Origin of the sequence: Micromonospora sp. NPDC126480, assembly GCF_040302465.1 — a bacterium.
GTDB lineage: Bacteria > Actinomycetota > Actinomycetes > Mycobacteriales > Micromonosporaceae > Micromonospora.
The window spans coordinates 55903-112071 of record NZ_JBEORU010000010.1 but is presented as its reverse complement, the minus strand read 5'-3'; the positions used below and the strand labels follow the sequence as shown (position 1 = coordinate 112071).

The following is a 56169-nucleotide window of genomic DNA, read 5'->3' as shown; positions in this document are numbered from 1 at the left end:
CAGCAGGCCGATCCCGGTGCCCGCCACCGGGGGCCAGTCGACCTGCAGCAACGGTTCCGGTACGGGCCGGTCCGCCGACGGGGTGAGGATCACCAGGGGCGCCATGGTGGCGGCCACGCCGACGCCGACGGCCAGGCCGACCAGCACACCCAGGCCGGCGAGCAGCGCCTGCTCGGCCAGCAGCGAGCGGGCCACCAGCCGGTGCCCGGCGCCGAGGGTGTGCAGCACGGCCAGTTCGGTCGCCCGGCGGCGGGCGGTCGCGCTGACGTCGACGGCCACACCGACCGCGGCGAGCAGCACCGCGGCGAGGGCGGCGGCGAACAGCGCGCCCCGCGCGCCCACGCCGAACGGGTCGCCGGCCAGCTCACCCGCTACCGCCTGGCGGTCCAGCACGCGCAGCCCGCCGAGGGCGGTGGCCGCCGCGACGGCCTCGTCCCGCTGCGCCGGAGCCACCGACAGCCACCACTCCTGCGGCGACCGGACGAGGCCGTGCTCGTGGAACACCTTGTTGGACAGCGACGGCAGGTCCACCAGGAGGGCGGCCGCCTCGGTGCCGCCGGGGACCGACTCCGCGACGTCCACGACGCGGAGGTCGACCTCGGTGCCGGCGAGGACGAGCCGGGTCGCGCCACCGACGTCCATCCGCAGCGCGGCGAGGGCCGCCGGCGTGGCGACCACGGGCACCGGCTGCGCCGCGGCCGGCCGCGCGATCGCGAACTGCACCGGCCACCCGCCGCCGATGCTCCAGCGGCCCTCCTGCCCGCTGCGCACGTAGCGGACGGTCAACCCGCCGCCGGTGGCGTCGTAGCTGGCGACCGGGCCCTCCCGGTCGAGGACCTTCCACAGCCCGGCAGCACGCAGGTCGACAGGTGTGCCGGCTGCCGCCCCGGCACCGGCGCGAAGGTCGGTCAGCTGCCAGTCGACGGCTGCCGTGGCCGATCCCACCGTCTCGGCGGTGAAGCCGGCAAGCTGCCAGGTGCCGGTGTGATGTGCCGGCAGCTCGACCGAGAACCGGACGGGTTCGCCGGCGGGGGCGTCGGCCAGCAGCAGCCGCCGGTGACCGCCGTACGGGTCGACGAACACCGCGTAGCTGCGGATCCGGGCGGTCACGTCGTCGCTTCGCACCAGCAGCGCGCCGGTGAGCGTACGGGCGTCGGGAGGCAGGTCGGCGTGCGGCGCGGTGACGCGCGCCCGGCTGAGGTCGCCGAGCAGGTCGGCGACCGAACCGCCGGCCAGGTCGGGGCGCATCCGCAGCACCGACGCGGCGGTCCCGGCGTCCCAGGCCACCACCGAGGCGGGTTCGCTGGCCGGTCCGAGCCGCACGGTGTCCCGCCAGGTGGCCAGGACGGCGTCGGTTCCCGGCAGCTGCGCGAGCTGGTCGGACCGGGCGTCGTCGGCGGACCCGTTGACCTCGGTCAACCTCAGGTCGGCGCCGACACGATGACCGGCCTGGTCGGTCAGGGACCGCTCGCTGGTGGCGGCCAGGCACCAGGCCAGCGTGCCGACCGCGACGGCGAGGGCGAGCAGCAGCACCGGGCCGGCGTGCGGGCGGCGCCCGGCCTGCCAGGTGCCCAGGATGGTGGCGGTCCACTGCCTGCGGTCGACCCAGCGTTCGGCCAGGCGGGTCAGGGGCGGCAGCAGCCGCAGGGCGAGCACCGACCCGGCCAGCACGCCGATGGTGGGGGCGGCGGCCAGCAGCGGATCCACGTCCAGCCCGCCGGACCGGCTGCGCGACAGCGGCGACGAGTACTGCCGCAGCTGGTACCAGGCGAGCACCGCCAGCGCCACCAGCACCACGTCGACACCGGCGCGTTGCGCCACGCCGCGGCGGCTGGGTCGGGAGCGGGCGGCCTGGTCGGCGACGTAGGTGGTGCCGCGTCGCAGTCCGGGCGCGATCATCGCCAGCGCGCAGCCGGCCGCGGCGAGGACCCCCACCAGCCACAGCCGGGCGTCCGGTCCGCCGGGACGCAGCGACACCGCGGCCAGCGCCGGCACCCGGTCGGCGTACGACAGCAGCAGCGCCGCCAGCGGCGGCGCAAGCACGGCGGCGGGCAGGACGACAAGCGCGGCCTCCCGGGCGGTGAGCCCGGCCAGCTGCCGTCGCGCGGCCCCGCGGGCGCGCAGCAGGGCGGTCTCGGCCCGCCGGTGCTCGGTGAGCAGCAGGGCGACCAGCAGCAGCGCGTACCCGCCGAGCACCACCACCAGCAGCATGGGCGTGACCAGGGCGGACCGCCCGACCAGGGTGGCCCGTTGCAGGCGCCGCGTCAGGTCGTCGAGGGTGGTGATGGCGGTGCCGGCGTCGCCCAGCCCGGCGGCCTCCGGCGCGCCGGAGGCGACCTGACCGGCGTCCTCGGCCAGCCGGTCCAGCGCCGCGCCACTGGTGACCGCCGCCAGGTCCGGCTCGACCAGCCAACCGGCCGAGGCGTTGGTCCGGAAGTGGGCGAAGAAGTCGTCGCGGTGCACGGTCAACGGCCCGTAGGTGGCCGACCCCGGCAGGGTCCCGGTGGGTGTCTCCGGCGCGAGCCGCCAGTACGTGTCGGCCGGGTCGGCGGGTGCCCACACGGCCGCCACGGACACCTCGGTCACCCGGCCGGTGAACCCGTCGGTGACCGGGATCCGGTCGCCGACACCCACGCCCAGCGTGGCGGCGACCGGCTCGGCAAGCGCCGTCTGCACCGGTTTCGTGCCCGGCTGCGGCCACTGCCCGTCGACCAGGCGGGCGTGCGCCTCGAGGTCGTCGAGGAACATCACCGAGGCGTACGTGGTGCCGCCGCTGTCGGCCACGGCGTCGCCGGTGGCGCCGCGCAGCTGCCGGCCGGCGGCGTACCCGGCGGCGGTCACCCGCGCGTCGAGGCCGGACAGGCCGTCGGTGACGTGCGCCCGCAGCGCCGTGTCCCGTTCGCGGAGGGTCTCGGCGGTGCCGCCGGCCGGGCCGCGTACCAGGATCGACCGTTCCTCGACGGTGGCCTCGGTCAGGACGCTTGTGGTGCCGGAGGCGACGACGTCTCCGTTGTAGGCGGCGAGGCCGGTGAGCGCGGCGGTGGCCACCAGGGTCGCCCCCGCCGCGGCGAGCAGCAGGCCCTTGGCCCCGCGGGCGCGTCGTAACGCGAGCCTCATGTCGTGCTGTCCCCCAGTACGCGCAGGGCGGGACGGCGCCGGTCGCCGTCCCGTCGTGCAGGAGGAAGCGGCGAGGGGTCCGGAAAGGTTCGCGTCGTGATCAAACCGTGTCCAACCGGGGACCCGGTGCCGGTCAGGGGCGCGGGCCGAGCTCCCCGGCGCGGTAGTGCCGGCGGCACAGCACCTGGTAGCGGACCTCGGCGGAGTCCGCGGTGTCGCCGATGACCACCTGGGCCCCCTCGCGGGCCACCCGGCCGTCGACGACCCGGGCGTTGAGCAGCCCTTCCCGCCCGCACCAGCACAGCACCTCGACCTGGATGCGGGCCACCTGGTCGGCCAGTTCGAACAGCCGCTGCGCGGCCGGGAACAGGCAGGACCGGAAGTCGGTGGCCAGGCCGAAGGCGTACACGTCGACGTCGTAGCTGTCGACCAGCTCGGCCATCTGCTCGACGTGCTCGACGCGGTAGAAGCTCGCCTCGTCGCAGATCAGGTAGTCGACCCGGACCCCCTCGGCCCAGGCGTCGCGCACCAGGGCGCGCAGGTCCAGGTCGTCGGTGACCTCGATCGCCTCGTGCGCCAGTCCGATGCGGGTGGTGACCTGCGGGCCCAGCGACCGGTCGATGCGGGTGGTGACCAGGCCGCGGCGGCCCTGCCGGGCGTGGTTGTAGTTCATCTGCAGCGCCATCGTGGACTTGCCGCAGTCCATCGGCCCCCAGTAGAACCGCAGAGCCGCCGCGTGCAGCGGCCGCCCGTCCACACCGCGGGCGGCGGCGCAGCCCGTTGGTTGCTCGTCGGGGCCCAGCGGGCGGGCCAGGCAGGTCGGGGCGGCAGCGGCGTGGTCGGTCACGGTGCGGCAGCCTAGTCCATCGACCGTCGCCGTCCCGGCGGCATGATCAAGTGCGTGCCGCGCCCGCGCTACAGCACGCGTGGCGGGGTGTTCCCGGCGGCCACGATCGCGCGGCGCATCGGCACCGCCAGCAGCAGCAGGAAGCCGACGACGAAGAAGATCAGCAGGGAGACCAGGCCCACCCGGTAGGAGTTGGTGAGCTGGAACACCAGGCCGAACGCCAGCGGCCCGAGCCAACTGGTGCCCTTGTCGCTGATCTCGTAGAAGCCGTAGTACTCGCCCTCCCGCCCGGCCGGGATGAGCTGGCTGAACAGCGACCGGCTCAGCGCCTGGCTGCCGCCGAGCACCAGGCCGATGGCCGCGCCGAGCGCCATGAACGGAAGCGGGGCCTCGGCGGGCAACCGGAACGCGCCGAGGATCACGCCGGTCCACAGCACCAGGCTCAGCAGGACGGTCTTCCACGCGCCGATGCGCGCCGCCAGCGCGCCGAGCGCCAGCGCGCCGCCGAAGGCCAGGAACTGCACAAGCAGGATCGTCACGATCAGGGTGCTCTGCCCCAGCCGCAGCTCCTCGGTGCCGTACTGGCTGGCCAGCGCGATCACGGTCTGGATGCCGTCGTTGTAGACCAGGAACGCCAGCAGGAAGAACAGCGTCAACGGGTACGCCTTGAGCTGGCGTAGCGTACGCCCGAGTTGCCGGAACCCGTCGGTGAGCACGTTGCCGCCGCCGTGCAGCGCCGCGGCCGTGGGGTGTTCCCGCAGCCAGCGCAGCGGCACCAGGGTGAACAGCGCCCACCACAGGCCGGCGGACACGATCGACCAGCGGGCCAGGTCGAGGGTGCGTTCCGGCTGGCCGTTGTCCAGGCTCTGCACGGCGACCAGGTTCAGCGCGAGCAGCAGACCACCGCCGAGGTAGCCCAGCGCCCAGCCGCGGCTGGAGATGCCGTCACGGTCGTCGGGGCCGCCCAGCTGCGGCAGGAACGAGTTGTAGACCACCACCCCGGCGCCGAAGGCGATGTTGGCGACGAGGAACAGCGCACCGCCGAGCAGGTACCGGTCGCCGGTGACGAACAGCATCGCCACGGTGGCGGCGGCACCGGTGAACGCCATCGCGGCCAGCAGCCGCTTCTTGTGCACCGACCGGTCGGCCACGGCGCCGACGACCGGCAGCACGAACACGGTGAGGAACACCGACAGCGACACCAGGTACGGGAAGTACGACCCGGCGGCCACCTTGATCCCCAGCGGGTACACGTACCCGGAGCAGGTGTCGGCGCCCAGCTCGCAGCCGGCGGCCAGCTCGGTGACCGTGGTGAGGAACGGCCCGAGGAACACGGTGATGACCGTGGTGGAGAACGCCGACATCGCCCAGTCGTAGAAGTACCAGCCGGTGCGTTCCCGGCGGGTGCTCGACGGGGCGGGGACGTCGTCGACGTCGGATGCGGCGGTGGCGGACATGTCCGGTGCGTCCTCGGGGATCAGGCGGCCCAGTGGCCGCGGCTGCGGTAGACGTCGCGCAGCACGCCGACGTGATCGGTCATGATGCCATCCACGCCCAGGTCCAGTAACTCGTGCATCTCGGCAGGTTCGTCGATCGTCCAGACATGCACCTGCAGACCGATGCGGTGGCAGTGGGCGAGGAACCGCCGGTCGGTCACCCGCAGCCGTCCGTACCGCACCGGCACCTGCGCAGCGACCACGGACGGGGGCAGGCGCAGCGGCCGCCCGGTCAGCGAGGCCATCCGCAGCCGGGCCACGCCGCGCATGCCGAGGCTGGTGGCCACCCGTCCCTGGGTGAGGGCGCGCAGGCGGGCCAGCCGTGCGTCGCTGAACGAGGCCAGCAGCACCCGGTCGGTCGCGCCGGCGCGGGTCACGCTCGCCACCGTCGGGTCGACACCGCCGTCGGCCTTGACGTCGACGTTGAACCGCACCTGCGGCCACGCGTCGAGCACCTCGTCCAGGCGCGGCACCACGGCGGCCCCGCCGACCCGGACCGTCGCCAGGTCGCTCCAGCGCAGGTCGGCGATGCGTCCGCGTTCGCCGGTGACCCGGCGCAGCGTGGTGTCGTGGAAGATCACCGCGACCCCGTCGGAGGTGGCGTGCACGTCGGTCTCGACGTACCGGTAGCCGAGGTCGATGGCCCGGGCGAACGCCGCGGCGGTGTTCTCGTCGCCGTCGGCGGCGCCGCCGCGGTGGGCGAACGCCAGGGGTGCGGGCGCGTCGAGGTAGGGATGCGGGCCGGTCAGCACGCGAGGCAGTATGCCCCGCGCGGGTGACCGGCGGGTGACCGGTGGGGGCCGGAACCAGAAGGGGTCGGGGCCGTTCAGGCGCGGCGGCGGTGGGAGCGGCTGGTGTCGACCGGGCGGCCCGGGTCGACGTGCCGGGGCCGGTCCGGCTCGTCGGGGCGAAGCGGCGCCAGCGTGTCGGTGATCGCCTCGATGATCCGGTCGGTGGCGTGGCGGGCGGCGCCGGGCGTGCCGTGCCGCAGGTCGGTCAGGTCGACCGGGTCACCGAAGTGCACCCGTACGACGGGGCGGCGGAGCAGGGAGCGGGCGATCCCGCCCAGCAGCCCCTTGGGTGCCCGGTAGGGCAGGACCTCGTGGGAGCCCCACTGGGCCACCGGGATCACCGGCGCGCCGCAGGCCAGGGCGAGGCGGGCGGTGCCGGTCTTGCCGCGCTCGGGCCACAGGCCCGGGTCCAGGCCGATGCGCCCCTCGGGGTAGACGAGGATCACCGAGCCGTCGGCCACGGCAGCGGCGGCGTCGTCCAGGGCCCGGTGGACGGCGTCGGTGCCCCGCTCGACCCGGATGTGCCCGGCGCGGCGCATCGCCGTGCCGACCAGTGGGGCGCGGAACAGTCCTCCGGTGGCCATGAACCGCGGCGCGACGCCGACGCCGCGGCAGGCGGCGGCGAGGACGATCGGGTCGAACGGGCTGATGTGGTTGACGGCCAGCACGAGGGGGCCGCGACGCAGGTGTGCCGGGACCTGCCCGGTGACCTCCAGCCGGGCCACGGTGCCGACGACGGCCCGGGCGAGCAGTTGCGCGGTACGCCAGATCAGTGGCGGTCGCCAGGTGGTGTGCGTGGTGTCCATCAGCGGGCAATGGTCGCACGCGCGTGCCGGCCGGCGGGGGAGAGGCCGGGCCGGAGGGCCGGGTGACCAAGGTCATTGGTCCCGGGCCGGTTCGGGACCCTCGCCCCTGCCGATTCTTCTACGACGGGAAGTAGTATTTACTACGTCTTGTAGTAAGCAAGCCTGGGGGGTTCACAGGTGGACGCGTTGGACGTCGCCCGCTGGCAGTTCGGTGTCACCACCGTCTACCACTTCCTCTTCGTACCGCTGACCATCGGCCTGTCCGTGCTGGTCGCCATTCTCCAGACGCTGTGGCACCGCACCGGCGACGAGAAGTACCTCAAGCTCACCAGGTTCTACGGCAAGCTCTTCCTGATCAACTTCGCGATGGGCGTGGTCACCGGCATCGTGCAGGAGTTCCAGTTCGGCATGAACTGGAGCGACTACTCCCGCTTCGTCGGCGACATCTTCGGCGCGCCCCTGGCCATCGAGGCCCTCGTCGCCTTCTTCCTCGAGTCCACCTTCATCGGCCTGTGGATCTTCGGGTGGGACCGGCTGCCCAAGCGGCTGCACCTGGCCAGCATCTGGGCCGCCGCCATCGGCAGCAACCTCTCGGCGTACTTCATCCTCGCCGCGAACTCCTTCATGCAGAACCCCGTCGGCTACCGGGTCAACCCGGAGACCGGCCGGGCCGAGCTGACCGACTTCGTCGCGGTGCTGACCAACAAGGTCGCGATGATCACCTTCCCGCACACCATCGCCGGGTCGTTCCTGGTGGCCGGCTCGCTGCTGGTCGCGGTCGCCCTGTGGCACCTGATCCGCAACCGCGGCTCCGCGGACACCCCGGCCTACCGGTTCGCCGCGAAGTTCGGCGCCTGGGTCACCCTGGTCTCCACCGCCGCCGTCGTGATCACCGGCGACATCCAGGGCAAGATCATGACGCAGGTGCAGCCGATGAAGATGGCCGCCGCCGAGGGCCTCTACTCCACCGAGAGCCCCGCCTCGTTCTCCGTGCTCACCATCGGCAGCCTCGACGGCAGCCGGGAACTGTTCGCCATCAAGATCCCGTACCTGCTGTCGTACCTCGGCACCGGCGAGCTCGACGGCACCGTGCACGGCATCAACGACCTGCAGGCCCAGTACGCCGCCCAGTACGGCGCCGGCAGCTACACCCCGATCATCCCGGTCACCTACTGGAGCTTCCGCTTCATGATCGGCTTCGGGTTGGCGGCCGCCGCGATCGCCCTGCTGGTGCTGTGGAGCCAGCGCAAGGGCCGCACCCCCACCAGCCGGTGGCTGCTGCGCGCCGGCCTGGTCATGCCGCTGCTGCCCCTCGCGGCGAACTCCTTCGGCTGGATCTTCACCGAGATGGGCCGCCAGCCGTGGATCGTCTTCGGCGAGATGCTCACCCGCGACGGCGTGTCCCGCAGCGTGTCGCTGACCGAGGTCCTCACCTCGTTCACCGCCTTCACCCTCATCTACGCCACCCTCGCCGTCGTCGAGGTCAAGCTGCTCATCCGGTACGCCAGGGCCGGCGTCCCGGACCTCACCCCGGCCCCGGAACCCGACGACACCGACGACGCCGAGCGCCCGCTCGCCTTCGCCTACTGACCGGAGCATCCCGTGGAACTGACGACCATCTGGTTTCTCCTCGTCGCCGTCCTGTTCACCGGCTACTTCATCCTCGAGGGCTTCGACTTCGGCGTCGGGATGCTGCTGCCGGTCCTCGGCCGCGACGACCGCCAACGCCGCGTCCTGATCAACACAATCGGCCCGGTGTGGGACGGCAACGAGGTGTGGCTGATCACCGCCGGCGGCGCCATGTTCGCCGCCTTCCCCGAGTGGTACGCCACCCTGTTCTCCGGGTTCTACCTGCCGCTGCTGCTGATCCTGCTGGCCCTGATCGCCCGCGGCGTCGCCTTCGAGTACCGCCACAAGCGGCCCGAGGCGTCCTGGAAGCGCCGCTGGGACGCGGCCATCTTCGTCGGCTCGCTGCTCCCGGCGATCCTGTGGGGCGTGGCGTTCGCCAACATCCTGCGCGGCGTGCCGCTGACCGCCGACCACGAGTACGCCGGCGGCCTGCTCGACCTGCTCAACCCGTACGCCCTGCTCGGCGGCGCCACCACCGCGGCGCTGTTCCTGACCCACGGCGCGGTGTTCGTGGCGCTCAAGACCGTCGGCGACATCCGCGAGCGGGCCGGCGCGCTCGCCGTGCGGCTCGGCGTGGCCACGGCCGGGCTCGCGGTCGCGTTCCTCACCTGGACGCTTACCATCCGCTCCAGCGCGGCCGCCGTCGTGCTCGCCGTCGCCGCCGCCCTCGCGCTGGTCGGTGGCCTGGCCGCCGCCCGGGTACGCCGCGAGGGCTGGGCGTTCACCGGCACCGCCGCGGCGATCGGGCTGGCCGTGGCGACGCTGTTCGCCGCGCTGTTTCCGAACGTGCTGCCGTCCACCCTGGACGCCGCCGGCACGCTGACCGCCACCAACGCCGCGTCCACCCCGTACACCCTGAAGATCATGACGTGGGTGGCGGTGGTGTTCACGCCGATCGTGCTGGCCTACCAGGGCTGGACGTACTGGGTGTTCCGCAAGCGCATCGGCGTGGCGCACATCCCGCAGCACTGAGCGGCGCCGGGCCGGTGCGGGCCGCCCCCGCACCGGCCGGGAAGGCACACTGGGCCCATGCCTCGCGAACACCACTACCGCACGACGGTCACCTGGGCCGGCAACCGCGGCACCGGCACCAGCGGCTACCGCGACTACGACCGCGACCACGTGGTCACCGCGGACGGCCCGCCACCGATCCCGGGCAGCTCCGATCCCGCCTTCCGCGGTGACCCGGCGCGCTGGAACCCCGAACTGCTGCTGGTGGCGTCGCTGGCCCAGTGTCACATGCTCTGGTACCTGCACCTCGCGGCCGTGGCGGGCGTGGTCGTCACCGACTACGCCGACACCGCCGCCGGCACCATGAGCGGCGGTCGGTTCACCGAGGTGGTGCTGCGCCCGCGGGTCACCGTCACCGACCCGGACATGATCGAGCGGGCCACCGCCGTGCACGCCGACGCGCACCGGGCGTGCTTCATCGCCAACTCGGTGAACTTCCCGGTCCGCCACGAGCCGACCGTCACCGCGGCGGTCTGACCGACCGGCCGTTCCCCGCCCGGGGGACGGCCGGCCGGTGCCGGCCCGCTCAGCCGGCCTCGCGCAGCTCCGCCAGCCGGGCCTCCACCTCCGCCAGCTCCGCCCGCAGCTTCTCCGCGTGCCGCTCCGCCTCGGCCCGCTCGGCGGCCAGGATCTGCTCCACCGCCTCGTGCACACCGGGCACGTCGACCAGCCCGACCATCCGCAGCGCCTCGGCCGGCTTCACCACGTACGGCTTGGCGAGGACCTTCGTGCCCTGCTGCGCCGCCACCGTCCACTCACCCTCGGCGTACGCCAGGGTCACCGTCAGGCCCGCGGGACCCTTCGGCCTGGCCGCCTTCACCGGGCGCCGCGCCGGTTTCGCCGGCTCGGCCGGGCGGGCCGGCTCCGCCGGCCGCGGCGCCGGCACCGGCGGGCTGTCCAGCACGAACTCCGGCTCGGCCGGCTCGGCCGGCTCCTCGGCGGGCTTGGGCTCCGCCGCCGCCCGGCGGCCGGCCCCGCGCGGCGCGACCGCCACGTCGGTGGGGGAGAAGGGCAACTCGTCGCGCCCGAACCGCACCACCACGAACTCCTCGGAGACCTCCGGGTCGGTCAACGCGACCACCTGGCCCACCTGCCCCACGATCTGACCCGCCGACGCGGTGAACACGACCTTCGGCTTGCGCCCGGCGGCAAGCGCCTCCCGGATGCCCGCCACCTCCTCGGTGGACAAACCCTGCCCCGCCATCACGCCCTCTTCCGTACACCTGTCCGACAGCAGCCCTTGATACCAGCCGCCTGCGACAGCCGGTCGCTCACCCCCACACCTCGGCCACCTCGTCGGCCACCGCCGACGCCTGCGCCCACCCGGCCCGCGCGGCGCCGGCCCGCCGCGCCGGGTCCAGCACGTTACGGCCGATGGCGGCGCGCGCGGCCGCGTCCGGCATCACCACCGCCACCCGCGCGCCGGCCGCCCGCAACGCCGCCACCTGCGCCGACAGCCGGGGCATCGGCCCGAACGCGGCCGCCATCGGCGCCAGCACCACCACCCGCTGCGCGCCCGCCGCGAGATCCGCGTTCGCCGCCGAGCGCATCCCGCCGTCCATGAACCGGCGCGCCCCGACGGTGACCGGCGGCCACACCCCGGGCACCGCGCAGCTGGCGCCCACCGCGTCCACCAGGGACACCCCGCCGTCGGCGTCGAACACCACGAACTCGCCGGTCGCGACGTCCACCGCGGTGACCAGCAGCCGCCGCGCCGGCCAGTCGCGGGCGGGCAGCCGCGCCTCGATCACCGCCCGCCGCGACGCCTCCGACGGCGTACGCGCCGCCACCGCCATCGCCCCGATGCGGGCCCGCGCCACCGCCGGGTCCCGGGTCAACCCGCCGGCCCACACCAGCCGGGCCAGCACCGGCAGGCCCAGCCGCGCGGCGACCTCACCGCCGGCCGGGCGCAACTGACGCTCGTACGCCTCGCGGACCGGCATCCCGGAGCACAGCTGCGCGCCCACCACCGATCCCGCCGACGTGCCCACCACGAGATCGGCCGCGGTCAACGCCACGCCCCGCTCGGCGAGGCCGGCCAGCACTCCCCATTCCCAGGCGACCCCGGTCACCCCACCACCGCCGAGCACCAACGCCCGTGACACGCGCCACCCCCTCCGGATGCTGCCGGCCACGGTAACCTCGCCGCACCGGCCGGACCAGGGGAGAGGCACATTGAGTCCCGTCACCGTCATCACCGGCGGCAGCCGAGGCATCGGCGCCGCCACCGCCCGCCGGCTCGCCCACGCCGGCCACCACGTCGCCTTCTCCTACCGCCGCGACCGGGCCGCCGCCGACACGGTGCTCGCCGAGCTGCACGCCACCGGGGTACGCGCCGTCGCCGTGCCCGCCGACACCCGCGACCCCGACCAGGTGGCCGCGCTGTTCGACGCCGCCGCGCAGCTCGGCGACCTGACCGGCCTGGTCAACAACGCCGGCGTCACCAGCCCCATCGGGGCGTTCGTCGACCTCGACCCGGCCGACCTGCGGCGCGTCGTCGACGTCAACCTCGTCGGCTACGTCCTGGCCGCCCAGCAGGCCGTGCGCCGGATGGGCGCCGGCGCCGCCATCGTCAACGTCTCATCGGTCGCCGCCACCCTGGGCAGCCCCGGCGAGTACGTCCACTACGCCGCCGTGAAGGCCGCCACCGACACCCTCACCCTCGGCCTGGCCAAGGAGCTGGCCGGACAGGGCATCCGCGTCAACGCCGTGGCTCCCGGCATCATCCGCACCGACATCCACGCCCTGTCCGGCCAGCCCGACCGGCCCGAGCGCGCCGCGGCCCGGATCCCGCTGGGCCGCCCCGGCGAACCCGACGAGGTCGCCGCCGCCATCGCCTGGTTGCTGAGCCCCGAGGCCAGCTACACCACCGGCACGGTGCTGCGCGTCGGCGGAGGCCTGTGACGGATCAGCGTCTTCGGCGCGGTCGCGGCCAGCTACCACGGGGTGCGTCCCGGCCACCCGCCGCTGACCAGTTCGGGCGACCCACCTCACACCGATGGCATTGCAGTCGCATCGCCAACCGGATACGGTCGGATGCAATGCAGTCGCATTGCCAAGAGAGGTGTTCCCCATGCCGGTCATCCCCCTGCCCGACAGCACCACCGACCTGGTCGACCTCGTCGGCGGCAAGGCAACCGGCCTGGGGGAGCTGATCCGCCTCGGCGAGCGGGTCCCGCCCGGCTTCTGCGTCACCACCACCCACAGCGACGCCCTGCCCGCCGACGCGATCGTCGACGCCTACCACCGACTCGGCGGCGGAGCCGTCGCCGTGCGCTCCAGCGCCACCGCCGAGGACCTGCCCCACGCCAGCTTCGCCGGCCAGCAGGACACCGTCCTCGACGTCACCGGCACCGCCGACCTCTTGGCCGCCGTCGACGCCTGCCGGGCCTCCCTGCACGGCCCCCGCGCCACCGCCTACCGCGACGCCCACCACATCGACCACGACACCGTCCAGATGGCCGTCGTCGTCCAGCGCATGGTCGACCCGGCCGTCGCCGGAGTGCTCTTCACCGCCAACCCGCTGACCGGCTGCCGCACCCAGATGATGGTCGAGGCCGCCGTCGGCCTCGGCACCGCCGTCGTCGACGGCGCCAGCACCGTCGACCGCTACCTGCTCGACGGCCCCGACCACCCCGACACCGGCTGCCTCACCGCCGCCCAACTGGCCGACCTGCACGCCCTCGGCACCCGGCTGCAGGACCATTTCGGCAGTCCTCAGGACATCGAATGGGCCATCGACCACGACGGCGCCCTCTGGGTGCTGCAGTCCCGGCCGATCACCACCCTGTTCCCCCCACCCCCGCCCACCGACAAGCCCCAACCCCGCCTCTACCTGGAGTTCGGCCACGTCCAGGGCATGCTGCAACCCGCCACTCCGATGGGCATGTCCACCCTCAAGGCCATGGTCGCCGCGATGCTCGCCGCCCTCGGCGTGCGCGCCGAGATCGTCGACATCGGCGGGCGCCTCTACGGCGACCTCACCGACCTCGCCCGTGACCCCGTCACCCGCAAGCGGCTTGTCAAACTCATGGCCGTCGACTTCGGACCCCGCGCCCAGGCCGTCATGCGGCACGCTCTCGCCGACCCCCGCTTCGCCCCGCGGCGCACCGCCCGGCGCACCCGCACCGCCGACGGATCCGCCCTGCGCACCGCCACCCGCGCCACCACCGGCATCCTGCGCGCACTCGCCCGACCCGACGCCGCCCGGGCCCGCCTCACCGCCGCCGTCGAGCGGCTGCGCGTCACCTCGGCCGCACCCGCAGACCTGCACCACGCCGCCGACCGGCTGCGCTTCGTCCGCGACCTGGACACCACCGCCGCGGGCCACGACGACATCACCTGGACGATCGCCGCCGGCATGCTCGCCTCCGCGCTGCCCGAACACCTGCTCAAGGGCATCGCCACGACCGACGAGATCCAGACCGTCCTCGGTGGCATGCCGCACAACGTGACAATCGAGATGGACCTCGCGCTGTGGCGGCTCGCCCAGGACGCCGCCGCGCACCGCCGGCTGCTGCTCGACACCCCCGCACCCGAACTCGCCGCCCGCTACCGGCAGCACACCCTGCCCGACATCGGACTGGCCGCGTTCCTCGACACCTACGGCCACCGCGGCGTCGCCGAGGTCGACCTCGGTGTGCCCCGCTGGGACGAGGACCCCACCCCCGTCCTCGCCATGATCGCCAACTACCTGCGGGTCACCGACCCCGAGCAGGCCCCCGACCGGCGGTTCGCCCGCGCCGCCGCCACCGCCGAGGCCACCCTGCGCGACCTCACCGCCCGCGCCCGCCGCCGGCCGGTACGCGGCCGCGCCGCGGTGTTCCTGCTGCGCCGCGCCCGGTCCCTCGCCGGCCTGCGCGAGGCCGGCAAGTTCGCCGGCCTCTACCGGCTGCGGGAGATGCGCCGGCAACTGCTGCTCATCGGCGCCGACCTGGCCGAGGCGAAACTGCTCGAACGACCCGACGACATCATGTTCCTCACCCTCGACGAGGTGAACGACGCCGTGCACCGCGACGCCGACCACCGCGACACCGTCACCGCCCGCCGCGCCACCCACCAGCGGGAACTGCGCCGCCGCACGGTACCGGTGGCGCTGCTGTCCGACGGCACCGACCTGGAGACCGTCCTGCCCGCCGCACCCGCCGCCGACGGCGCCCTGCGCGGGGTCGGCGCCGCCCCCGGCCAGGTCACCGGCCCCGCCCGCGTCGTCCACGACCCGGCGACCGCCCGCGTCGAACCCGGCGACATCATCGTCGCCGCCACCACCGACCCCGGCTGGACGCCGCTGTTCCTCACCGCCGGCGGCCTGGTCACCGAGACCGGCGCGGTCATGGCCCACGGCCCCACCGTCGCCCGCGAGTACGGCATCCCGGCGGTCATCAGCGTCCCCGACGCCACCCGCGCGCTCCACGACGGGGACCTGATCACCGTCGACGGCGCCACCGGAACGATCACCACACACCCCGAACCGGACCGGACCGCCCCGGCCGCACCGTGACAGCATCGACGCCATGCCCAAGAAGGTGGACCGCCAGGAGCGACGCACCCGCATCGCCGACGCGCTGATGCGCGTCGCCGCCCAGCAGGGCCTGGAGGCCGTCAGCCTGCGCCACGTCGCGGCGGCCGCCGGCGTCTCGGCCGGAATGGTGCAGCACTACTTCCGCACCAAGGACGAGATGATGGCGTTCGCGATGTCCGTCGTCCGCGACCGCAGCCAGGCCCGCATCAGCGACGCCGTGGCCGCGCTGGGCGAGCACCCGACACCACGCCAGGTGCTCCGCGCCATGATCACCGCCCTGCTGCCGTTGGACGAGGCGTCCCGCGACGACGGACGGGTCGCACTGGCGTTCCTCGCCTACACCGCCGTACGCCCGCAGGCCGCCGCCGCCCTGCGCGAGGACAACAGCGAACTCGTCGCGTTCGTCGCCGGTCTCCTGCCCGGCCCGCACGCCGACGACGCCGCCGCCGGCCTGCTCGCGCTCATGGAAGGCCTGGGTGTGCACCTGCTGGGCGGCCAGTACACCCCGCGGCGGGCGCTGCGCGCCCTCGACCACCACCTCGACCTCCTCTTCGCAGCGCCCACCTGAGCAGCCCCGTCACGCCGCGTCGACGAGGACGCCGGGATTGAGCACCCAGGACGGATCCAGCGCCGCCTTCGCCGCCCGCAGCGCCACCGCCACCGGCTCCGGACGCTGCCGGTCGTACCAGCGACGGTGATCGCGGCCGACCGCGTGATGGTGGGTGATCGTGCCGCCGGCGGCCAGCAACGCCTCCGACACGGCATGCTTGACCTGGTCCCACTGCGCCACCGTGGCACCCCACCGTCCCGCCGCGTACACCCCGAAGTAGGGCGCCGGCCCGTCCGGGTAGACGTGGGTGAACCGGCACGTCACCACGCCGGTCGCGCCGACCTCCGCCAACGCCGCGCCGGCCGCGTCGAGCACCGCCGCGCGCAGCGCCGGATACCGGTCCCAGGTGCAGGCCGTCTCGAACGTCTCCACGATCATCGACCGGGCGGCCAACGCGTCACGCTGGTACGGCATCCGCAGGAACGACGACCGCCACGTGTCCACCGCGCCGCCGGCCCGCGTACCGGAGACCTCCCCGTGCCGCGGCGGATCCGGCAGCGTCCCACCGTGGTCACGGCACAGCCGCACCGCCCGCCGCAACGCCACGTCGACCGGGTGGTCGGCCGACTCGAAGCCCAGCACCAGCACCCCGCCGCCGGTCGCGACGCCGGCGTTCAGCAGCGCCTCCGCCGCATCCAGCAACCGGCAGTTGCTCGGGTACAGCCCGGACTGGGCCACCGCCCGGGTCGCCGCGACCGCCGCATCATGATCGTCGAAATGCACCGCCGCGTCCCCCCGCCAGCGCGGCCGCTCCTGCAGCCGCACCCACGCCTCCGTGATCACACCCAGCGCGCCCTCCGAGCCGAGGAACAGCCGGTCGGGTGAGGGCCCCGCGCCCGAGGCCGGCAGCCGCCGGGACTCGCTGACCCCCGCCGGCGTGACCACCCGCAGGGACTCCACCAGATCGTCGACGTGCGTCAGGACCGTCGCGTAGTGCCCACCCGCCCGGGTGGCCAGCCAACCGCCCAGGGTGGAGAACTCGAACGACTGCGGGTAGTGCCGCAACGTCAGGCCGTGCCCGCGCAGCTGCTCCTCCAGTGCCGGACCGAACACACCGGCCTGCACCCGCGCCGCCCGGCTCGTCGCGTCCACCTCCAGCACCCGGCCGAGCCGGCCCAGGTCCAGACTGACCGCGCCGCGGTAGCGGTCGTCCACCCGCGGCTCCACCCCGCCCACAACCGACGAACCCCCGCCGTACGGGACCACCGCGACCCCGTCGCGCGCGCACCAGTCCAGCACGTCCACCACGTCCCGCTCGGACGTCGGCCGCACCACCACGTCCGGCGGGTGCCGCACGTCGCCGTGCAGGTTGCGCACCACGTCCCGGAACGCCTTGCCGTGCGCGTGGGCGGCCCGGTCGGCCGGCTCGACCGAACACAGCCGCGCCAGCGCCGCCGGCGGCGTGACCCGCGACGGCCGCAGACCCAGCTCGGCCACCGGCGGCGGCTCGTGCGCGGTCAGGTCGACCCCGGGCAGCACAGCGCGCACCCGCCCGGCCAGCGCCTCGGCCTCCGCGCCGCGCACCGCGTCCTCGACGTTGCCCCAACCCCACCACGAACGGCGCTTACCGGACATCCGTACTCCCGCCCCAGGCTGGCCACGACCCGCCGTAACCTACTCGCCCCGCCGTCGCCGGAACAGGTGACGGGCCCCTGCTCACGCCGCCGTCACAGCCCGCCGGTGCCAACCTTGGTCCGGGGCGGCACCGGGGGAGCGGCCCGGACCACGAGGGGGGCAGGATGCTGGTGACTCAGCCAAGCGCCGTGTGCGTCAAGGTACCGCCCGGCGGCAGCTGCCCGGCCTCCGTCACGCTCGAGCGGATGCCGTCCCCGGCCACCGTCACCGCCACCGTCCACGGTGGCAACGGCGCGATCACGGTCACCTCTGTGGTCGCGTCCGCATACGTGCGCCGGTGGCTGTCGGAGGACGAGATCGCCGAGCTGCCCCCGATCCCGCGGTCCATCCGCGAGAACGCCCGGCGCGAAGGCGTCGAGGAGCTCACCGAGACGGCCCGCGTCGACGGCGGCGGCCCGATCCCGGTCGACGGGGGCGGCACCGTCACCGTCTTCCTGGCCGCCACCACCGCCACCGGAAGCCCGCCCGGCGTCACGCTCGCCAGCCTCGTCGTCGAGGTCACCGGGGGGTCGCCGGTCCAGGTACCCGTCACCGTGCTCACCGCCGGCCCGACCGAAACCGCCCACGAACCCATCCCGACCGAACTGGCCCGCTCCATCGAGCCGGGGGAACGCACCACCACCAGCGTCCTGGTCGACGATGCCCGCTCCGCCGCCACCGTCGTCGCCTACCTGACCAGCCCCAGCGCCTTCATCCGCGTCAAGAGCCTGGTCGCCCTCCGGCCCGAACGGGTGCCACTGACCCCCGAGGAGATCGAGCAACTGCCACCGCACCCACCGTCCATCCGGGAGCAGGCGGCGAAGCACGGCTACATCCGGCACATCGAAACCGGCCGCGCCGAGGGCGGCCAACCCGTCGACGTCGCGGCGGGACACCTGCTCACCGTCGAGATCGAATTCGCCGCCACCGAACCCCGACCACCCGAACTCGTCACCTCGACCCTCGTGATCGAGGCCACCACCTGGCGCCGCATTCAGGTACCGGTCTCCCTCACCATCGGCCAGCTCCTCGTGACGCCGGCCGTGCCCAGGCTCTCGGTCGCCCAGGGCGACAGCGCCCCGCTCACCATCGACCTGACCAGCCGAGCCGGAGCGAGCACCGACGCCACGCTGGCCCTGGGCATGGACGGCGGAACATGGCGGATCGAACCGCCGGCCGTCTTCGTTCCACGCGCCGGCTCCGTCCGCGCCGACGTACGGGTCCACGTCGACCCGCGCGCCCCGATGGGCACCTACCCGGTCGGGCTGGAGGTCACCGCCTTCTCCGGCACATGGTTCCGCCGGCACCCCTTCGACCTGGAGGTACGCGCGTCACTGGTGACCGCCCGACTGCGCCAGACCGCCATCACGGCCAACCCCGGCACCACCCTGACCGTCGAGGTCGAGGTCGTCTCCCACGGCGGCTACAAGGTCGTCACGCTGTGCCCGAGCGCCCCACCCATCGGCGTGACGATGAGCCCGGTGACCCGCGAGCTGAACTACGGCGCCTCCACCACCGTCATCCCCGCCCAGATCACCATCGACCCGCGCGCACCGCTTGCCGACGACGCGAAACTGGGCATCCGCTGGTCCGCCGGCGACGGACTCAACGAAGGACTCCTCTTCCTCACCCTCGACGTGGTGAACCCACCGGAATCCAGAACGTTCCGCCGGGACATCACCACACCGGCGGGCACCGCCCTCGGCGGCTGGACCGAACTGACCATCCGCAGCGACGGCACCTCCACCTTCCGTGGCCACATGCACGGCAGCGGCCTGGACGCGTACGCCTTCCGCATCGGAGTGCTCGTCCGCTCAGTCAACGGCACCATCACCATCGCGGCCCTCAAGAGCGGCCAGGTCGGCGGCACGTTCGACGCCACCCCCCGCGACTTCGACTGGCAGGAGGAACGCACCAACCTGCTGCTGCGCTCGTTCTGGTCGGACCTGCGCGGCGGCACCGCCGCCTTCACCAAGGCCTACGAGGACATCGGTGCGCTCGGCACCCTGGAGGACATCGCCGTCGCGGTCGTCGAGTTTGTCGCCGCCGCCGTGGTCGTCGGGCCGTTCGTCGCTGCCGCCATCGTGGTCGGATCCGAACTCGGCGCCCTGACCGAGATCCCGTTCCTGCACCCCACCGCGGTCGCCGGAGTCTTCGTGGCCGGCGCGGTGCTGCTCATCCTCGGCCCCGGCGCACTCATCCCCGCCGCGGTAGCCGGCGTCGCGGCAGCCTCCCAGGTCAAGGCCCGACCGCTGCGCGAATCCGAGCGCATCCTCGCCACCCGGGTCTTCGGCGACACCCTCCCGTTCGACCGGATCCTGATCACCAACTTCGACCGCGACGGACGGGCCTTCTGCGTACCGAGCCTCGACGGCTCGATCCTCGTCTGCCTCGGCAGCGACCGCTACGACGACCCGCTGCGCCAACCGGACTGGCGCAAGACCCTGATCCACGAACTGACCCACGCCTGGCAGATCAAACACACCCCGATCGTGGCCGAGATGGCCTTCGAAGCCGCCGTCAACGAGATCAAGGGCACCGCCGAGACGTACGTCAGCAACGCCCTCGACGTGGACGGCCGCCCGTGGAACGACTACGGAATCGAACGCCAGGCCCAGATCGTCGGGGAGTGGTACAACCTCGCGTCCTCACTCAACGAGACCCTCGACCATCCGGTCGCCCTCAACATGGGCGCCTTCCAGTACATCCACCACAACATCCGGATGGGCCAGCCCTGAACCGCGCGGCCTGAACCCGACGTACGATCGCCCACGTGACCGCCACCGCCGCCGACCAGCACCTGCGCGACCTCGCCCGGCTGCGCCGCGTCCGCGACCGGATGGACCGGGAGTACGCGCAACCGCTGGACGTCGAGGCACTCGCCCGCGGCGTCAACATGTCCGCCGGACACCTCAGCCGCCAGTTCCGGCTCGCCTACGGCGAATCGCCGTACTCCTACCTGATGACCCGACGCATCGAGCGCGCGATGGCCCTGCTGCGCCGCGGGGACCTGAACGTCACCGAAGTCTGCTTCGCCGTCGGCTGCTCCTCCCTGGGCACCTTCAGCACCCGCTTCACCGAACTGGTCGGAATGTCACCCAGCACCTACCGCCGCGAGGCCGCCCGCGCCGCCGCCGGCCTACCGCCGTGCGTCGCCAAGCAGGTCACCAGACCGATCAGGAATCGAGAAGCCCCCGCCGCCGGGGCCGAACTAGCGTGACCGGCATGGACATCACCATCCACCACAGCTTCCTGCCGCACACCGACCCGGAGGCCTCGCTGGCCTTCTACCGCGACACCCTCGGCTTCGAGATCCGCAACGACGTCGGCTACCAGGGAATGCGCTGGATCACCGTCGGCCCCGCCGACCAACCCGACACGTCGATCGTCCTGCACCCGCCGACCGCCACGCCCGGCCTCACCGACGACGAACGCCGCACCATCCTCGAACTGATGGCCAAGGGCAGCTACTTCGGCGTCAACCTGGCCACCAGCGACCTCGACGGCGTCTTCGGCAAGCTGACCGCCAGCGGCGCCGAGGTGGTCCAGGAACCGACCGACCAGCCGTACGGGGTCCGCGACTGCGCGTTCCGCGACCCCTCCGGCAACCTGCTGCGCATCCAGGAACGACCCTGACCTTGACCGCCGACCCCCGCACCCGCGCCCAACGCCGCCACGACACCGAGCACCGGCTCACCCACGACATCGACGTCTGGGTCGCCACCGCCTCGCCCGACGGCACGCCGTACCTGGTGCCGCTGTCCTTCGACTGGGACGGCGAGACCCTGCTGCTGGCCACCGCCACCGACAGCCCCACCGGCCGCAACCTGGCCGCCACCCGCACCGCCCGACTCGGCCTGGGCGACACCCGCGACGTGACCATGATCGACGGCCACGTCGAGATCCTCGACATCGACGCGCTGCCGCCGCCACCGGGCGACCGGTTCGCCGAACGCACCGGCTTCGACCCGCGCACGCTGACCACCCCGTACCACTGGTTCCGGGTCGTCCCACGCCGCATCCAGGCGTGGCGCGAGGTCAACGAAATGCCCGGCCGCGAGCTGATGCGCGACGGCCGCTGGCTGGCCTGAGCCCCCTCCGGGCGTCGGACCCGCCCGGTAGACAGGGGGAGTGGTGCCGCAGGCGCGCCGACGACCAACACCGACGACGGAGACACGATGAGCATGGCCACCACCGCAAACGAGCAGCCGCACGCCGCCGACAGCCACGACCTGATCCGCGTGCAGGGCGCCCGCGAGAACAACCTCAAGGACGTCAGCGTCGAGATCCCCAAGCGCCGGCTGACCGTGTTCACCGGCGTGTCCGGCTCCGGCAAGAGCTCGCTGGTGTTCGGCACCATCGCCGCCGAGTCACAGCGGATGATCAACGAGACCTACAGCGCCTTCGTGCAGGGCTTCATGCCGACACTGGCCCGGCCCGAGGTCGACGTGCTCGACGGGCTGACCACCGCGATCATCGTCGACCAGGAGCGCATCGGCGCCAACCCCCGCTCCACCGTCGGCACCGTCACCGACGCCAACGCCATGCTGCGCATCCTGTTCAGCCGGCTCGGCGAGCCGCACATCGGCCCGCCCAACGCCTACTCGTTCAACGTCCCCTCGGTGCGCGCCAGCGGCGCCATCACCGTCGAACGCGGCGCCGGCAGGACGAAGACCGAGAAGGCCACCTTCACCCGCCTCGGCGGCATGTGCCCGCGCTGCGAGGGCATGGGCTCGGTCACCGACGTCGACCTGACCGCCCTCTACGACGACACCAAGTCACTCAACGAGGGCGCGCTCACGATCCCCGGCTACAGCATGGAAGGCTGGTACGGCCGCATCTACCGCGGCTGCGGCTGGTTCGACCCGGACAAGCCGATCCGCGAGTACACCAAGAAGGAAAAGCACGACCTCCTCCACAAGGAGGCCACCAAGATCAAGGTCGACGGGATCAACCTGACCTACCTCGGCCTGATCCCGCAGATCCAGAAGTCCTTCCTGTCCAAGGACGTCGACTCCCTCCAGCCACACATCCGCGCCTTCGTCGAACGGGCGGTGACCTTCACGACCTGCCCCGAGTGCGACGGCACCCGGCTCAGCAGCGAGGCCCGATCCTCGAAGATCAACGGCCGGAACATCGCCGACCTGTGCGCCCTGCAGATCAACGACCTGGCCGACTGGATCCGCGACCTCGACCAACCCTCCGTGGCGCCGCTGCTGGCCACCCTGCAACGCACCCTCGACTCATTCGTGGAGATCGGGCTGGGCTACCTCTCGCTCGACCGGCCGTCGGGCACCCTGTCCGGCGGCGAGGCACAGCGCACCAAGATGATCCGCCACCTCGGCTCGTCCCTCACCGACGTCACGTACGTCTTCGACGAACCGACCATCGGCCTGCACCCGCACGACATCGCGCGGACGAACGCCCTGCTGCTGCGGCTGCGCGACAAGGGCAACACCGTCCTCGTCGTCGAGCACAAGCCGGAGACCATCGCCATCGCCGACCACGTCGTCGACCTCGGGCCCGGCGCCGGCACCGCCGGCGGCGAGGTGGTCTTCGAGGGCACCGTCGACGGGCTGCGCCGAAGCGGCACCCGCACCGGCCGGCACCTCGACGACCGGGCCACCCTGAAGCCGACCGTCCGCGAACCCTCGGGCGTGCTGCCGGTACGCGGCGCCGCCACCCACAACCTGCGCGACGTCGACGTCGACATCCCGCTGGGCGTGCTCTGCGTCGTCACCGGAGTCGCCGGGTCCGGCAAGAGCTCCCTGATCCACGGGTCGGTCGCCGGACGCGACGGGGTGGTGGCCGTCGACCAGACCGCCATCCGCGGCTCCCGACGCAGCAACCCGGCCACCTACACCGGCCTGCTCGACCCGATCCGCAAGGCCTTCGCGAAGGCCAACGGCGTCAAGCCGGCCCTGTTCAGCGCCAACTCCGAGGGAGCCTGCCCGGCCTGCAACGGCGCCGGCGTCATCTACACCGACCTGGCGATGATGGCCGGCGTCGCCGCACCGTGCGAGGAGTGCGAGGGCAAACGGTTCCAGGCCTCGGTCCTGGAGTACCACCTCGGCGGCCGCGACATCAGCGAGGTGCTCGCGATGTCGGTGACCGACGCGGAGGAGTTCTTCGGCGCCGGCGAGGCGCGCACCCCGGCCGCCCACGCGATCCTGCAACGACTCGCCGACGTCGGCCTCGGCTACCTCAGCCTCGGCCAGCCGCTGACCACGCTGTCCGGCGGCGAGCGGCAGCGGCTGAAGCTGGCCACCCGGATGGCCGAGAAGGGCGGGGTCTACATCCTCGACGAACCGACCGCCGGCCTGCACCTCGCCGACGTCGAGCAGCTGCTGGGCCTGCTCGACCGGCTCGTCGACGCCGGCAAGTCGGTAATCGTCATCGAGCACCACCAAGCGGTCATGGCACACGCCGACTGGATCATCGACCTCGGTCCCGGCGCCGGCCACGACGGCGGACGGGTCGTCTTCGAGGGCACCCCGGCGGACCTGGTCGCCGCCCGGTCCACGCTCACCGGCGAGCACCTCGCGACCTACGTCAACCGCTGACCCCACGCCGGCTGCCGCCCGCGAAGGGCGGCCGGCCCGGCAGCTCGGTCACCGCGTGCCCAGGAGCCTGGACAGGACCCTCTCCAGCTCGGCACGGCCTCGTTGCTGTCCCTCGACCGCGGTGAGCTCGGCGAAGAGCAGGCCGTCGACGAGAGCGAGCGCGGCGTCGGCCACCTCGCGTGGTGTCGCCACACCCAGCTCGGACAACCGCTGCTCGATCGCACCGCGCACCCGGCGAGTGCCCGCCGCCAGGATCTCGCGCAGCTCGGGACGTCGTACGGACTCGAGAGCCAACTCGTAGCGCGCGAGCAGCCGCTCCCGATCGGTGGTGAGCAGCTGGTCGGTCACCCGAGCGAGATCCGCGGCGAGCGTCGCGCCGGCAGCTGGGGCGAGGGCAGCCTCGTCCAGCTCGGCGAGCCGGTCGACGGCCGCCCGGAGCAGGTCCGCCCGCGTCCGGAGGTAGTAGGAGGTCGAGCCGATCGGGAGCCCCGCCTCCTTGTCGACGGCCCGGTGGGTGAGTCCACGTCCGCCGGCCCTGGCCAGGGTCCGGATCGCCGCGTCCGCGATCACGGTTCGCCGTTCGGTCGCCATCGCGCCTCCCTCCTCTACAGGTGTAGAGTAACAGTCTCGACACCTGTAGAGGGGGAGAGGACCATGCCGAACGACTACCTGACGCACGTCGTCGTGCTCGGCTCGGCCACCGCCGCCGCGCTTGCCCCACCCACGCGACCACGACCCCTGGCGCGGGCCGCCTTCCTGGCCGGCATGGTCGTGAACGAAGTACCCCACCTGGTGCTGGCGCTCCTTGCCGCCTCGACCGCCACGGCGATATGGACCCAGGACCTGCGCCGCGACGCGCTGTCGGGCGTCCTGCTGGCCGGCGGCGCCGCTACCGCGGTGATGCTCATCGTGTTGACTCACCGGGCAACCCGTTCCAGATCCGCTGCCCGGGCCGCACTGCGAGCCGCCGGCATCGACCGCACACTGACCCGACGACGCTGGTGGCGCACCGCCCTCACCCCACTTCCGTTCCGACCGCGCTCCGTGCAGCGCCTACGCAACCTGCGGTACGGCGAGCACCGCCGCCAGCGACTCGACGTGCTGCAACGCCGTGACCGACCCACGGGCGGCCCGGTGCTTGTCTACTTCCACGGAGGCGGCTACTTCTCGGGCAGCAAGAACTGGGAGGGCCAAGCCCTCCTGCACCACCTCGCCGCGCGCGGATGGGTGTGCGTGAGCGCGACCTACCGGCTCCGCCCCAAGGCAGGCTTCGAGGAACACCTCGCCGACGCGCACGCCGCGATGGCCTGGGCGAGGACACACGCAGGGGAGTACGGCGCGGACCCGTCAACGGTCGTGATGGCAGGCAGCTCCGCAGGGGCGCACCTGACCTCGCTGTACGCACTGCGGGCATCGCCGGACGAGCGCCCGGTCGCCGCCGTCTGCCTCTACGGCTACTACGGCCGCTACTACGGCCGCGGCACCGAGGAGACGGTCGTCTCCACCCCGTTCGCGCTGCCGGCACCGCACGCGCCGGCCTTCCTGATCGCGCACGGAACCCGCGACAACTACACCTCCGCGGTACCGGCGCGCGAACTCGCCGACAAGCTGCGCGACGAGTCGTCCCAGCCGGTCGTCCACGTCGAACTGCCCGGCGGCCAGCACGCATTCGACCTGGTCTCCTCCTGGCGGCTGACCGCTGTCATCGACACCCTGGACGCCCTCCTGGCCGACATCGGCCTCGGCCCGGCTCGCGGCCCCCAACGGCGCCGGACGAGGCGCGTCTAGCGGGCGCAAGCGGCGGTCACGGACATTCGATAATTGACATTATGTAAAGTTGACCAGACGCGACCCCTCCCGGGCAGGAACGAACCCCTCGCCCAGTGGCCGCCACGGCGCCCCGCCCCAGCGGGCCGCATCCTCGATGAGCCGCCGCGCTGTCATCCGTGGCCGCACGCGGCGCGGGTTCGCTGCCCGCGTGCCGCAGGCACACGAGCGTCGGGCCCTGGCCGGTAACCACCTCCGCCTGCCTTCGCTCACCTTTCCCCCGTTCGGCACACCGGCGGCGGTCGCGGTGGACCTGAACTTGCCCGGGCGTGGCGGTGACCGCTTCCCTGGACGTGAAAATCGTGCATAATATCTCTTATGCATGACAAGCGGGATGAATCGGTACGGACGCTGATCGAGGAGTTCCTGATCGACCGGGCCACCCGCAAGCCCTCCCCGCACACCCTCGAGGCGTACCGGCGTGACCTGCGTGGCGTGGCGGCCCTGGCCGCCGAGGAACTGACCCCTCCCCTTCCCCTCGACGACCTGCCGCTGGGCGCGCTCTCCCCCCGCGTGCTGCGCGCGGCGTTCGCGCGTTACGCCGCTCCCCGCTCCCCCGCGTCGGTCCACCGGGCCTGGTCCACCTGGAACAGCTTCTTCTCGTTCCTGGTGGCCGACGGTGTGGTGAGCGGCAACCCGATGCCGGCGGTGGGCCGTCCCCGCGCGCCGCTGCCGCAACCGAAGCCGCTGCGGGGCGCGGACACGCCGGAGGAGCTGCTCGCGGCGGTCGCGCGGGCCGACGGCCGGCAGCGGGACCCGTGGCCGCAGCGGGATCTGGCGGTGCTGGCCCTGGCGCTGTGCGCGGGTCTGCGGCTGTCGGAGCTGTTGACGTTGCGGGTGGCGGCGCTGGCCGGGCGGGCCGGTGAGCGGCGCCTCGACGTCGCCGGCAAGGGTGGGCGGCCGCGGGTGGTGCCGGTGGAGCCGGAGCTGGACCGGGTGCTGGTGGACTACCTGGACAGTCGGCGCCGTCGGTTCGGTGCGCGCAGTGTGCGGCCGGACTCGCCGCTGCTGGTGGACCGGCGGGGTGAGCCGCTGCGGCGGGGTGGGCTGCAGTACCTGGTGGACTCCTGTTACCGGCGGGCCGGTATCGGTGACCGGGTGCCGCGGGGTGCGCGGTTGCACGCGTTGCGGCACACGTTCGCGACGCGGCTGGCTGAGGACGGGGCGAGCGCGGCGGAGATCATGCGGCTGCTGGGCCACGCGTCGTTGGCGTCGTCGCAGGCGTACATCGAGGTGACGGCGGGTCAGCAGCGGGCGGCGGTGCGGTCGAACCGTACGCATCGGGCGTTGGCGGGGTTGCTCGGTCAGGGTTGAGCGGGTGTCAGCGGGGTGCGGCGGTGAGGATCGCCGGCAGGACGGTGGCGATCGCGGCGGTGGGGTCGAACGCCGGGTCGGGGTTGGCGAGCTGGTTGTTGAGCAGGCCGTCGAGGAGGGCGAGCAGCAGGCGTACGGCGGTGGTGGGGTGGCGGGCGCCGAGGGCGGCGAGCAGGGGCGCGGCCCAGGTGATCAGGTTGGTCTGGCTGTGGGCGATCTGCTGTTGGAGGGTGGGTTGGTGGGCGGCTTCGCCGAAGATGGCCAGCCGGGCCAGGGTGAGGGTGCGGCCGGTGGTGGTGAGGTCGTGGACGAGGGTGCCGAGGGCGGCGGTGAAGGTGTCGCGGTCGAGGGGGTCGAGGCTGCGGGCGAGGTGGTTCCAGCCGGCGGTCTCGAGGTCGAGGATTCGGTGCAGGACACCGGTGAGGAGGGCGTCGCGGGTGCGGTAGCGGTTGGAGGTGGAGCCGGTGGGCAGTTCGGCTTGTTCGTCGACGGCGCGGTGGGTGAGGTGGCGGGGTCCGCGGGTGCCGAGGACGGTGATGGCGGCGTCGAGGATGCGGCGTTGGCGGTCGTCCACACGGTGACACTACATCAGTAGTCGATAAGACTACGTTTGTAGTAAGGTCGGTGCGTGCGTGGATCAGCGGCGGTCGTCGGTGGCGGTGTCGGCGGGTTGGCGGTGGCGGTCGGCCTGCTGCGGGCCGGCTGGGCGGTGAGCGTGTTCGAGCGGGCCGACCGGTTGCCCGAGGTCGGCACCGGCCTGGGCGTCTGGCCGTCGGCGATGCGGGCGTTGGACCGGCTCGGGGTGGGTGCTGCGTCGCGGGAGCGCGGGCGGGCCCAGCCGGACGGGGCGCTGCGGCGACCGGACGGGTCGCTGATCGCCACGCTCGACGTGGGGCGGATCCGGGCGCGGCACGGCGAGGGGGTGCACCTGCTGTCGCGTCCGGCGCTGCTCGGGGTGCTGGCGGAGGCGTTGCCGGCGGGCACCGTCCGGTTCGGAGCGCCGGTGTCCGATCCGGTGGCGCTGTCCCGGTCGTACGACATGGTGGTCGGCGCGGACGGGCTGCGCAGCGGGACGCGGGCGGCGATGTTCGGTGACCGCTACCCGCTGCGGTATTCGGGGATGACGGCGTGGCGGGGCACGGTGGCCCTCGACGTGCCGGCGGGCGGCGAGACCTGGGGTCGGGGCCGCAAGTTCGGGTTGACGCCGCAGGCGCCGGGGGTGACGAACTGGTACGCGGCGGTGGCCGCGGGCGAGGGCTACCGGCCGCCGGAGGCTGACCTGGCGGCGTTGCGGCGCTGGTTCGGGGACTGGCACGATCCGGTTCCGGCGGTGCTGGACCGGATCGATCCGGCGGGGTTGCTGCACCACGACGTGTATCACCTGACGCCGTTGCCGTCGTACGTGCGGGGGCGGTGCGTGCTGCTGGGGGACGCGGCGCACGCGATGACGCCGGATCTGGGTCAGGGCGCGTGCCAGGCGTTGATCGACGCGGTGGCGCTTGCCGACGCGGTGGCGGGCGCCTCGGACGTGCCGGCCGCGCTGGTCGGCTACGACCGGCGGCGGCGCCGGCCGACGCAGCGGATGGCGGCGGTGGCGGCGCGGGCGGGGCGCCTGGCGCAGGTGCGCCGTTTCACCGGGGTGCGGGATCTGGCGTTGCGGGTGGCGCTGTCGGTCGGCCCGCCGGGCTGATGTGTCGGCGGCTGCGCCGGTGATGGTGGTGTGGCAGGCTGGGCGCGGACGCGACTGGCGGCACCGGGGATGGGAGTGACCATCGGGGAGCTCGTCGCGGGAGGTCGACCGCCTGGGCCTTCCGTGGTGCGGGGTGAGTCATGTCCGATTTCTCGTCGACGAGCACGGCGGCCCGGCTGCTGCCGGGTGGCCCGGTGGCGGAGCGGATCCTGACCGAGGTGGCCGAGGGTGTGGCGGCGTTGCGGGCGGCGGTGCTGGTGGGTGACGACGACGCGAGCGCGGGCTACATCCGGATCAAGCAGCGGCAGGCGGCGCGGCTGGGGTTCGCCTCGCCGCACGTGCACCTGCCGGCGTCGGCGTCGCAGGCGGACCTGCACGCGGTGCTTGTGGACTTCAACGCGGACCGGGGGGTGCACGGGGTGCTGGTGCAGCATCCGGTTCCCGGGCACCTGGACTACGACCGGGCGTTGCAGGTGCTGGATCCGGACAAGGACGTCGACGGGATGCATCCGGTGAACATGGGCCGGCTGGCGCTGGGCCTGCCGGGTCCGTTGCCGTGCACTCCGGCGGGGATCGAGGCGCTGCTGGCGTACCACCAGGTGCCGGTGGCGGGTCGGGAGGTGGTGGTCCTGGGTCGTGGTGCGACGTTGGGCCGGCCGTTGGCGATGCTGCTGGCGCAGAAGCGGCCGACGGCGAACGCGGCCGTGACGGTGGTGCACACCGGGGTGGCGGACTGGCCGCGGTACACGCGGCGGGCGGAGATCCTGGTGGTGGCGGCGGGGGTGCCGGGGATCGTGCGGCCGGAGCATGTGCGGCCGGGTGCGGTGGTGGTCGGCGGTGGGGTGCGTTACGAGGGGCGGCGGTTGCTGCCGGACGTCGACGAGTCGTGTGCGCGGGTGGCGGGGGCGATCACGCCGCGGGTCGGTGGGGTGGGGCCGACGACGGTGGCGATGCTGTTCCGCAACGCGTTGAAGGCGGCGGGTGGTTAGCCGAGGTCGACGATGAGCGGCCGGTGGTCGGAGATGGTCGACAGCGGGGTGCGCACGGCGGTGACCGGTGGGAGCAGGTCCAGGCCCTGCCGGTCGGCGAGGGCGTGGTCGAGTTGGACGCGCGGCTGTCCGGCCGGGTAGGTGGGTCGGCGGCCGAGGGGTCGCCAGCCGGTGAGCAGGCGGGCGGCGCCGGCGGGCAGGTTGAGGTCGCCGAGCAGGATCCGCGGTGCGGGCAGGGTGCGCAGCGCGCGGACGGTGCGGCGTAGTTGGTGGGCGTTCCAGCCGGGCACGAACGACAGGTGGGTGGCGGCGACGGTGAGTGGGCCGCGGGGGGTGTCCAGGACGGCGGCGAGCACGACGCGGGGTTCGTCGCGCAGCAGGATGAGCCCGCCGCCGGGGCCGGGTACGTAGACCGGTGAGCGCACCGGGGCGGGCGTGAGGCGGGTGACCCGCCAGGCGGTGACCGGGTATCGGCTGACCAGGCCGACGCCGTAGCAGGGTTCGCCGTGGCCGTCGTCGTCGTGGCTCAGCGGGCGGAACTGTTGGCCGGGGGTGCCGACGACGGCGGCGGCGAAGCGGTGTTCGGGGGCGCCGAGGGCGCGGGCGGCGATGGCGGTCTGGTCCAGGTTGCCGCTGCGGCCCTGGTCGCGGTCGACCTCCTGCAGCGCGAGGACGTCGGCGTCGAGGGCGCCGACGGCGGCGGTGAGCCGTTCGGGGTCGACCAGGCCGTCGGTGAGGGAGCGGCCGTGCAGCAGGTTGAACGTGGCCAGGCGCACGCTTGCACCCTACGTCGCCGTGGCAGAGTTGCCGGGTGCTGAAGGTGTTGCTGTGTTCCGCGTTGGTGTTCGTGGCGCTCGGCGTGGTGGGGGTGCGGCTGCGGCGGCGGCGCGGGCGCTGAGCCCGGTGTGGGGTGCGGGCCGCTGGTGAGGCTGGCCACAGACGGCCTCGTCGTGGGGGTGGCGGTGGGCAGAATGGCCGCCCGTGGACCTGGACCCGTTGTCGTTGACCACCCTGCTCGCCGTGGCCGCGATGGCCGGTTGGGTGGACGCGGTGGTGGGCGGCGGGGGTCTGCTGCTGCTGCCGGCGCTGCTGGTGGGTGCGCCGGGGATGCCGGTGGCCACCGCGCTGGGCACGAACAAGCTGGCGGCGATCGCGGGCACCACGACGGCCGCCGTGACGTACGCGCGGCGTACCAAGGTGGACTGGGCGGTGGCCGGTCCGGCGGCGGGGTTGGCGGTGCTGTGCGCGGGGTTGGGCGCGGCGCTGGCCGGCAGTGTCCCGGGGGCGGCGTACCGGCCGGTGGTGCTGGTGGTGCTGGTGACGGTGGCGGTGTTCGTGGTGGCCCGGCCTCGGTTGGGGGTGGTGGCCGAGCCGCAGCGGCGGACCCGGGGCCGGATGGTGGCGGCGGTGGCGGTGGCCGGGGTGGGCATCGCGCTGTACGACGGGTTGATCGGGCCGGGCACCGGGACGTTTCTGGTGTTGGCGTTCACGGCGCTGGTCGGTGCGGATTTCGTGCACGGGTCGGCGATGGCCAAGGTGGTGAACGCGGGTACGAACCTGGGTGCGCTTGTGGTGTTCGGGTTGACCGGGCACGTGTGGTGGCTGCTGGGGGCGGCGATGGCGGTGTGCAACATCGCCGGGGCGGTGCTCGGGGCGCGGATGGCGTTGCGGCGCGGGTCGGGGTTCGTGCGGGTCGTGCTGTTGGTGGTGGTGCTGGCGCTTGTCGGTCGGCTCGGCTACGAGCAGTGGCTGGCCGGCTGACCCGCGCCGGGTGTCGCCGTCCGGGCGTGTGATCATCGGCGGGTGGCGGTACGGGCGGAACACGACCGGGCGGTGCTGGCGGAGTTGCTGGGCCGGGATCCGGTGCTGCACGCGTACCAGTTGGGTGACCTGGACGACTTCTTCTGGCCGTACACGTCGTGGTTTCGTCGCGGGGAGGCGGTGGCGCTGCTCTACCACGGTGCGGTGCCGGCGACGTTGCTGGCGTTCGCCGCCCCGGCGCGGGCCGCGGAGCTGGCGGCGCTGCTCGGTGACCTGGCGCCGGTGTTGCCGGCGCGGTTGTACGCGCACCTGTCCCCCGGTCTGGAGGCGGCGCTGGCGGGGGCGTTCACCGTCGAGGCGGCGGGCGACCACCGGAAGATGGCGTTGACCGATCCGGGGCGGCTGGCGGCGGTGCCGCCGGCGGGGGTGGTGCTGGGTGGGGAGGACCTGCCGGCGTTGCGGCGGCTGTACGGGTGCGCGTACCCGGGGAACTGGTTCGACGAGCGGATGGTGGGCACCGGCCAGTACGTGGGTGTGCGCGAGGACGGTGAGCTGGTCGCGGTGGCCGGGGTGCACGTGTGGTCGCCGCGTTACCGGGTGGCGGCGGTGGGGAACGTGACGACGCATCCGCGGGTGCGGGGGCGCGGGCTGGGCGCGGCCGTGGTGGCGGCGCTGTGCCGGCGGTTGCGGGAGTCGGTGGACCACGTGACGTTGAACGTGAAGGCCGACAACGCCGCGGCGGTGCGTCTTTACGAGCGGCTCGGGTTCGCCCGGGTCGCCGAGTACGGCGAGTTCCGGCTGGCCGCGCGCTGACGGCGCCGGGTCCGGGGTGGCCGCCGGCGGGGGTCAGGTGGTGCGGCGTCGTGGCGAGTCGAAGCGGCCGGCGCGGATCTCGCGCAGCGCCCGGCGGCGGGTCTCGCCGCGCAGTGTGTCGACGTAGAGGCGGCCGGCGAGGTGGTCGGTCTCGTGCTGCAGGGCGCGGGCGAGGAACCCGGTGCCGGCGATCGTCAGGGGCTTTCCGTGCTGGTCGAAGCCGTGCGCGGTGGCGTGCAGGGCCCGTGGGGTCGGGAAGTAGAGGCCGGGGACGGACAGGCAGCCCTCGTCGTCGTCCTGCAGTTCGTCGGAGAGCTCCAGGGTGGGGTTGATCAGGTGGCCGCGGTGCCCGTCGGCGTCGTAGACGAACACCTGCGCGCTGACGCCGATCTGCGGTGCGGCGACGCCGGCGCGGCCGGGCGCGCCGAGCAGGGTGTCCATCAGGTCGGTGACCAGGGCGCGTAGTTCGGCGTCGAAGCTGGTGACCGGTTCGGCCGGGGTGCGTAGCACCGGGTCGCCGATGATCCGGATCGGGCGCATCGTCATGCGGTCAAGATTATCTTGGCCGGGGCGGGGCTCGCGGGAACCGCGGTCGGTGTCGGGTGTCGGTCGGGCGGGGGTGCGTTCAGCGGGCGGGGCGGTCGCGGACGAGGACCTCGATGCCGTCGAGGATGCGGGCCAGGCCGAACTCGAACGCCCGCTGCGGGTCGCCGGCGGCCTGGTACTCCTGGCCGGCGGCGGTGCCGACGCGGGCGGCGAGGGGGAACCGGCGGGCGTCCAGGGCCCGTTCGAGGTACGGGGCGTGCGCGTCCCACCACTGCTGTTCGGTCATGCCGGTGCGGGCGGCGGCCTGGGCGGCCTCGACGGCGCTGCGGACGGCGCCGTGGACGAACCCGTCGACCAGGGTGACGACGGCGTCCATCTCCAGGTCGGTCAGGCCGATCCCGTCGACGGCGCGCAGTTCCTGCTCGTAGCGGGCGATCACGTGGGGGCCCAGCGGCGGGCGGGTGGTGGCGACCTGCAGCAGCCAGGGGTGGCGCAGGTAGCGGGCCCAGTTGTCCCGGGCGACCCGTTGCAGCCGCTGTCGCCAGCCGGCCGCCGCGTCGTCGCCGGCCGGGTCGTCGGCGGCCGCGTCTGCGGTTTCGCCGTAGACGGTGTCGAGCATGACGTCGAGCAGCTCGCCCTTGCCCGGCACGTAGGTGTAGAGGCTCATCGTGCCCACGCCGAGGCGTTCGGCGACCCGGCGCATGGACAGCGCGGCGAGCCCTTCGGTGTCGGCGACCTCGATGGCGGCGCGGACGATGCGGTCGACGGACAGGTCCGGTCGGCCCTTGCGGCTGGCGCGTTCGCGGGTGCGCCACAGCAGGGCGAGGCTGCGCGCGGGGTCGCCGGTGCCGCTGTACTCGGTGGTCACCGGCCCACCTTAACCGTCCGCCGTACCGTATTGTGTACGGTACGGCGTACGGAAGGGGGTCGCGGATGGCGGCGATCGAGGCCGAGGGGCTGCGCAAGCGCTACGGCGGGACTCACGCGCTCGACGGGCTGGACCTCACGGTTGCGGCCGGTGGGGTGTGCGGGCTGCTGGGCCCCAACGGGGCGGGCAAGACCACCGCGGTGCGCGTGCTGGCCACCCTGCTGCGGCCCGACGCCGGCCGGGCTGTCGTGGCCGGCGTCGACGTGCTGCGCCACCCGCGGGAGGTCCGCGGGCGTATCGGGCTGGTCGGCCAGCACGCCGCGCTCGACGAGGTGCTCACCGGCCGGCAGAACCTGGTGCTGTTCGGGCGCCTGCACCACCTGTCGCCGGCGCGGGCCCGGGCGCGGGCCGCGCAGCTGCTCGACCGGTTCGACCTGGCCGACGCGGCCCACCGTCCGGTCGGCACGTACTCCGGGGGCATGCGCCGGCGTCTCGACCTGGCCGCCGGGCTGATCCTCGACCCGCCGGTGCTGTTCCTCGACGAACCCACCACCGGGCTGGACCCCCGCGCCCGCGCCCAGGTGTGGCAGGCGGTACGCGGGCTCGCCGCGGCCGGCACCACGGTGCTGCTCACCACCCAGTACCTGGAGGAGGCCGACCAGCTGGCCGACACGCTGCGCGTGATCGACCGGGGCCGGCTGATCGCAACCGGCACCCCGGAGCAGCTCAAGACCGCCCTCGGCGGTGACCGGGTGGACGTGGTGCTGTCGCGTCCGCAGGAGCTGGACCGGGCGGTGCGCGCGGTCGCCGCGGCCACCGGCGCCACCCCGCGCGTCGATGCGGCCGCGCTGCGGCTCAGCGTGCCCGTCGCGCACCGGGTCACCGCGCTGGCCGCGGTGCTGCGGGCACTCGACGACACCGGCCTGACCGCCGCCGACGTGGCGGTGCGCCGCCCCACCCTCGACGAGGTGTACCTGCGACTCACCGCCGTCGACACCGACGACCGGACGGTGACCGCGTGAGCATCCTGCCCGCCCGGCGGCTGCGCTGGGCCCTGTCCGATTCCCTGGTGCTCACCGGCCGGGCGCTGGCGCACTGGGCCCGCCAGCCCGTGGAGATGCTCGTCGGGCTGCTGTTTCCGGTGCTGCTGGTGCTGATGTTCGGCTACCTGTTCGGCGGCGCGATGACCGTCCCCGGCGGCGGTGACTACCGCGAGTTCCTGCTGCCGGGCATGTTCGCCATGACGATGGCCTTCGGCATCGAGGCCACCTACACGGCGGTGGCGACCGACACCGACCGCGGTGTCACCGACCGGTTCCGGTCCCTGCCGATGGCGCCCTCGGCGGTGGTGACCGGCCGCGCCGCCGCCGACCTGCTGCACTCGGTGCTCGGCCTGGCGGTGATCCTCGCCTGCGGGCTGGCCGTGGGCTGGCGGTGGCACGACGGGCCGGCGCGGGCCCTGGGCGCCGTCGGGCTGCTCCTGCTGCTGCGGGTCGCGCTGATCTGGGTGGGGATCCACCTGGCGCTGGTGCTGCGCCGGCCGGAGTCGGTGGTGGCGCTGCAGATCCTCGTCTGGCCGGTCGGGTTCACCTCGAACGCGTTCGTCGCGCCGCAGAGCATGCCCGGGTGGCTGGCGGCGGTCGCCGAGTGGAACCCGCTGTCGGCGACCGTGGCCGCCGGCCGGGAACTGTTCGGCAACCCCGGCTGGGGCGGGGACTCGTTCGCCGCGCAGCACGCGATCGTCCTCGCGGTCGCCTGGCCGGTGGTGCTGATCGCGGTGTTCCTGCCCCTGTCGGTGCGCCGCTACCGCCACCTGTCCCGCTGACCCCGGCCGGCGGTCCCGCGCGCAACCACCGGCCGCGCCGGCGTGGCAGGCTCCCACCCGTGCTGTGGAACTGACTCGTTCACGTCGTCCCGGCCGGGTCGCCGGCCGATGCGTCGACGACATCAGTTCCACAGGCGGCACGGCCGGGACATCCAGCCGCCGCGACGACCCGCAACCGGGGAGGCACGACCATGGGGCGAGCGCACGCGCACGGGCTGCTGGACGTCGGCGACGGGCAGCTCGTGCACTGGGAGGTCCATGGCGACCCGGCCGGCAAGCCGGCGGTGGTGCTGCACGGGGGCCCGGGCTCGGGCTGCGACGCCGGCTGGCTACGGCCGTTCGACCTGAGCCGTTACCGGGTCGTCCTGCTCGACCAGCGCGGCTGCGGCCGCAGCCGCCCGAACGCCGGTGACCACACCCTCGACCTGTCCACCAACACCACCGCACACCTGGTCGCCGACATCGAACGGGTGCGCGAGCACCTGGGCGTCGAGCGGTGGCTGGTGCTGGCTGCCTCGTGGGGCAGCACCCTCGCCCTCGCCTACGCCCAGCGCCACCCCGGGCGGGTCACCGAGATGGTGCTGTTCAACGTCGTCACCACCTCCCGGCGGGAGATCGAGTGGATCACCCGGGCGATGGGGCGGATCTTCCCGGAGCAGTGGGCCCGCTTCCGCGACGGCGTGCCGCCCGGCGACCGCGACGGCGATCTCGCCGACGCGTACGCGCGGCTGTTGGCCGACCCGGACCCGGCGGTGCGGGAGCGTGCGGCCCGGGACTGGTGCTCCTGGGAGGACACCCACGTCGCCACGCTGCCCGGGCACCGCCCGGACCCGGCCTTCGCCGACCCGGCGTTCCGGATGACGTTCGCTCGCCTGGTCACCCACTACTGGCGGCACGCCGCGTTCCTGCCCGACGGCGAGTTGCTGCGCGGTGCGCGGCGACTGGCCCGCATCCCCGGGGTGCTGGTGCACGGCCGCCTCGACATCAGCAGCCCCGTCGACATCCCCTGGCAGCTGGCTCGGGCCTGGCCGGCGGCACGCCTGGAACTGCTGGACGCCGCCGGTCACGGCGCCGGACCCGGCCTGGCCGACCGCGTCCGCGCCGCCCTGGCCGAGTTCGCCGCGACACGCTGAGCGCCGGCACCCGAGGCCGGCTCGCGGCCCCGTCGGTCAGCCGGCGGCCAGGGCGGCGCGCAGCGGGTTCGCCTTCGCCGCCGCCTCGGCGACCTCGGCGTCGGGGTCGCTGCCCCAGGTGATGCCGCCGCCGGCCCACAGGTGCAGCCGGTCGGCGTCGGCGGCGGCGGTGCGGATGGTCAGGCCCAGGTCGATCCGGTCCGGGGCGACCCAGCCGAGCGCGCCCATGGCGGCACCGCGGCCGACCGGCTCCAGGGCGGCGATGTGCTCCAGCGCCGCGAGCTTCGGCGCGCCGGTGACCGACCCGCCGGGGCAGACCGCGCGCAGCAGGTCGGCCAGGCCCAGACCGTCGGCGGGGACCGCCGACACGGTCGACTCGGCCTGCCACAGGTCGCACCAGCGCCGCACCGCGAACAGATCGTCGACGCGGACGCTGCCGGTACGGGCGACCCGCGCGAGGTCGTTGCGTTCCAGGTCGACGATCATGACGTGTTCGGCGCGTTCCTTCGCCGAGGCGAGCAGGTCGGCGCGGCCGGCGGCGGTCGCCGGGCGGGTGCCCTTGATCGGGCGGGTGAGCACCCGCCCGGCGGTGACCTCGACCAGGGTTTCCGGGGAGGCGCAGCCGATCGCCCAGCCGCTGCCGGTGAGGACACCGCCGTAACGGGCACCGGGCAGCGCGCCGAGGCGGGCGAGAGCCGGCAGCGGGTCGCCGGTGTAGCGGGCGGCGGCGTGCCCGACGACGTTGACCTGGTAGACGTCGCCGCGGCCGATGGCGTCGCGGACCGCCCGCACGGCGTCGGCGTGCTGCCGGGACGTCCAGCTCGGCGCCCAGTCGCCGAGCCACCACCCGCCGGCCGGACGCCGCACCGCCCCGCCGGCGGCGCGGCGCGCGACCGCGTGGCCGTAGACGACGACGGCGACCTCGGGCAGCGTCGGCGTGGGGGTGGGCGCGCCGGGCGTCCCGCCGGTGAGCAGCGCGCCGGCGGCGGCCGAGACGTAGAGGGCGGCCCCGCACACGCCGTGCGCGCCGTGCCTGCCGGCCGGACGGGCCAGGTCGTCGAGGGCCAGACCGTGCTCGGCGAGGAAGCGCTGGGCGAGCGCGGCCGGGTCGCCGCCGTCGACCGGCCGCCACTCCCAGCGGTCCCGCTCGACGAGGGCGGCGCGGCAGCCCGCCGGCGCCCCCGGCACATCGACCGCTATCCGTGGGAGCGTTTCCACGCCGTCCGGTCCAATCTGCCTCATCCGTTCAGTGGATTCGGGTACCGCACGCGCGGACATGCTCGATACTTGTCGCTTTCGCTTGGTACTGTGCGTCACTGGTCATGTGAACCATGACACAGTGCCCCCACAGTCCGGAGAACCCGATGTGTCAGCACCAACCCACCTGCCCCTCCGCCGATGCGACCGACCGGGACGCCGCCAGAGTCATCGCCTGCTTTCCTGAACAGGGCTGGAGCCTGCTCTGCAACGGGGTCATCGTCTTCGAGGACACCGGTGAGCTGCTCCCGGACGGGCGGAGCATCGCCCCGCACCGCGGCCCGGCCCGCCACGCCCTCGTCGCCTGAGACGAACACACTGCGTCACTTACCCGTTCACGTCGACCCCAGGCTAGTCCCCCGGTCCCGGACACCCGGAGCCGACCCGACCGGCCGGGGCGCCCGCGACAGCGCCCCGGCGACGGCCAGTCAGTCCTCGAAGGCCTCCGGCGCCGGACAGGAGCACACCAGGTTGCGGTCGCCGTACGCGCCGTCGATGCGCCGTACCGGCGGCCAGTACTTCCCCGCCCGGTCCACGCCGGCCGGGTAGCCGCCCACCGACCGCGGGTACGGGTGGGGCCACTCGTCCCCGGACACCATCGCCGCGGTGTGCGGGGCGTTGGCCAGGGGGTTGTCGCCCGCCGGCCACTCCCCCGACCCCACCTTGTCGATCTCCGCCCGGATCGCGATCATCGCCTCGCAGAACCGGTCCAGCTCGGCCAGGTCCTCACTCTCGGTGGGCTCCACCATCAGCGTGCCGGCCACCGGGAACGACATCGTCGGTGCGTGGAAGCCGTAGTCGATCAGCCGCTTCGCCACGTCGTCCACGCTCACCCCGGTGGCCCTGGTCAGCGGCCGCAGGTCCAGGATGCACTCGTGGGCCACCAGGCCCTTGTTGCCGGCGTACAGCACCGGGTAGTGCCCGCGCAGCCGCGCCGCCACGTAGTTCGCCGCCAGCACCGCCACCCCGGTCGCGCGGGTCAGGCCGGTCGCGCCCATCATCCGCAGGTACGCCCACGGGATCGGCAGGATCCCCGCCGACCCGTACCGGGCCGCCGAGATCGCCGGCCGGCCCGCCTCGGCGACGAGCGGGTCACCGGGCAGGAACGGCGCCAGGTGCGAGCGCACCGCCACCGGGCCGACGCCGGGGCCGCCACCGCCGTGCGGGATGCAGAACGTCTTGTGCAGGTTCAGGTGCGACACGTCCGCCCCGAACTTGCCGGGCTTGGCGAACCCGACCAGCGCGTTGAGGTTCGCCCCGTCGACGTACACCTGCCCGCCGGCGTCGTGGACCTTCGCGCACAGCGACGCGATCCCGGTCTCGTACACGCCGTGCGTCGACGGGTACGTCACCATGATCGCCGCCAGCGCGTCGCGGTGCTTGTCGATCTTCGCGTCGAGGTCGACCAGGTCGATGTTGCCGTCGGAGTCGCAGCCGACCACCACCACCCGCATGCCGGCCATCACCGCGGACGCGGCGTTGGTGCCGTGCGCCGACGACGGGATCAGGCACACCTCCCGGTGCTCCTCGCCGCGCGAGCGGTGGTAGGCGCGGATCGCCAGCAGGCCGGCCAACTCGCCCTGCGAGCCGGCGTTGGGCTGCACGCTTACCGCGTCGTAGCCGGTCACCTCGGCCAGCCAGCGCTCCAGCTGGGAGATCATCTCCCGGTACCCGGCGGTCTGCGACTCCGGCGCGAACGGGTGCACGTGCGCGAACTCCGCCCAGCTGATCGGCTCCATCTCGGTGGTCGCGTTGAGCTTCATCGTGCACGAGCCCAGCGGGATCATGCCCCGGTCCAGGGCGTAGTCGAAGTCGGCCAGCCGGCGCAGGTAGCGCAGCATCGCCGTCTCCGAGTGGTGGGTGCGGAACACCGGGTGGGTGAGGAACTCCGACGTGCGCGACAGGGCGGCCGGCAGGGCCTCGTCCGCGGCGCCGTCGAACGCCGCCACGCCGAACGCCGCCCACACCTTCTCCAGGTGCGCCACCGTGGTGGTCTCGTCGCAGGAGATCCCGACCCGGTCGGCGTCGACCAGCCGCAGGTTCACCCCCCGCTGCTCGGCGGCGGCGACCACGTCGGCGGCCCGGCCGGGCACGGTCGCGGTGACGGTGTCGAAGAACGCGACGTCCGCGACGCGCACGCCCCCGGCGCGCAGCCCGGCCGCGAGCCGCGCCGCCATGCCGTGGGTACGCGCCGCGATCTCCCGCAGCCCGTCCGGCCCGTGGTAGACGGCGTACATGCCGGCCATCACCGCGAGCAGCACCTGGGCGGTGCAGATGTTGCTGGTGGCCTTCTCCCGCCGGATGTGCTGCTCGCGGGTCTGCAACGCCAGCCGGTAGGCGGGGTTGCCGTCGGCATCGCGGGACACCCCGACCAGCCGGCCGGGCAGCATCCGCTCCAGGCCGGCACGTACGGCCAGGTAGCCGGCGTGCGGCCCGCCGAACCCCATCGGTACGCCGAACCGCTGGGTGGTGCCGGCGGCGATGTCCGCGCCGATCTCCCCGGGCGGGCGCAGCAGGGTCAGCGCCAGCAGGTCCGCCGCCACGGTCACCAGCGCGCCGGCGGCGTGCGCGGCCTCGACCAGGCCGGCGTGGTCGCGCACCGCACCGGACGCCCCGGGGTACTGCAGGTGCAGACCGAAGAAGTCGCCCGGCAGGTCCTCGGTGTCCAGGTTGACCACCCGTACGTCGATGCCCAGCGGCTCGGCCCGGCCGGCGATCACCGCGATCGTCTGCGGCAGCGCGTCGGCGTCGACCACGTACACCGGGCTCTTGCTCCTGGCCGCGCGGCGGGCCAGGGTCATCGCCTCGGCCGCGGCGGTGCCCTCGTCGAGCATGGAGGCGTTGGCGGTGGCCAGGCCGGTCAGGTCGGTGACCATGGTCTGGAAGTTCAGCAGCGCCTCGAGCCGGCCCTGGCTGATCTCCGGCTGGTACGGCGTGTACGCGGTGTACCAGGCCGGGCTCTCCAGCACGTTGCGGCGGATCACCGCCGGGGTGTGGGTGCCGTGGTAACCCAGGCCGATCATGGACACGGCGACGGTGTTGCCGGCCGCCAGGGCGCGCAGCTCGGCGAGGGCGTCGTGCTCGCTGGCCGGTTCGGGCAGGTCGAGGGTGCCGTGCCAGCGGATCACCTCGGGGATCGCCGCGTCCATCAGCTCGTCGATCGAGCCGTAGCCGACGACCTCCAACATCCGGCGCTCGTCGTCCGGGCCGGGGCCGATGTGGCGGGCGGCGAACTGCTCTGCGGTCATGGGCGGCGCCTCCGGGGGGCGAGGTCGACAGGTCGGCCTCCCCCTCTGTCGCACCCGAGGGTGCTCCACAGTGCCTGCCCACGAGGTCCTTTTGCCTGAGAGGTTCCGGGGAGGATTTGCCCCTTCGGCGCCGCTCCGGGTGATTTCCGGGCGGTCTCTCCCACGCGGGTGCTACCGGCACGGTCAACGCTACCAGTGGGTGGGTCTCCCTCAACGGGCGAGCGGCCGCGCCGCGCAGGCCCGCTCGGCGAGCGCCGGCAGCAGCACGCCCAGCGGCGCGTCCACGCTCAGGGCCGCGTACGCGTCGCCGCGCGTCGGGCCCTGGTTGACGATGGCGACCGGGACGCCTTCCTTCGCCGCCCGCAGCACGAACCGTCGTCCGGACATCACCGTCAACGACGAGCCGAGCACCAGCAGCAGCCGGGCGCCGGCGACCATCGCGAAGCACCGGGCGACCCGGGCCGCCGGGACCGTCTCGCCGAAGAACACCACGTCCGGTTTGAGCATGCCCGTGCCGCACAGCGTGCAGTCGACCACCCGGAACCGGGCCACCGCCTCGTCGTCGAGGTCGACGTCACCGTCGGGGTTGACCGCCACCGCCCGCGCGTCGAAACCCGGGTTGGCCTCGGTCAGCCGCCGGTGCAGTTCCTCCCGGGAGGTGCCGTTGCCGCAGCCCAGGCAGCTCACCTCGTCGAGGCGGCCGTGCAGCTCCACCACCTGGTCGCTGCCGGCGGCGGTGTGCAGGCCGTCGACGTTCTGGGTGATGATCCCGTCGACCAGGCCGGCGCGTTGCAGGCGGGCCACCGCCCGGTGCCCGTCGTTGGGGGCCGCCCGGGCGATCGTGCGCCACCCGACGTGGCTGCGCGCCCAGTAGCGGCGCCGGGCCTGCGCGTCGCCGGTGAACGTCTGGTACGTCATCGGTGTGTGCCGCCGGGCCGCGCCGCTCGGCCCCCGGTAGTCCGGAATGCCCGACTCGGTGGACAGGCCGGCGCCGCTGAGCACCACCACCCCACCGCCGGTCACCAGCTCGGCCAGCATCTCCACCCGCTCGCTCACCCCGCCCATGCTGCCCCAACACGGGCCCCCGCGCCCACCGGGACCGTCGCCGCCCGCACCCGGCGGCCCGGTAGGTTCGGCGGTATGCGTGTCGTCATCGCCGGAGGCCACGGCAAGATCGCCCGACTGCTGGAACGGGACCTCGCCGGGCGCGGCGACGTCGCCGTCGGCCTGATCCGCAACCCGGGCCACGCCGCCGCCCTCACCGCCGCCGGCGCCCACCCGGTGGTGTGCGACCTGGAACACGCCGACCTCGACGCGGTCGCCGCGCACCTGGCCGGCGCCGACGCGGCCGTCTTCGCCGCCGGCGCCGGCCCGGGCAGCGGCGCCGCCCGCAAGGACACCGTCGACCGGGCGGCCGCGGTGCTGCTCGCCGACGCCGCCCAGGCCGCGGGCGTGCGCCGCTACCTGCTGGTCTCGTCGATGGGCGTGGAGCAGCCACCCGCGCCGGGCACCGACGAGGTGTGGGCGGCGTACCTGCGGGCCAAGAAGGCCGCCGAGGACGACATCACCGCCCGCGACCTGGACGCGACGGTGCTGCGGCCCGGGCGGCTCACCGACGACGAACCCACCGGCCGGATCACCCTCGCCCGGCACGTGCCGCGCGGGGCGGTCACCCGCGCCGACGTCGCCCGCGTCCTGGTCGGGCTGCTGGCCGCGCCCGCCACCGCCGGCCTGACCCTCGAGCTCGTCAACGGCGACACCCCGATCGCCGACGCCCTGGGCGCCGTCACGTCAGCTTGAGCCACCAGTTGAGGGTTCACCAGCGTCCTTGACTGCCCGGCCGGGAAAAGTCTCAACAAGCATTTCAATGAGAAAATTGAAGGTGTGAACGCCGACGAGATGACCCGCCACATCCTCGACACCTTCGACGGGGTCACCGCCCTGCGGGCCGGCGGTGACACCTTCCTGATCTACGACCCGCACGGCGACCTGCCCCCCGAGCGGCAACTCCCGTTCGCCACGATCGTCACCGGCGACCACTACGACACCGTGTCCCGCCTCGACCGGCCGGGCGCCTACCGCCTCAACATCGGGCTGACCAAGGCCACCTACACCCAGCGGTTCGGCCCCCCGCCCACGGCCCGCGACGAGCACGGCGTCCTGGCCACCGGCGTCGACCAAGCGCAGGTCGACACCCTGCTGCCGCACCCCCACTACGCCTCCCAGCACTGGGTGTGCGTGGTCAACCCGGCCGAGGCGACCCTGCCGCAGCTGCACACGCTGCTGGCCGAGGCGCACGCCTTCGCCGCACGCAAGTACGCCAACCACCGCGCCCGCCGCTCACCGGCCTGACCCCGGTGTGGGGACGGCCCGCGGCGGCCGGCCCCACACCGGCGTCAACGCTGACCGTGGCGGGGCAACGCGCCCTGCCCGGCCCCGGCACCCACCGGCGTCCCGTTGTCCTGCGCCAGCCGCTGCATCGTCCGCGCCAGGTGCTGGCTGCCGTCGTCGAGATGCCGCGCCGCCGCCTGCATGTGCGAGATCATCATCTCGCCGTAGATGCGCAGCGCCTCCCGCGTCGCCACCGAGTCGTCGAAGCTCGCCCCGGCCGACGCCCGGTACTCCTGCACCGCCCGCTCCGCCTCCTGCCGCGCCTCCTCCGCCGCCGCGCGCACGTAACTCTCGTACTGCGTCCGGGCGTACTCGGCGACCCGCCGGGCGTAGTCGTGGGCCTGCGCGATGATCTGCTCCGCCTCGCGCTGCGCCGCCGACAGCAGGTTCACCTCCTTGGCCGCCGGCATCGTCGACGCCGCCGGCGCGCTCGGCAGCACCCCGTGCCGATGCAGCTCCAGGTGGTTGTTGAGCCGCTCGTTCTCCGCCCGCAGATGCGCGATCTGCGACGACAGCACATCCAGCTCGTCGGCCACCTGCACCCGGAACCGGTCCACGTCGGCGTTGTCGTAGCCGCGGCGGGTGAACGGCGCCGTGCCGAACTCCCACCGCCGCACCCGGTCCGCCGTGATCCGCACCTGCAGACCGCTGGACACGTGCTTACCGTCGTACCTGCTGATCGGACTCGCGGTCACCGTAACCCTCCGGAATTGTCAGCGGCGGACACCGCCTGCACGGCCATCCGCCACGACGGGCCGTACCAGTGCTTGCCCAGACCCTCGTGGTGCAGCTGGCCCGCGTGGTAACCGGCGCGGTCCAGCGTGGCGATCGCGTGCGACACCATCGCGTCCGAACCGCACACGTACACGTGCCGGGACCGCCAGTCCCCGTCGGCCAGCGCCCGGTCCACCGGATAGGTGAACTCCCCCGGCCGGTTCGCGTCGCTGCCCACCACGTAGCTGACCGACAGCCACGGGTACGACGACGCCAGCTTGTCGATCACGTCGCTGTCGTAGAACTCCATCCGCGACCGGGCCCCCACGTACAGGTCGACCCGCCGCCGGGAACCCTCCGCGGCGACCTGCTCCACGAGCGCCTTCACCGGCGCCCACCCGGTACCACCGGCCAGCAGCAGCAGATCCGCCGAACCCGCCGAGGCCAGGGTGAGCCGGTCCCCCACCGGCGCCGACAGGTTGACCTGGTCACCGGTCGTGCACCCGTACACCAGACGCGAGGACACCGCCCCGCCCGGCGCGGCCCGCACGTGCAACTCCAGCGTGCCGTCCGAACGGGGCGCGTTCGCCGGCGAGTAGTACCGCCACGACCGCACCGCCGGGTGCGACACACCGATCGACTGGCCGGGGGTGAACGGCAGCAGGTACTGCGGGCGCAACGTCAGCACCGCCACGTCGAACGCCCGCCGTTCGTGGCCGACGATCTCCGCCACCCACCACGGCGGGTTGACCGCCTCCGCCGCCTGCGCGCCCTCGGTCATCACCTTGGCGACCAGCCCGTACGCGCCGGCCCAGTCCTGGGCCAGCTCCTCGGTCCACTGGTCGCCGAGGAAATGCTGCAAGGTGGCCAGCAGCGCCTCACCCACGGCCGGGTAGTGCTCCGCGCGCACGGCGAACTTCCGGTGGTCGGCGCCGAGGTCGGTGAGGAACCCGACCAGCCGGTCGACCTGATCCACGTGCGACACGATGTGCCCCAGCGCGGTCACCAGCCGGTCCCGCTGACCCGCCATGTTCGTCGGGAACATCTGGCGGGTCTCGGGATGCGCCAGGAACAGCGTCGAGTAGAAGTAGAGCGGCACCTGGTCGCCGTGCGCGGCGACCAGGGACCAGCTCTGCTTGAGCCGGGCGGCGTCCACGCTCAGGCGCCCGTCCGGGTTCCGCCGGCCACCACCTGGTCCTGCACCTCGGCCAGCACGGCCTGCACGTCGGTGATGACGTCGCCCGGTACGCCCAGATCGGTAAGCGTCTCGGTCAGGTGCCCGCCGACCTTCGCGTAGTGCGCCGCCGGGATGTTCAGCGGCTGGTGCGCCTCGGCCAGGCCACGCCCGGCGTACTCGTTCGGCCCGCCGAGGACCACGGCCAGCATCAACGCCAGGTGCCGCCGCTGCGTCGTCATGTCCACGTCGGTGAAGTAGCCGGCCAGCTCGGGGTCGGCCAGGACCTTGTCGTAGAACAGCTCCACGGCCGCCTTGACCGAGCTGGCGCCGCCGATGCGTTCGTAGTGGGACGTAGGGGCGGTCTCTTCGGTAACCGTCACGGTCGGTTCCTTCCGCGATGACAGGGGTTCGCGCTGGGGTCGGCGCGCAGGGGTACGTCCGCCCGCTTTCGGAGCCTCGCCGTCACCGGGAGGACGCGATGGGGACCATAGCGCGTTGCGACGTTCCGGTCACCGCCGCCCTATCGGATTCCCGACAACCCTCCACCACGGACAGTAACCAATCGGGAGTCCATCATCGACGCACCGCCAGTACGCGGACACAGTCCGTTTCGGACGGCGGCAAATTTCCACTATGGGCGTGACAATCCCATGAAGCGCACATCGCACGACGACCGCCGCGGAACCCGCCCCCACCAAGGCGTCCAGCCCTCGCGCACCACCCCGAACGCGACCCCGAACACCCCACCGACGAGCTGACCCACCCGACCGGCCACGCCACGACGGAAACAACCCAGAGTAATTACAAGATCTCAGACCGCGTCGGCGCGTCGCAGCCACGCCGCACCCGCGGCACCGCCCCGACGATCAGCCCGCCCGCCGCCGCGCCCGCCGCGCCGCCAACTCGTCACCCACCACGTCCGAAGCCGCCGGCTCCGGACCGGCCACCGGCCCCTGACCCGCCGGCTCCTGACCCGCCGGCTCCGCCGGAAGGTGCGACAACGAACCCTGGATCTCCTTGAACGCGCCACCGATCGCGATGCCGAACACCCCCTGGCCGCCCTGCAACAGGTCGACCACCTCCTCCGGCGACCGGCACTCGTACACCGTCGTCCCATCGGAGATCAACGTGATGCCCGCGAGGTCCTCCACCCCACGCGACCGCAACGCCTCGATCGCCTTGCGGATGTTCTGCAACGACACCCCGGCGTCCAGCAGCCGCTTGACCACCTTCAGCACCACCAGGTCCCGGAACGAATACAACCGCTGCGTCCCCGAACCCGACGCGTCCCGCACACTCGGCACCACCAGAGCAGTCCGAGCCCAGTAGTCCAACTGCCGGTAGCTGATGCCCACCGCGTGGCACGCCGTCACACCCCGGTAGCCCACCGCGCCGTCACCGTCCGTCGCCACCGACGCGCCCTGCTCCGAACCCGAATCGGGATCCCGCGGCTCCTGCATCCGGACAACCTCCCCGCCGTGCGGTGACACGCCGCTTCCGCAACGCGCACCCCTCGATACGGCAACCCTAACGCCGCACCAGACGGTTACCGGGGAACAACAGCAACGACACGCCGCGCGCACCACACGCCGACCCCAGCCGTCACCCACCGTGACGACACCGGGCCGCCGGTCAGCCGGCGAAATCCTCCGGACGCACCTGCTCCAGGAACTCGCGGAACTTCTCCACCTCGTCCTCCTGCTCATCCGGAATCACGATCCCGGCCTCACTGAGGACCTCCTCGGCACAACGAATGGGCGCACCCACCCGCAACGCCAACGCGATGGAATCACTCGGCCGCGCCGACACCCGCACCCCGTCACCGATCAACAAATCGGCGTAGAACACGTTCTCCTTCAACTCGGTGATCTCCACCGCCCGCAACGGCGCCTTCAACGCCGCCAACACATCCCGAAGAAGATCATGAGTCAACGGTCGCGCCGGCTTGACCCCCTGCTGCTCGTAGGCGATCGCCGTCGCCTCGACCGCGCCGATCCAGATCGGCAGATAGCGGTCCCCCTCGACCTCCCTGAGCAGGACGATCGGCTGGTTGCTCGGCAGCTCCACCCGAACCCCGACCACGCTCAGCTCGCGCACCGCCGCCTCCGTGTCGTTGTCACCTACGCCGCACCGCGCCCTTCCTGCACGGTACACGGACCGCGACACGGCCGTCCCACGCGCTGCAAGCGCCACGCCCGCGCCAGAAAGGGGTTACCCCGGCAAGCCTACGGCACGCTTCCCCGCGCAGATCTTTCCGCACCGGGGCACGTCACCGGCCCAACGTCGACCGCAACCCCACCCGCACCAACGCCGCGTGCAACTGCTGCGACAAGGCCACCAACTCCCGCGCGGTCTCCGCCGCACGCGCCCGCGCCGCCGGATCACTCTGCCGCGCCAACGGCGCCACCAACTGCGCGAACAGACCCACCTCACGATCCGCCGCCGTCCGGTACCCACGCAGATGCCGCGGCTCCAACCCGTACGCCGCCAGACCCGCCACCGCCCGCGCGATGATCAACGCGTCCTCGTCGTACCAACCCGGCGGATCCGACACCACCACACCGAGCCGCTCCAACTCCGCAAGCGTCGACTCGTCGACCCCGCTGCGCGCCACCAACTCGGCCCGGTCCAGCCGCACCTCCGGCGACTCGACCTCCGCGTCCCGCCCCGGCACCTCACCACCGGGACCCACCGCCACCAGCGTCGGCCGCGACCGGCCCGACGGCCCACCCGCCGCGTCCCACTCCGCCAACTGCTCACGGATAACCCGCAACGGCAGATACTGGTCCCGCTGCGCGGCCAACACGAACCGCAACCGCGCCACATCGTCCCAGCTGTACTTCCGATACCCCGCCGCCGTCCGCTGCGGCTCCACCAGACCCTCAGCCTCGAGGAACCGCAGCTTCGACAACGTCGTATCGGGAAAATCCACCCGCAACTGGGCCAGCACCTCGCCGATACTCATCAACGGCTGCGTACGGGCCGACCCCGGCGCGGCGGACGCCGCAGGCTCGTTCACCCCCGGCCGGCCTCGCCCTCCGGGCGCGGACCGGCGATGAACACCACCCGGAACTTGCCGATCTGCACCTCGTCACCATTGCTCAACGTGGCCGCCTCGACCCGCTCCCGGTTCACGTACGTCCCGTTCAGGCTGCCCACGTCACGCACCGTGAACGTCCCACCGTCACGGTGGAACTCCGCGTGCCGCCGCGACACCGTCACGTCGTCCAGGAAGATGTCACTGTCGGGGTGCCGCCCACTGGTCGTCACGTCGTGATCCAACAGGAACCGGGCACCAGCGTTCGGACCCCGCCGGACCACCAGCAGCGCCATCCCCGGCGGCAACGAACCGGACATCCGGCTCGGCACCACATCGGTGTCCGGCCCCTCCAGGACCTCGTCGAGCGAACCGAGATTGAGCGTCGAAGTGACGTCGAGCGGGGGGAACTCGTCGTCTGGGCGCGTCATGGGGACCACCTCACGGATCTGTTCGGTCGGCGTCGGGTAATGGCGGGTCTGGCCGCCGGGCAGTCTCTCACCCGGCGGCTGGCTCCCCGTGCCAGGGAAGGCAATTCCGCAACGCTCAACTATCGGGTTCTCGGTCGACTGGGCGAGCCTAGCCAGCGCCGAAATGCAGGGCAACCGGACGCGCGGAACCAACCGCAGCACCGGCAAGGGCACACTCAGCTCTCGGTGAGCTCGCGATACGCGCCCGCCGACAGCAGGCCGTCCACCGCAGCCGGATCATCCGGCGTGATCTCCACCAACCAACCCGCACCGTACGGATCAGTGTTGATCACCTCCGGGGTGTCGCCCAACGCCTCGTTGCGCGCCGACACCGTCCCACTCACCGGGGCGTAGATCTCCGACACGCTCTTGGTCGACTCGATCTCACCCAACGACTCACCGGCGGCCACCACCGAGCCCGCCTCAGGCAGCTGGACGTACACGATGTCACCCAGCGCGTCCTGCGCGAAGTGCGTGATACCGACCCGCACCGCACCGTCGCCGCCGCCCGCAACCCACTCGTGCTCGGCGGTATACCGCAGATCCTCAGGAATCACCAGACGCGTCCTTCATCCATCGGTGCGCCGGCCCGACAGGTGACCGGCGCGGCCGCGCCGGTCACGAGACCGGACGGGCGTGTTCCAGCTTGATCGGCGCGTGCAGCGCCGAAACCTCGGCAACCTCACGATCCTCGACGATCACCGTACCGCCGTCGCCCGCGACCGTCGCGACCACCCCGCCCGGAATGTTCAACGCCGTGCGCATCGTCGCCGGATCCCCGATCACCGTGATCGTGTACGGACCAGTCAACCGCCGGCCGTCCACGACCAACGACCCGTTCTCCCCGTCCAGGAAGAACGTCGACGCGATGATCCGCACCGTCGCCCGGTCACCACCGGAGATCTGCATCGCCTCCGCACCCGCGCCCCGAAGCTCCTGCACCGCGTCCAGCACCCGGATCGCCCGAACCGGCTTCCCGCCACCCGGCTCGAACCGCACCGACAACCCCGGACCCGTCGCCGGCAACGTGCCCGCCAGGATCCCCAGCTCGTCCGCCCGCCGCGTCGCCTCCTCCAGCGCCGCCGCCCGGCCCTGCTCACCGGAGCGCAACTGCCGCTGACTCTCCTCCAGCGCCGCGATGTCCTGCCGCAGCCGGACCTCCCGCGCGTTCAGGTCGTACAGGATCCGCACCAGGTCCTCCTGGCGCGCCGCCGACGTCGTCGGATCATCCGACGTCGTCCGCAACTGCTCGACAAGCGTGAACCCCAGCAACGCCAGCAGCACCGCGATCATCACCGTCGCCGAACTCACGCCCCGCCGGCCCGTGCCCGCCACCGGCGCGTCCGGCCGCGCCGCCGTCGCCTCCTCCGCGCCGGACGGCTCCGCCTCCCGATCCGGCTCCGCCTCCGGCGCCAACGGACTCAACTCGTCCGGATCCGGCGCGTCCGGCCGCGGGTCCGGCTCACCCGCCGGTCCCGACGGGCGACCCGGACCCGCCGGCTGCGGCCACCCGGTGCCCGTCTCCGTGTGCTCGTCGCTGCTCATCGCCACAAACCTACGCCCGGAACAGGTGCCGGCGGATCGCCGCCACGTTCCCGAAGATCCGCACCCCCAGTACGACCACCACACCCGTGGACAGCTGGCTACCCACTCCCAACTGGTCCCCCAGGTACACGATCAGAGCCGCCACCAGCACATTCGAGATGAACGACACCACGAACTGCTTGTCGTCGAAGATCCGGTCCAGCTTCGCCCGCACCCCGCCGAACACCGCGTCCAACGCCGCCACGACCGCGATCGGCAGGTACGGCTGCAACGCCGCCGGCACCGTCGGATCGAGCCACAGCCCCAACCCGACACCCGCGAGCAACGCCAACACCGCGATCATCGACCACCTCCGGAGGGGCTGGGAGACGTCCGCGAACCGGACGGCCCCGGACTTACCGACCCACCCGACGGCGTCGGAGACGGGGTGGCCGGCGGCTGCGCGTACTGTAGCCGCGGCTCCGGCGCGGCCGGCAGGGTGAGGTCCTCGGCGTCCCGGACCCCGAACGACAAGCCCGTCTTCTCGGCGACCTGCCGCATCGTCGCCGCGGTGCGGCTGCGCTCGAACCGCTCCCGCATCTCCTCCGGACCGATCGCCGACACCTCGTACGGCCCGGTCACCGGCCGGAAGTCCACGAGGATCGCCTGACCCGCGAACCGGATCGTCGAGGTCGCCGTCAACCGCTGCCCGTTGATCGAGATCGCCTCCGCGCCCGCCGCCCACAGGTCGTTCGCCACACCCTGCAGATCCGTGTAGATCACCCGCGGCGGCCCCGCGTCGGAACCGGTCATCGCGTCCTCGTCCGGCGGCGCGTCGGCCAGCCGCACCACCACACCGTCACCGCGCACCCGCCCCAACCCGGTGCCCGCCTCCAGGTTGCGCAGCCGCGCCGCCTCCGAGCCGCCCAACGCGGCCGCCCGCTGCCGGGCCACCTCGGCGCGCAGCTGGTCCGCCCGCTCCGACAACCGGTCGGTCTCGCTCTCCCGCTGCTTGATCTGCTCCACCAGGCCCTGCCGGGCCTGGCTGCGCCCGGGCGCCTCGGCCACCGTCTGCCGGTACGCCACCGCGAACAGGAAACCCAGCACCACCAGGACGACGAGCGTCACCGTGCGGACCGACCACGACCCCCACCCGGGCGGCGGTTCCTCCCGCCGGCGGGCCGCCGCGTCGGCGTACCCCGGCTCCAGGGGGTTGCGGAACAACTCGGTGAGGAAATCCGGCGCGTACACCCGCGAGCCCGGCTCCCGGTTCTCCGTCGGCGTGCCGGTCATCGCACCGCCTCCCGCACCAGCCGGCGGGCCTGGACCACGTACATCGCGCCGGCCACCCAGTACAGGGCCAACCCCCACCAGGCCAGGCCCCAGCCGATCGCGCCGGCGGCGCCCGCCACGCCCGGCACCGCCGCCGCCAGCAGCAGGATCGGGAACGCGGCAAGCAGCAGGAACGTCGCCGTCTTGCCGACGTAGTGCACCGGCGGCGGACCGTACCCGTGCCGCCGCAGCACGGCGAGGGACCCCACCAGGAGCAGCTCACGCGCCAGCAGCGCGGCCGTGAACTGCCACGGCACCACCTCGCGGACGGTGAACGCGATAAGCGTGGCCAGGATGTACAGGCGGTCCACGAGCGGGTCGAGCAGCTCACCGAGGCGGCTCACCTGCCCCAACCGCCGGGCGACCCAGCCGTCCACCCAGTCGGTGGTGCCACCGACGGCCAGCACCACGATCGCGGCCACGTCGGCGTGCTCCACGAGCAGCAGGTAGAGGAACAGCGGAACCCCGAGCAGCCGGACGAAACTGATCAGGTTCGGCAGGGTGAGGACCTGGTCGGCGGGCTCGCCGGAGGCTCGCGGATGCCCTGCCCGAGCCGGCCGACGCGACACCGAACCTCCTTCGCGCCGCGCTCCGGCGCGGCCGGGAACGGCCGGCGCGCGAAGTCGTACGCACTGTCGGGCCGGCTGCCACCGGCTCCCCCTGCGGCCCGTGGCGTGGGCCGCTCTCCGACGCGGCCCGCGATCGCGTGGGATCACGGGCCGGGCAAGTTGCGGTGCCACTATATCCGCCCGCTCTCCGCCTTCCCGGATCCGCCGGTGTGCCGTCGGCGCGTGCTTCCGTGATGTGGTGACCATCACGTCGCGTAAAGCGTCCTAGGAAACTGGTGACCGCTGCTGACGACCCGCACGCGGGGCGACCGGACGGTCAGTTGTCGCCGCGTGCGGCGACACCGCCGTGGAAGGCGTCCGGCACCGGCGCGGGCGGCCCCTCCGGGCGCCAGTCGGTGATCGGGACGATCCCGTCCGCGGTGGGCGTCCACCGCCCGAGCAGCGGGGGGAACGCCGCCGGCGCGCGCATCCGGAAGGTGGGCCCCATCATCGCCAGGGCCTGCGGGTACGCCGCCAGCTCCTCGGTGTCGAAGTCCACCGCGAGCAGGCTGCCCGGCGCGGTCGCCTCGTACAGCTCGTCGAGGGTACGGGCGAGCGTCCCGTCGTCGAGGAACGCGGCCAGTCCCAGGAAAACCACCCCCACCGGCCTCCTCCCCCACCCCGGGACGAACCGGTGCAGCTGAGCCCTGTCGACCGTGCCGATGTCGGTGGCGTCCCCGAAGCCGTAGCCGGCCCGGTCGCTGCCGGCGAGAAGCCGCTGGCCGAGCCGGATCGTGACCGGGTCGACATCGGTGTAGAGCACGGTGGCCTCCGGCGCGGCCTCGTGCACGTTGCCCATCGTCGGCACGCCCGCGCCGAAGACCAGGAACCCGTCCACCCCGGCGGCGGCCATCGCCCGCACCGCCCGCCCGAGGAAGGCGCGCAGCTCCCGGAACACCGGCGCGCACGGCCCGTACGCGCCCTCGAAGGCCCGGGCCGCGGCCACGTCGACCGGGAAGTGGTGCTCCCCGCCGAGCCAGTAGTCGATCATTCGTGCGGTGCTCGGCTGCTCCGGCTCAACCATCGACGGCGCTCCCTCCCCGGTGGTCGTCGCCAGCGTACCGACCGGGCGGCCGGGCCGGTATCGCCGCGCGACCGCGCCGTGACCGCGATACTGGCCCCGGAGGTGAGCAGGTGAACTCGGCGGACGGCGCGGCGGTGGTGGTCGGTGTGGACGGCTCCGAGCCGGCGCAGCGGGCGATACGCCTGGCGGCCGTCGAGGCGGCCCGCCGCAACCGCGCGCTGCGCGTCGTCCACGGCTTCATCTGGCCCCTGCTGCACGTGCCGCTGGACGCGCCGGCCGGCGCTCCGCCCGGCGCCGGCCTGCGCCACCAGGCGGAGCAGCTGGTCGCGGACGCGGTCGCCGAGGCCGAGGCGACCGTCCCCGGGCTGCGCGTCTCCGGCGAGATCATCGACGGGGAGGCCGCCGCGGTCCTGCTCGGCGAGTCGCCGACCGCCGTGCTGATCGTCCTCGGCGACCGGGGCCTGGGCGGATTCGCCGCCCTGGTGGTCGGCTCCGTCGCGGTGCAGGTCGCCACCCACGCCGACTGCCCGGTGCTGGTCGCCCGGGGCAGCGACCGCGCCGACGGGCCGGTGGTGGTCGGCGTGGACGGATCGCCGGTGTCCCGGCTCGCGGTGGAGTTCGCGGCGGAGGAGGCCGCGCTGCGCGGCGCCGAACTCGTCGCGGTCCACGCCTACCGGCACCCGACCTCCGGCGGCCCGGGCGACATGCAACCCCTGGTGTACGACGAGAACGAGCTGCGCGACGAGGAGCGGCGGGTTCTCGCCGAATCCCTCGCCGGGATCGCCGAGCGGTGGCCGGACCTGACCGTGCGCCAAACGACCCGCCGGGGCAAGGCCGGCCGGCTGCTGACCGAGGCGTCCGCCGAGGCGCAGCTGCTTGTGGTCGGCGGGCACGGCCGCGGCGGTCTCGCCGGCCTGCTGCTGGGCTCGGTGAGCCACGACGTGCTGCACCACGCCGACTGCCCGGTCGCGGTCGTCCGGGCGCCGCGCTGACCCGCCCCGCCACGGTTGGCCGCCGCCCGGGCGGGTAGACGACCCCGGTACGCCAACGGCGAGGACGACCGGAGGAGGCAGTGATGCCAGGACCACGGCCGGGCAGCAACGCGTACGACAAGCAGCGGGCACGCATGCGGAACGCGATCGACGATTCCGGACGCCGCGTGTCGGACAGCACCGCCGACGAGGTCGCCAACCGGATCCTGCAGCAGGACCGGGGCCAGCGGGGCGTGGTGCGCGGTGACCGCGTCTACGGCCCGAAGGGCGAACGGGAACCCGGAGACCCGCGGTGAGGGCGACCGTCGTCGCCGACGGGGCGATCGCCGGCGCGGTCGGCAGCACCGTCCTGAACGCGGTCACCTACCTGGACATGACGCTGCGGGGCCGCCCGGCGAGCAGCACCCCGCAGCGCAGCGCCGGGCGGGTGGCCGACGTGACGCACCTCGACCTCGGATCCGGGGAGGACGCGGCAAACCGCCGCTCCGGCCTCGGTCCCCTGCTCGGTTACGGGTTGGGCGTCGGCGCCGGCGTGGCGTTCGCGCTGCTGGCCCGGGGACGGCGCATGCCGCTGCCGCTGGCCAGTGGGGTGCTCGGCGGCGGGGTGATGACCATGGCGGACAGCTCGTACGCGGCGCTCGGTGTCAGCGACCCGCGTACCTGGAGCCGGGTCGACTGGCTGTCCGACCTCATCCCGCACCTGGCGTTCGGCCTGGCCGCGGCGGCGACCTGGAACCGCCTGCGGGCGCCGGGCTCCTGACAACGGCACCGACGCGCCGCCCGCCCCGCAGCACGGGGCGGGCGGCGCGGGGCTCGGGTGGTCAGCTCTCGTCCTCGGCGACCGGCTCGGCCGGCGGCCCGTACGGGGAGACCTGCCCCTTCGGCACCGGGCGGCCCTCGTCGCCGTGCGACGAGCCGCGGTTGCGCGGGTGGCCGGTCGGGCCGGGCCCCTTGTTGTCCTGGACGTTCGAGCCTCGGGCGTTGCGCCGGAACTCCTGCTGCTGCGGGTTCGTCACGGCCGTCTCCTTCCAGGTGGGCGGCGTACGCCGCCTCCGTACTCGGGTACCCGCCGCCTCCGGCACCATGCCGGGGCGCTAACCCGGTGCGCAGCGGGTAACACCCGGGTGTGGGCGACAACCGGAGGACGGCGCGGGTGCTGCTGGAGCGGCGCGGGCGCACGTACGCCGAGGAGGCCGGGATCCGGTTGGCCGACCGGCCCGGCCCGCTGTACCAGCTGCTGGTGCTCGCCACCCTGCTGAGCACCCGGATCCGGGCCGGCGTGGCGGTGGCCGCCGCCCGGGAACTCTTCGCCGCCGGCTACCGCACGCCGGCGGCGATGGAGGCGGCCAGCTGGCAGGACCGGGTCGACGCGCTCGGCCGCGGCCACTACCGCCGCTACGACGAGCGGACCGCGACGATGCTCGGCACCGGCGCCCGGCTCTGCCTCGACCGCTGGCGCGGTGACCTGCGCCGGCTGCACCGGGAGGCAGCGGGGCAGCCGGCGCGGCTGCGCCGGCTGCTCACCGAGTTTCCCGGCATCGGGCCCACCGGCGGCGACATCTTCCTGCGCGAGGCCCAGGCGGTCTGGCCGGACCTGCGCCCGTACGCCGACCGGCGGGCGCTC

General features: G+C 73.6%; 57 protein-coding genes and 2 riboswitches (2 of these 59 cut by a window edge). Of the genes, 27 read left to right on the top strand and 30 right to left on the bottom strand.

Annotated features, from left to right (window positions below; genetic code table 11):
• The 5 genes from ABTW87_RS12125 to ABTW87_RS12105 form a co-directional block, all read right to left on the bottom strand.
• Positions 1-3117: the 5' portion of an FtsX-like permease family protein gene (locus ABTW87_RS12125; protein ID WP_350650846.1), read on the bottom strand. It extends 90 nt beyond the left edge of the window; 3117 of the gene's 3207 nt are visible here — the first part of the coding sequence; its start codon is at positions 3115-3117; its stop codon lies beyond the left edge, outside the window.
• Positions 3118-3250: 133 nt separating this feature from the next.
• On the bottom strand, positions 3251-3964 hold the full coding sequence (locus tag ABTW87_RS12120; RefSeq protein ID WP_350650845.1) for a thymidine kinase: 714 nt from the start codon (positions 3962-3964) through the stop codon (positions 3251-3253).
• A gap of 68 nt (positions 3965-4032) precedes the next feature.
• On the bottom strand, positions 4033-5421 hold the full coding sequence (locus ABTW87_RS12115; RefSeq protein WP_350650844.1) for an MFS transporter: 1389 nt from the start codon (positions 5419-5421) through the stop codon (positions 4033-4035).
• Between the two features lie 20 nt (positions 5422-5441).
• Positions 5442-6212 (bottom strand): glycerophosphodiester phosphodiesterase family protein, encoded by a 771-nt coding sequence (locus ABTW87_RS12110; protein WP_350650843.1) that lies wholly within the window; start codon positions 6210-6212, stop codon positions 5442-5444.
• A gap of 74 nt (positions 6213-6286) precedes the next feature.
• Positions 6287-7057 carry a lysophospholipid acyltransferase family protein gene (locus ABTW87_RS12105; protein WP_350650842.1) on the bottom strand — a complete coding sequence of 257 codons (771 nt, stop codon included), beginning with the start codon at positions 7055-7057 and terminating at the stop codon, positions 6287-6289.
• A gap of 177 nt (positions 7058-7234) precedes the next feature.
• Here ABTW87_RS12105 and ABTW87_RS12100 point away from each other — a divergent pair, with 177 nt between their 5' ends.
• Genes ABTW87_RS12100 through ABTW87_RS12090 form a run of 3 tightly spaced genes read left to right on the top strand, consistent with a single transcriptional unit; the run spans position 7235 to position 10174 of the window.
• On the top strand, positions 7235-8647 hold the full coding sequence (locus ABTW87_RS12100) for a cytochrome ubiquinol oxidase subunit I (protein WP_350650841.1): 1413 nt from the start codon (positions 7235-7237) through the stop codon (positions 8645-8647).
• Positions 8648-8659: 12 nt separating this feature from the next.
• Positions 8660-9658, top strand: a complete 999-nt coding sequence (cydB, locus tag ABTW87_RS12095; protein ID WP_350650840.1) for a cytochrome d ubiquinol oxidase subunit II — start codon at positions 8660-8662, stop codon at positions 9656-9658.
• A 57-nt stretch (positions 9659-9715) separates the two neighbouring features.
• The gene (locus ABTW87_RS12090; RefSeq protein ID WP_350650839.1) at positions 9716-10174 is read left to right on the top strand and encodes an OsmC family protein; all 459 of its coding nucleotides are present in this window, start codon (positions 9716-9718) and stop codon (positions 10172-10174) included.
• A 49-nt stretch (positions 10175-10223) separates the two neighbouring features.
• Here the strand turns inward: ABTW87_RS12090 and ABTW87_RS12085 are convergent, their stop codons facing one another.
• Both ABTW87_RS12085 and ABTW87_RS12080 read right to left on the bottom strand, forming a co-directional pair.
• Positions 10224-10901, bottom strand: a complete 678-nt coding sequence (locus tag ABTW87_RS12085; protein ID WP_350650838.1) for a hypothetical protein — start codon at positions 10899-10901, stop codon at positions 10224-10226.
• A 67-nt stretch (positions 10902-10968) separates the two neighbouring features.
• Entirely contained in the window at positions 10969-11802 is an 834-nt protein-coding gene (locus ABTW87_RS12080) for a patatin-like phospholipase family protein (protein ID WP_350650837.1), read from the bottom strand.
• Positions 11803-11872: 70 nt separating this feature from the next.
• Here ABTW87_RS12080 and ABTW87_RS12075 point away from each other — a divergent pair, with 70 nt between their 5' ends.
• From ABTW87_RS12075 to ABTW87_RS12065, 3 genes are all read left to right on the top strand, one after another.
• A complete protein-coding gene (locus ABTW87_RS12075; RefSeq protein ID WP_350650836.1) occupies positions 11873-12601 on the top strand; it encodes an SDR family oxidoreductase in 729 nt (242 codons plus the stop codon).
• A gap of 169 nt (positions 12602-12770) precedes the next feature.
• Positions 12771-15197 carry a PEP/pyruvate-binding domain-containing protein gene (locus ABTW87_RS12070; protein ID WP_350650835.1) on the top strand — a complete coding sequence of 809 codons (2427 nt, stop codon included), beginning with the start codon at positions 12771-12773 and terminating at the stop codon, positions 15195-15197.
• Between the two features lie 13 nt (positions 15198-15210).
• On the top strand, positions 15211-15786 hold the full coding sequence (locus tag ABTW87_RS12065) for a TetR/AcrR family transcriptional regulator (RefSeq protein WP_350650834.1): 576 nt from the start codon (positions 15211-15213) through the stop codon (positions 15784-15786).
• A gap of 9 nt (positions 15787-15795) precedes the next feature.
• Here ABTW87_RS12065 and ABTW87_RS12060 read toward each other — a convergent pair whose 3' ends face one another.
• Entirely contained in the window at positions 15796-17403 is a 1608-nt protein-coding gene (locus ABTW87_RS12060) for an FAD-binding oxidoreductase (protein WP_350650833.1), read from the bottom strand.
• Positions 17404-17648: 245 nt separating this feature from the next.
• Between ABTW87_RS12060 and ABTW87_RS12055 the strand changes: the two genes are divergently transcribed.
• From ABTW87_RS12055 to ABTW87_RS12035, 5 genes are all read left to right on the top strand, one after another.
• A complete protein-coding gene (locus ABTW87_RS12055; RefSeq protein ID WP_350650832.1) occupies positions 17649-20180 on the top strand; it encodes a COG1470 family protein in 2532 nt (843 codons plus the stop codon).
• A gap of 101 nt (positions 20181-20281) precedes the next feature.
• Positions 20282-20662, top strand: a complete 381-nt coding sequence (locus ABTW87_RS12050) for a helix-turn-helix transcriptional regulator (RefSeq protein WP_350650922.1) — start codon at positions 20282-20284, stop codon at positions 20660-20662.
• A 5-nt stretch (positions 20663-20667) separates the two neighbouring features.
• The gene (locus ABTW87_RS12045) at positions 20668-21078 is read left to right on the top strand and encodes a VOC family protein (protein WP_350650831.1); all 411 of its coding nucleotides are present in this window, start codon (positions 20668-20670) and stop codon (positions 21076-21078) included.
• A gap of 2 nt (positions 21079-21080) precedes the next feature.
• Positions 21081-21533, top strand: a complete 453-nt coding sequence (locus tag ABTW87_RS12040; RefSeq protein ID WP_350650830.1) for a pyridoxamine 5'-phosphate oxidase family protein — start codon at positions 21081-21083, stop codon at positions 21531-21533.
• An 87-nt stretch (positions 21534-21620) separates the two neighbouring features.
• Entirely contained in the window at positions 21621-24005 is a 2385-nt protein-coding gene (locus ABTW87_RS12035; protein WP_350650829.1) for an ATP-binding cassette domain-containing protein, read from the top strand.
• A 48-nt stretch (positions 24006-24053) separates the two neighbouring features.
• On the opposite strand, the gene ABTW87_RS12030 is transcribed toward ABTW87_RS12035, so the two are convergent.
• On the bottom strand, positions 24054-24596 hold the full coding sequence (locus ABTW87_RS12030) for a TetR/AcrR family transcriptional regulator (protein ID WP_350650828.1): 543 nt from the start codon (positions 24594-24596) through the stop codon (positions 24054-24056).
• 63 nt (positions 24597-24659) lie between these two features.
• On the opposite strand from ABTW87_RS12030, the gene ABTW87_RS12025 reads away from it, so the two are divergent.
• Entirely contained in the window at positions 24660-25793 is a 1134-nt protein-coding gene (locus tag ABTW87_RS12025; RefSeq protein WP_350650827.1) for an alpha/beta hydrolase, read from the top strand.
• Between the two features lie 357 nt (positions 25794-26150).
• Positions 26151-27146: a tyrosine-type recombinase/integrase gene (locus tag ABTW87_RS12020; RefSeq protein WP_350650826.1), complete on the top strand. Its 996-nt coding sequence runs from the start codon at positions 26151-26153 to the stop codon at positions 27144-27146.
• A gap of 7 nt (positions 27147-27153) precedes the next feature.
• Here ABTW87_RS12020 and ABTW87_RS12015 read toward each other — a convergent pair whose 3' ends face one another.
• Positions 27154-27720, bottom strand: coding sequence for a TetR/AcrR family transcriptional regulator (locus ABTW87_RS12015; RefSeq protein ID WP_350650825.1), 567 nt, complete (start codon positions 27718-27720; stop codon positions 27154-27156).
• A gap of 54 nt (positions 27721-27774) precedes the next feature.
• Here ABTW87_RS12015 and ABTW87_RS12010 point away from each other — a divergent pair, with 54 nt between their 5' ends.
• Positions 27775-28836 carry an FAD-dependent monooxygenase gene (locus tag ABTW87_RS12010; RefSeq protein ID WP_350650824.1) on the top strand — a complete coding sequence of 354 codons (1062 nt, stop codon included), beginning with the start codon at positions 27775-27777 and terminating at the stop codon, positions 28834-28836.
• 40 nt (positions 28837-28876) lie between these two features.
• A riboswitch (ZMP/ZTP riboswitch) is annotated at positions 28877-28961 on the top strand.
• Between the two features lie 15 nt (positions 28962-28976).
• Positions 28977-29825 carry a bifunctional 5,10-methylenetetrahydrofolate dehydrogenase/5,10-methenyltetrahydrofolate cyclohydrolase gene (locus ABTW87_RS12005; protein ID WP_350650823.1) on the top strand — a complete coding sequence of 283 codons (849 nt, stop codon included), beginning with the start codon at positions 28977-28979 and terminating at the stop codon, positions 29823-29825.
• Here the strand turns inward: ABTW87_RS12005 and ABTW87_RS12000 are convergent.
• The gene (locus tag ABTW87_RS12000) at positions 29822-30601 is read right to left on the bottom strand and encodes an endonuclease/exonuclease/phosphatase family protein (RefSeq protein ID WP_350650822.1); all 780 of its coding nucleotides are present in this window, start codon (positions 30599-30601) and stop codon (positions 29822-29824) included. The genes ABTW87_RS12005 and ABTW87_RS12000 overlap by 4 nt on opposite strands.
• 211 nt (positions 30602-30812) lie before the next feature.
• Between ABTW87_RS12000 and ABTW87_RS11995 the strand changes: the two genes are divergently transcribed.
• Positions 30813-31586, top strand: coding sequence for a sulfite exporter TauE/SafE family protein (locus ABTW87_RS11995; RefSeq protein ID WP_502891573.1), 774 nt, complete (start codon positions 30813-30815; stop codon positions 31584-31586).
• Between the two features lie 42 nt (positions 31587-31628).
• On the top strand, positions 31629-32399 hold the full coding sequence (locus ABTW87_RS11990; RefSeq protein ID WP_350650820.1) for a GNAT family N-acetyltransferase: 771 nt from the start codon (positions 31629-31631) through the stop codon (positions 32397-32399).
• A 33-nt stretch (positions 32400-32432) separates the two neighbouring features.
• Here the strand turns inward: ABTW87_RS11990 and def are convergent, their stop codons facing one another.
• Positions 32433-32945 (bottom strand): peptide deformylase, encoded by a 513-nt coding sequence (gene def / locus ABTW87_RS11985; protein ID WP_350650819.1) that lies wholly within the window; start codon positions 32943-32945, stop codon positions 32433-32435.
• A 79-nt stretch (positions 32946-33024) separates the two neighbouring features.
• Positions 33025-33813: a TetR/AcrR family transcriptional regulator gene (locus ABTW87_RS11980; RefSeq protein ID WP_350650818.1), complete on the bottom strand. Its 789-nt coding sequence runs from the start codon at positions 33811-33813 to the stop codon at positions 33025-33027.
• 65 nt (positions 33814-33878) lie between these two features.
• Between ABTW87_RS11980 and ABTW87_RS11975 the strand changes: the two genes are divergently transcribed.
• The 3 genes from ABTW87_RS11975 to pip all read left to right on the top strand — a co-directional run bounded on the left by ABTW87_RS11975 (position 33879) and on the right by pip (position 36771).
• Complete coding sequence (locus ABTW87_RS11975; protein ID WP_350650817.1) at positions 33879-34835, top strand: ATP-binding cassette domain-containing protein; 957 nt, start codon at positions 33879-33881, stop codon at positions 34833-34835.
• Positions 34832-35638 carry an ABC transporter permease gene (locus ABTW87_RS11970; protein WP_350650816.1) on the top strand — a complete coding sequence of 269 codons (807 nt, stop codon included), beginning with the start codon at positions 34832-34834 and terminating at the stop codon, positions 35636-35638. Before ABTW87_RS11975 ends, ABTW87_RS11970 begins: the two co-directional genes overlap by 4 nt.
• 191 nt (positions 35639-35829) lie before the next feature.
• Positions 35830-36771, top strand: a complete 942-nt coding sequence (gene pip / locus ABTW87_RS11965; RefSeq protein WP_350650815.1) for a prolyl aminopeptidase — start codon at positions 35830-35832, stop codon at positions 36769-36771.
• Positions 36772-36807: 36 nt separating this feature from the next.
• Here the strand turns inward: pip and ABTW87_RS11960 are convergent, their stop codons facing one another.
• Positions 36808-38013: a chorismate-binding protein gene (locus tag ABTW87_RS11960; RefSeq protein ID WP_350650814.1), complete on the bottom strand. Its 1206-nt coding sequence runs from the start codon at positions 38011-38013 to the stop codon at positions 36808-36810.
• 122 nt (positions 38014-38135) lie between these two features.
• On the opposite strand from ABTW87_RS11960, the gene ABTW87_RS11955 reads away from it, so the two are divergent.
• Positions 38136-38336: a DUF5999 family protein gene (locus ABTW87_RS11955; protein WP_350650813.1), complete on the top strand. Its 201-nt coding sequence runs from the start codon at positions 38136-38138 to the stop codon at positions 38334-38336.
• Positions 38337-38456: 120 nt separating this feature from the next.
• Here the strand turns inward: ABTW87_RS11955 and gcvP are convergent, their stop codons facing one another.
• Together gcvP and ABTW87_RS11945 are read right to left on the bottom strand one after the other, a co-directional pair.
• The gene (gcvP, locus tag ABTW87_RS11950) at positions 38457-41276 is read right to left on the bottom strand and encodes an aminomethyl-transferring glycine dehydrogenase (protein ID WP_350650812.1); all 2820 of its coding nucleotides are present in this window, start codon (positions 41274-41276) and stop codon (positions 38457-38459) included.
• Between the two features lie 73 nt (positions 41277-41349).
• Positions 41350-41449: riboswitch (glycine riboswitch) on the bottom strand.
• A 37-nt stretch (positions 41450-41486) separates the two neighbouring features.
• On the bottom strand, positions 41487-42341 hold the full coding sequence (locus ABTW87_RS11945) for an NAD-dependent protein deacetylase (RefSeq protein ID WP_350650811.1): 855 nt from the start codon (positions 42339-42341) through the stop codon (positions 41487-41489).
• Between the two features lie 75 nt (positions 42342-42416).
• On the opposite strand from ABTW87_RS11945, the gene ABTW87_RS11940 reads away from it, so the two are divergent.
• Both ABTW87_RS11940 and ABTW87_RS11935 read left to right on the top strand, forming a co-directional pair.
• Positions 42417-43076, top strand: a complete 660-nt coding sequence (locus ABTW87_RS11940; RefSeq protein ID WP_350650810.1) for an NAD(P)H-binding protein — start codon at positions 42417-42419, stop codon at positions 43074-43076.
• An 84-nt stretch (positions 43077-43160) separates the two neighbouring features.
• Positions 43161-43628 (top strand): DUF6194 family protein, encoded by a 468-nt coding sequence (locus ABTW87_RS11935; RefSeq protein ID WP_350650809.1) that lies wholly within the window; start codon positions 43161-43163, stop codon positions 43626-43628.
• A gap of 44 nt (positions 43629-43672) precedes the next feature.
• Here ABTW87_RS11935 and ABTW87_RS11930 read toward each other — a convergent pair whose 3' ends face one another.
• The 13 genes from ABTW87_RS11930 to ABTW87_RS11870 all read right to left on the bottom strand — a co-directional run bounded on the left by ABTW87_RS11930 (position 43673) and on the right by ABTW87_RS11870 (position 53553).
• Entirely contained in the window at positions 43673-44323 is a 651-nt protein-coding gene (locus tag ABTW87_RS11930; protein WP_350650808.1) for a DivIVA domain-containing protein, read from the bottom strand.
• Between the two features lie 35 nt (positions 44324-44358).
• Positions 44359-45537: a globin domain-containing protein gene (locus ABTW87_RS11925; protein WP_350650807.1), complete on the bottom strand. Its 1179-nt coding sequence runs from the start codon at positions 45535-45537 to the stop codon at positions 44359-44361.
• 2 nt (positions 45538-45539) lie between these two features.
• Positions 45540-45938, bottom strand: a complete 399-nt coding sequence (locus tag ABTW87_RS11920; protein WP_350650806.1) for a group I truncated hemoglobin — start codon at positions 45936-45938, stop codon at positions 45540-45542.
• A gap of 486 nt (positions 45939-46424) precedes the next feature.
• Positions 46425-47018 carry a MerR family transcriptional regulator gene (locus ABTW87_RS11915; RefSeq protein WP_350650805.1) on the bottom strand — a complete coding sequence of 198 codons (594 nt, stop codon included), beginning with the start codon at positions 47016-47018 and terminating at the stop codon, positions 46425-46427.
• A gap of 172 nt (positions 47019-47190) precedes the next feature.
• Positions 47191-47655, bottom strand: coding sequence for a bifunctional nuclease family protein (locus ABTW87_RS11910; protein WP_089014393.1), 465 nt, complete (start codon positions 47653-47655; stop codon positions 47191-47193).
• A gap of 172 nt (positions 47656-47827) precedes the next feature.
• Positions 47828-48523 carry a transcriptional regulator FtsR gene (gene ftsR / locus ABTW87_RS11905; RefSeq protein WP_350650804.1) on the bottom strand — a complete coding sequence of 232 codons (696 nt, stop codon included), beginning with the start codon at positions 48521-48523 and terminating at the stop codon, positions 47828-47830.
• A gap of 50 nt (positions 48524-48573) precedes the next feature.
• Entirely contained in the window at positions 48574-49026 is a 453-nt protein-coding gene (gene odhI / locus ABTW87_RS11900) for an oxoglutarate dehydrogenase inhibitor Odhl (RefSeq protein WP_030503922.1), read from the bottom strand.
• Positions 49027-49241: 215 nt separating this feature from the next.
• Complete coding sequence (gene gcvH / locus ABTW87_RS11895) at positions 49242-49622, bottom strand: glycine cleavage system protein GcvH (protein WP_350650803.1); 381 nt, start codon at positions 49620-49622, stop codon at positions 49242-49244.
• A 61-nt stretch (positions 49623-49683) separates the two neighbouring features.
• On the bottom strand, positions 49684-50610 hold the full coding sequence (locus ABTW87_RS11890) for a DUF881 domain-containing protein (RefSeq protein WP_350650802.1): 927 nt from the start codon (positions 50608-50610) through the stop codon (positions 49684-49686).
• A 10-nt stretch (positions 50611-50620) separates the two neighbouring features.
• Positions 50621-50953, bottom strand: coding sequence for a small basic family protein (locus ABTW87_RS11885; RefSeq protein ID WP_130325434.1), 333 nt, complete (start codon positions 50951-50953; stop codon positions 50621-50623).
• Complete coding sequence (locus ABTW87_RS11880; protein ID WP_350650801.1) at positions 50950-51882, bottom strand: DUF881 domain-containing protein; 933 nt, start codon at positions 51880-51882, stop codon at positions 50950-50952. Before ABTW87_RS11880 ends, ABTW87_RS11885 begins: the two co-directional genes overlap by 4 nt.
• Positions 51879-52490, bottom strand: coding sequence for a cardiolipin synthase ClsA (gene clsA / locus ABTW87_RS11875; protein ID WP_350650800.1), 612 nt, complete (start codon positions 52488-52490; stop codon positions 51879-51881). The genes ABTW87_RS11880 and clsA overlap by 4 nt, the downstream gene beginning before the upstream one ends.
• A gap of 316 nt (positions 52491-52806) precedes the next feature.
• Complete coding sequence (locus ABTW87_RS11870) at positions 52807-53553, bottom strand: SAM-dependent methyltransferase (RefSeq protein ID WP_350650799.1); 747 nt, start codon at positions 53551-53553, stop codon at positions 52807-52809.
• Positions 53554-53663: 110 nt separating this feature from the next.
• Between ABTW87_RS11870 and ABTW87_RS11865 the strand changes: the two genes are divergently transcribed.
• The 3 genes from ABTW87_RS11865 to ABTW87_RS11855 all read left to right on the top strand — a co-directional run bounded on the left by ABTW87_RS11865 (position 53664) and on the right by ABTW87_RS11855 (position 55305).
• A complete protein-coding gene (locus ABTW87_RS11865; protein WP_350650798.1) occupies positions 53664-54545 on the top strand; it encodes a universal stress protein in 882 nt (293 codons plus the stop codon).
• Between the two features lie 83 nt (positions 54546-54628).
• Positions 54629-54841 (top strand): phosphatidylethanolamine-binding protein, encoded by a 213-nt coding sequence (locus ABTW87_RS11860; RefSeq protein WP_350650797.1) that lies wholly within the window; start codon positions 54629-54631, stop codon positions 54839-54841.
• Positions 54838-55305 carry a hypothetical protein gene (locus tag ABTW87_RS11855; RefSeq protein ID WP_350650796.1) on the top strand — a complete coding sequence of 156 codons (468 nt, stop codon included), beginning with the start codon at positions 54838-54840 and terminating at the stop codon, positions 55303-55305. The genes ABTW87_RS11860 and ABTW87_RS11855 overlap by 4 nt, the downstream gene beginning before the upstream one ends.
• 61 nt (positions 55306-55366) lie before the next feature.
• Here the strand turns inward: ABTW87_RS11855 and ABTW87_RS11850 are convergent, their stop codons facing one another.
• Positions 55367-55561: a hypothetical protein gene (locus tag ABTW87_RS11850; RefSeq protein ID WP_350650795.1), complete on the bottom strand. Its 195-nt coding sequence runs from the start codon at positions 55559-55561 to the stop codon at positions 55367-55369.
• Positions 55562-55671: 110 nt separating this feature from the next.
• Between ABTW87_RS11850 and ABTW87_RS11845 the strand changes: the two genes are divergently transcribed.
• Positions 55672-56169, top strand: partial view of a hypothetical protein gene (locus ABTW87_RS11845; RefSeq protein ID WP_350650794.1) — the 5' portion only. 153 nt of this gene lie beyond the right edge of the window; 498 of the gene's 651 nt are visible here — the first part of the coding sequence; it begins with the start codon at positions 55672-55674; its stop codon lies beyond the right edge, outside the window.

Coding starts and splice junctions, on each gene's coding strand:
- ABTW87_RS12115 (WP_350650844.1), bottom strand. CDS start 5,421: ATGTCCGCCACCGCCGCATCCGACGTCGACGACGTCCCCGCCCCGTCG.
- ABTW87_RS12105 (WP_350650842.1), bottom strand. CDS start 7,057: ATGGACACCACGCACACCACCTGGCGACCGCCACTGATCTGGCGTACC.
- ABTW87_RS12090 (WP_350650839.1), top strand. CDS start 9,716: ATGCCTCGCGAACACCACTACCGCACGACGGTCACCTGGGCCGGCAAC.
- ABTW87_RS12085 (WP_350650838.1), bottom strand. CDS start 10,901: ATGGCGGGGCAGGGTTTGTCCACCGAGGAGGTGGCGGGCATCCGGGAG.
- ABTW87_RS12070 (WP_350650835.1), top strand. CDS start 12,771: ATGCCGGTCATCCCCCTGCCCGACAGCACCACCGACCTGGTCGACCTC.
- ABTW87_RS12065 (WP_350650834.1), top strand. CDS start 15,211: ATGCCCAAGAAGGTGGACCGCCAGGAGCGACGCACCCGCATCGCCGAC.
- ABTW87_RS12060 (WP_350650833.1), bottom strand. CDS start 17,403: ATGTCCGGTAAGCGCCGTTCGTGGTGGGGTTGGGGCAACGTCGAGGAC.
- ABTW87_RS12055 (WP_350650832.1), top strand. CDS start 17,649: ATGCCGTCCCCGGCCACCGTCACCGCCACCGTCCACGGTGGCAACGGC.
- ABTW87_RS12050 (WP_350650922.1), top strand. CDS start 20,282: ATGGACCGGGAGTACGCGCAACCGCTGGACGTCGAGGCACTCGCCCGC.
- ABTW87_RS12045 (WP_350650831.1), top strand. CDS start 20,668: ATGGACATCACCATCCACCACAGCTTCCTGCCGCACACCGACCCGGAG.
- ABTW87_RS12035 (WP_350650829.1), top strand. CDS start 21,621: ATGAGCATGGCCACCACCGCAAACGAGCAGCCGCACGCCGCCGACAGC.
- ABTW87_RS12030 (WP_350650828.1), bottom strand. CDS start 24,596: ATGGCGACCGAACGGCGAACCGTGATCGCGGACGCGGCGATCCGGACC.
- ABTW87_RS12025 (WP_350650827.1), top strand. CDS start 24,660: ATGCCGAACGACTACCTGACGCACGTCGTCGTGCTCGGCTCGGCCACC.
- ABTW87_RS12020 (WP_350650826.1), top strand. CDS start 26,151: ATGCATGACAAGCGGGATGAATCGGTACGGACGCTGATCGAGGAGTTC.
- ABTW87_RS12005 (WP_350650823.1), top strand. CDS start 28,977: ATGTCCGATTTCTCGTCGACGAGCACGGCGGCCCGGCTGCTGCCGGGT.
- def (WP_350650819.1), bottom strand. CDS start 32,945: ATGACGATGCGCCCGATCCGGATCATCGGCGACCCGGTGCTACGCACC.
- ABTW87_RS11975 (WP_350650817.1), top strand. CDS start 33,879: ATGGCGGCGATCGAGGCCGAGGGGCTGCGCAAGCGCTACGGCGGGACT.
- pip (WP_350650815.1), top strand. CDS start 35,830: ATGGGGCGAGCGCACGCGCACGGGCTGCTGGACGTCGGCGACGGGCAG.
- ABTW87_RS11960 (WP_350650814.1), bottom strand. CDS start 38,013: ATGAGGCAGATTGGACCGGACGGCGTGGAAACGCTCCCACGGATAGCG.
- ABTW87_RS11955 (WP_350650813.1), top strand. CDS start 38,136: ATGTGTCAGCACCAACCCACCTGCCCCTCCGCCGATGCGACCGACCGG.
- gcvP (WP_350650812.1), bottom strand. CDS start 41,276: ATGACCGCAGAGCAGTTCGCCGCCCGCCACATCGGCCCCGGCCCGGAC.
- ABTW87_RS11945 (WP_350650811.1), bottom strand. CDS start 42,341: ATGGGCGGGGTGAGCGAGCGGGTGGAGATGCTGGCCGAGCTGGTGACC.
- ABTW87_RS11940 (WP_350650810.1), top strand. CDS start 42,417: ATGCGTGTCGTCATCGCCGGAGGCCACGGCAAGATCGCCCGACTGCTG.
- ABTW87_RS11915 (WP_350650805.1), bottom strand. CDS start 47,018: ATGCAGGAGCCGCGGGATCCCGATTCGGGTTCGGAGCAGGGCGCGTCG.
- ftsR (WP_350650804.1), bottom strand. CDS start 48,523: ATGAGTATCGGCGAGGTGCTGGCCCAGTTGCGGGTGGATTTTCCCGAT.
- odhI (WP_030503922.1), bottom strand. CDS start 49,026: ATGACGCGCCCAGACGACGAGTTCCCCCCGCTCGACGTCACTTCGACG.
- ABTW87_RS11890 (WP_350650802.1), bottom strand. CDS start 50,610: ATGAGCAGCGACGAGCACACGGAGACGGGCACCGGGTGGCCGCAGCCG.
- ABTW87_RS11885 (WP_130325434.1), bottom strand. CDS start 50,953: ATGATCGCGGTGTTGGCGTTGCTCGCGGGTGTCGGGTTGGGGCTGTGG.
- ABTW87_RS11880 (WP_350650801.1), bottom strand. CDS start 51,882: ATGACCGGCACGCCGACGGAGAACCGGGAGCCGGGCTCGCGGGTGTAC.
- ABTW87_RS11870 (WP_350650799.1), bottom strand. CDS start 53,553: ATGGTTGAGCCGGAGCAGCCGAGCACCGCACGAATGATCGACTACTGG.
- ABTW87_RS11860 (WP_350650797.1), top strand. CDS start 54,629: ATGCCAGGACCACGGCCGGGCAGCAACGCGTACGACAAGCAGCGGGCA.